50 protein-coding genes (1 of these 50 running past the window's edge) are annotated in these 56,617 nt (G+C 72.4%); 22 read left to right on the top strand and 28 right to left on the bottom strand.

Going from position 1 to position 56,617, the window contains the following annotated elements:
- Positions 1-154 precede the first annotated feature (154 nt).
- Positions 155-556 (top strand): DNA-binding transcriptional response regulator, encoded by a 402-nt coding sequence (locus tag ACZ514_RS25850; protein WP_388935620.1) that lies wholly within the window; start codon positions 155-157, stop codon positions 554-556.
- An 84-nt stretch (positions 557-640) separates the two neighbouring features.
- Here the strand turns inward: ACZ514_RS25850 and ACZ514_RS25845 are convergent, their stop codons facing one another.
- The 4 genes from ACZ514_RS25845 to ctaC form a co-directional block, all read right to left on the bottom strand.
- Positions 641-1,888: a L,D-transpeptidase gene (locus ACZ514_RS25845; protein ID WP_468174291.1), complete on the bottom strand. Its 1,248-nt coding sequence runs from the start codon at positions 1,886-1,888 to the stop codon at positions 641-643.
- Between the two features lie 133 nt (positions 1,889-2,021).
- Positions 2,022-2,420, bottom strand: a complete 399-nt coding sequence (locus tag ACZ514_RS25840; protein ID WP_468174293.1) for a cytochrome c oxidase subunit 4 — start codon at positions 2,418-2,420, stop codon at positions 2,022-2,024.
- A complete protein-coding gene (gene ctaD, locus ACZ514_RS25835) occupies positions 2,417-4,153 on the bottom strand; it encodes an aa3-type cytochrome oxidase subunit I (protein WP_468174295.1) in 1,737 nt (578 codons plus the stop codon). Before ctaD ends, ACZ514_RS25840 begins: the two co-directional genes overlap by 4 nt.
- Complete coding sequence (gene ctaC / locus ACZ514_RS25830; protein WP_468174297.1) at positions 4,150-5,124, bottom strand: aa3-type cytochrome oxidase subunit II; 975 nt, start codon at positions 5,122-5,124, stop codon at positions 4,150-4,152. Before ctaC ends, ctaD begins: the two co-directional genes overlap by 4 nt.
- Positions 5,125-5,430: 306 nt before the next feature.
- Between ctaC and ACZ514_RS25825 the strand changes: the two genes are divergently transcribed.
- Positions 5,431-6,810: an aminotransferase class V-fold PLP-dependent enzyme gene (locus ACZ514_RS25825; protein WP_469125783.1), complete on the top strand. Its 1,380-nt coding sequence runs from the start codon at positions 5,431-5,433 to the stop codon at positions 6,808-6,810.
- Between the two features lie 126 nt (positions 6,811-6,936).
- On the opposite strand, the gene ACZ514_RS25820 is transcribed toward ACZ514_RS25825, so the two are convergent.
- Complete coding sequence (locus ACZ514_RS25820) at positions 6,937-7,914, bottom strand: carbohydrate kinase family protein (protein ID WP_468174301.1); 978 nt, start codon at positions 7,912-7,914, stop codon at positions 6,937-6,939.
- Between the two features lie 131 nt (positions 7,915-8,045).
- Between ACZ514_RS25820 and ACZ514_RS25815 the strand changes: the two genes are divergently transcribed.
- Together ACZ514_RS25815 and ACZ514_RS25810 are read left to right on the top strand one after the other, a co-directional pair.
- Complete coding sequence (locus ACZ514_RS25815; protein WP_468174303.1) at positions 8,046-8,261, top strand: hypothetical protein; 216 nt, start codon at positions 8,046-8,048, stop codon at positions 8,259-8,261.
- Positions 8,262-8,340: 79 nt separating this feature from the next.
- Positions 8,341-9,795, top strand: a complete 1,455-nt coding sequence (locus ACZ514_RS25810) for a hypothetical protein (RefSeq protein WP_469125782.1) — start codon at positions 8,341-8,343, stop codon at positions 9,793-9,795.
- A gap of 73 nt (positions 9,796-9,868) precedes the next feature.
- Here ACZ514_RS25810 and ACZ514_RS25805 read toward each other — a convergent pair whose 3' ends face one another.
- Positions 9,869-10,225, bottom strand: coding sequence for a HesB/IscA family protein (locus tag ACZ514_RS25805; protein WP_030029080.1), 357 nt, complete (start codon positions 10,223-10,225; stop codon positions 9,869-9,871).
- 339 nt (positions 10,226-10,564) lie between these two features.
- On the opposite strand from ACZ514_RS25805, the gene nadA reads away from it, so the two are divergent.
- Positions 10,565-11,743, top strand: coding sequence for a quinolinate synthase NadA (gene nadA / locus ACZ514_RS25800; protein WP_469125781.1), 1,179 nt, complete (start codon positions 10,565-10,567; stop codon positions 11,741-11,743).
- Between the two features lie 171 nt (positions 11,744-11,914).
- On the opposite strand, the gene ACZ514_RS25795 is transcribed toward nadA, so the two are convergent.
- From ACZ514_RS25795 to cobS, 3 genes are all read right to left on the bottom strand, one after another.
- Positions 11,915-15,034 (bottom strand): efflux RND transporter permease subunit, encoded by a 3,120-nt coding sequence (locus ACZ514_RS25795; RefSeq protein ID WP_469125780.1) that lies wholly within the window; start codon positions 15,032-15,034, stop codon positions 11,915-11,917.
- Between the two features lie 143 nt (positions 15,035-15,177).
- Complete coding sequence (locus ACZ514_RS25790; RefSeq protein WP_468699542.1) at positions 15,178-15,891, bottom strand: response regulator; 714 nt, start codon at positions 15,889-15,891, stop codon at positions 15,178-15,180.
- An 81-nt stretch (positions 15,892-15,972) separates the two neighbouring features.
- Entirely contained in the window at positions 15,973-16,794 is an 822-nt protein-coding gene (gene cobS / locus ACZ514_RS25785; protein ID WP_468699543.1) for an adenosylcobinamide-GDP ribazoletransferase, read from the bottom strand.
- A gap of 70 nt (positions 16,795-16,864) precedes the next feature.
- Here cobS and ACZ514_RS25780 point away from each other — a divergent pair, with 70 nt between their 5' ends.
- Positions 16,865-17,644: a hypothetical protein gene (locus tag ACZ514_RS25780; protein WP_469125779.1), complete on the top strand. Its 780-nt coding sequence runs from the start codon at positions 16,865-16,867 to the stop codon at positions 17,642-17,644.
- Positions 17,645-17,732: 88 nt separating this feature from the next.
- Here ACZ514_RS25780 and pspAA read toward each other — a convergent pair whose 3' ends face one another.
- Both pspAA and ACZ514_RS25770 read right to left on the bottom strand, forming a co-directional pair.
- Positions 17,733-18,011 (bottom strand): PspA-associated protein PspAA, encoded by a 279-nt coding sequence (pspAA, locus tag ACZ514_RS25775; protein WP_469125778.1) that lies wholly within the window; start codon positions 18,009-18,011, stop codon positions 17,733-17,735.
- 14 nt (positions 18,012-18,025) lie between these two features.
- Entirely contained in the window at positions 18,026-18,820 is a 795-nt protein-coding gene (locus tag ACZ514_RS25770) for a PspA/IM30 family protein (protein ID WP_468174319.1), read from the bottom strand.
- A 266-nt stretch (positions 18,821-19,086) separates the two neighbouring features.
- On the opposite strand from ACZ514_RS25770, the gene ACZ514_RS25765 reads away from it, so the two are divergent.
- On the top strand, positions 19,087-19,695 hold the full coding sequence (locus tag ACZ514_RS25765; RefSeq protein WP_468174321.1) for a DUF3043 domain-containing protein: 609 nt from the start codon (positions 19,087-19,089) through the stop codon (positions 19,693-19,695).
- A gap of 62 nt (positions 19,696-19,757) precedes the next feature.
- Positions 19,758-20,516 (top strand): methyltransferase domain-containing protein, encoded by a 759-nt coding sequence (locus ACZ514_RS25760; protein ID WP_468699632.1) that lies wholly within the window; start codon positions 19,758-19,760, stop codon positions 20,514-20,516.
- 96 nt (positions 20,517-20,612) lie between these two features.
- On the opposite strand, the gene ACZ514_RS25755 is transcribed toward ACZ514_RS25760, so the two are convergent.
- Complete coding sequence (locus ACZ514_RS25755; protein WP_388935669.1) at positions 20,613-20,822, bottom strand: hypothetical protein; 210 nt, start codon at positions 20,820-20,822, stop codon at positions 20,613-20,615.
- 103 nt (positions 20,823-20,925) lie between these two features.
- Between ACZ514_RS25755 and ACZ514_RS25750 the strand changes: the two genes are divergently transcribed.
- From ACZ514_RS25750 to ACZ514_RS25735, 4 genes are all read left to right on the top strand, one after another.
- The gene (locus ACZ514_RS25750; protein ID WP_469125777.1) at positions 20,926-22,140 is read left to right on the top strand and encodes a bifunctional adenosylcobinamide kinase/adenosylcobinamide-phosphate guanylyltransferase; all 1,215 of its coding nucleotides are present in this window, start codon (positions 20,926-20,928) and stop codon (positions 22,138-22,140) included.
- A gap of 55 nt (positions 22,141-22,195) precedes the next feature.
- Positions 22,196-23,263, top strand: coding sequence for a nicotinate-nucleotide--dimethylbenzimidazole phosphoribosyltransferase (cobT, locus tag ACZ514_RS25745; RefSeq protein WP_469125776.1), 1,068 nt, complete (start codon positions 22,196-22,198; stop codon positions 23,261-23,263).
- 82 nt (positions 23,264-23,345) lie between these two features.
- Positions 23,346-25,229 (top strand): phosphatidylglycerol lysyltransferase domain-containing protein, encoded by a 1,884-nt coding sequence (locus ACZ514_RS25740; RefSeq protein WP_468174327.1) that lies wholly within the window; start codon positions 23,346-23,348, stop codon positions 25,227-25,229.
- A gap of 382 nt (positions 25,230-25,611) precedes the next feature.
- Entirely contained in the window at positions 25,612-26,799 is a 1,188-nt protein-coding gene (locus ACZ514_RS25735; protein WP_468699633.1) for a sensor histidine kinase, read from the top strand.
- 251 nt (positions 26,800-27,050) lie between these two features.
- On the opposite strand, the gene ACZ514_RS25730 is transcribed toward ACZ514_RS25735, so the two are convergent.
- The 5 genes from ACZ514_RS25730 to ACZ514_RS25710 all read right to left on the bottom strand — a co-directional run bounded on the left by ACZ514_RS25730 (position 27,051) and on the right by ACZ514_RS25710 (position 33,915).
- Positions 27,051-27,872 carry an endo alpha-1,4 polygalactosaminidase gene (locus ACZ514_RS25730; RefSeq protein ID WP_468174329.1) on the bottom strand — a complete coding sequence of 274 codons (822 nt, stop codon included), beginning with the start codon at positions 27,870-27,872 and terminating at the stop codon, positions 27,051-27,053.
- Positions 27,869-28,522 carry a spherulation-specific family 4 protein gene (locus ACZ514_RS25725; protein WP_468174331.1) on the bottom strand — a complete coding sequence of 218 codons (654 nt, stop codon included), beginning with the start codon at positions 28,520-28,522 and terminating at the stop codon, positions 27,869-27,871. The genes ACZ514_RS25730 and ACZ514_RS25725 overlap by 4 nt, the downstream gene beginning before the upstream one ends.
- 47 nt (positions 28,523-28,569) lie before the next feature.
- The gene (locus ACZ514_RS25720; protein ID WP_469125775.1) at positions 28,570-30,153 is read right to left on the bottom strand and encodes a hypothetical protein; all 1,584 of its coding nucleotides are present in this window, start codon (positions 30,151-30,153) and stop codon (positions 28,570-28,572) included.
- Positions 30,150-31,679 carry a GT4 family glycosyltransferase PelF gene (gene pelF / locus ACZ514_RS25715; protein ID WP_468174335.1) on the bottom strand — a complete coding sequence of 510 codons (1,530 nt, stop codon included), beginning with the start codon at positions 31,677-31,679 and terminating at the stop codon, positions 30,150-30,152. Before pelF ends, ACZ514_RS25720 begins: the two co-directional genes overlap by 4 nt.
- Positions 31,680-31,887: 208 nt before the next feature.
- Entirely contained in the window at positions 31,888-33,915 is a 2,028-nt protein-coding gene (locus ACZ514_RS25710; protein WP_469125774.1) for a hypothetical protein, read from the bottom strand.
- Positions 33,916-34,271: 356 nt separating this feature from the next.
- Here ACZ514_RS25710 and ACZ514_RS25705 point away from each other — a divergent pair, with 356 nt between their 5' ends.
- From ACZ514_RS25705 to ACZ514_RS25680, 6 genes are all read left to right on the top strand, one after another.
- Positions 34,272-35,801, top strand: coding sequence for a leucyl aminopeptidase (locus tag ACZ514_RS25705; protein ID WP_469125773.1), 1,530 nt, complete (start codon positions 34,272-34,274; stop codon positions 35,799-35,801).
- A 340-nt stretch (positions 35,802-36,141) separates the two neighbouring features.
- Complete coding sequence (lpdA, locus tag ACZ514_RS25700) at positions 36,142-37,530, top strand: dihydrolipoyl dehydrogenase (protein WP_467893258.1); 1,389 nt, start codon at positions 36,142-36,144, stop codon at positions 37,528-37,530.
- A 53-nt stretch (positions 37,531-37,583) separates the two neighbouring features.
- A complete protein-coding gene (gene sucB / locus ACZ514_RS25695; RefSeq protein WP_469125772.1) occupies positions 37,584-39,392 on the top strand; it encodes a 2-oxoglutarate dehydrogenase, E2 component, dihydrolipoamide succinyltransferase in 1,809 nt (602 codons plus the stop codon).
- Positions 39,393-39,580: 188 nt separating this feature from the next.
- Positions 39,581-40,207: a GntR family transcriptional regulator gene (locus ACZ514_RS25690; protein WP_468174391.1), complete on the top strand. Its 627-nt coding sequence runs from the start codon at positions 39,581-39,583 to the stop codon at positions 40,205-40,207.
- 258 nt (positions 40,208-40,465) lie between these two features.
- Complete coding sequence (aceE, locus tag ACZ514_RS25685; RefSeq protein ID WP_469125771.1) at positions 40,466-43,150, top strand: pyruvate dehydrogenase (acetyl-transferring), homodimeric type; 2,685 nt, start codon at positions 40,466-40,468, stop codon at positions 43,148-43,150.
- 117 nt (positions 43,151-43,267) lie between these two features.
- The gene (locus tag ACZ514_RS25680; RefSeq protein ID WP_468174345.1) at positions 43,268-43,786 is read left to right on the top strand and encodes a DUF4240 domain-containing protein; all 519 of its coding nucleotides are present in this window, start codon (positions 43,268-43,270) and stop codon (positions 43,784-43,786) included.
- A gap of 43 nt (positions 43,787-43,829) precedes the next feature.
- Here the strand turns inward: ACZ514_RS25680 and ACZ514_RS25675 are convergent, their stop codons facing one another.
- Positions 43,830-44,600: an SDR family NAD(P)-dependent oxidoreductase gene (locus ACZ514_RS25675; protein WP_468174347.1), complete on the bottom strand. Its 771-nt coding sequence runs from the start codon at positions 44,598-44,600 to the stop codon at positions 43,830-43,832.
- A gap of 86 nt (positions 44,601-44,686) precedes the next feature.
- Here ACZ514_RS25675 and ACZ514_RS25670 point away from each other — a divergent pair, with 86 nt between their 5' ends.
- Entirely contained in the window at positions 44,687-45,340 is a 654-nt protein-coding gene (locus ACZ514_RS25670) for a TetR/AcrR family transcriptional regulator (protein ID WP_468174349.1), read from the top strand.
- 75 nt (positions 45,341-45,415) lie between these two features.
- Here ACZ514_RS25670 and ACZ514_RS25665 read toward each other — a convergent pair whose 3' ends face one another.
- Together ACZ514_RS25665 and glnA are read right to left on the bottom strand one after the other, a co-directional pair.
- Entirely contained in the window at positions 45,416-45,685 is a 270-nt protein-coding gene (locus tag ACZ514_RS25665; RefSeq protein ID WP_468174351.1) for a hypothetical protein, read from the bottom strand.
- Positions 45,686-45,835: 150 nt separating this feature from the next.
- Entirely contained in the window at positions 45,836-47,245 is a 1,410-nt protein-coding gene (gene glnA / locus ACZ514_RS25660; RefSeq protein ID WP_388935722.1) for a type I glutamate--ammonia ligase, read from the bottom strand.
- A 185-nt stretch (positions 47,246-47,430) separates the two neighbouring features.
- Between glnA and ACZ514_RS25655 the strand changes: the two genes are divergently transcribed.
- On the top strand, positions 47,431-47,922 hold the full coding sequence (locus ACZ514_RS25655; RefSeq protein ID WP_468174353.1) for an RDD family protein: 492 nt from the start codon (positions 47,431-47,433) through the stop codon (positions 47,920-47,922).
- 128 nt (positions 47,923-48,050) lie between these two features.
- Here ACZ514_RS25655 and ACZ514_RS25650 read toward each other — a convergent pair whose 3' ends face one another.
- From ACZ514_RS25650 to ACZ514_RS25630, 5 genes are all read right to left on the bottom strand, one after another.
- The gene (locus ACZ514_RS25650; RefSeq protein ID WP_388935728.1) at positions 48,051-48,749 is read right to left on the bottom strand and encodes a DUF4191 domain-containing protein; all 699 of its coding nucleotides are present in this window, start codon (positions 48,747-48,749) and stop codon (positions 48,051-48,053) included.
- Between the two features lie 9 nt (positions 48,750-48,758).
- Positions 48,759-48,956: an SCO2195 family GlnR-regulated protein gene (locus tag ACZ514_RS25645; protein WP_468174355.1), complete on the bottom strand. Its 198-nt coding sequence runs from the start codon at positions 48,954-48,956 to the stop codon at positions 48,759-48,761.
- A 226-nt stretch (positions 48,957-49,182) separates the two neighbouring features.
- On the bottom strand, positions 49,183-50,145 hold the full coding sequence (gene lipA / locus ACZ514_RS25640; protein WP_468174357.1) for a lipoyl synthase: 963 nt from the start codon (positions 50,143-50,145) through the stop codon (positions 49,183-49,185).
- 112 nt (positions 50,146-50,257) lie between these two features.
- The gene (gene lipB / locus ACZ514_RS25635) at positions 50,258-51,070 is read right to left on the bottom strand and encodes a lipoyl(octanoyl) transferase LipB (RefSeq protein WP_388935736.1); all 813 of its coding nucleotides are present in this window, start codon (positions 51,068-51,070) and stop codon (positions 50,258-50,260) included.
- Between the two features lie 94 nt (positions 51,071-51,164).
- Positions 51,165-51,506 (bottom strand): hypothetical protein, encoded by a 342-nt coding sequence (locus ACZ514_RS25630; protein ID WP_468699549.1) that lies wholly within the window; start codon positions 51,504-51,506, stop codon positions 51,165-51,167.
- A gap of 173 nt (positions 51,507-51,679) precedes the next feature.
- Here ACZ514_RS25630 and ACZ514_RS25625 point away from each other — a divergent pair, with 173 nt between their 5' ends.
- Complete coding sequence (locus ACZ514_RS25625) at positions 51,680-53,119, top strand: regulator (protein ID WP_468174361.1); 1,440 nt, start codon at positions 51,680-51,682, stop codon at positions 53,117-53,119.
- A gap of 137 nt (positions 53,120-53,256) precedes the next feature.
- Here ACZ514_RS25625 and ACZ514_RS25620 read toward each other — a convergent pair whose 3' ends face one another.
- The 3 genes from ACZ514_RS25620 to ACZ514_RS25610 all read right to left on the bottom strand — a co-directional run bounded on the left by ACZ514_RS25620 (position 53,257) and on the right by ACZ514_RS25610 (position 56,349).
- Positions 53,257-54,531: an FAD-dependent oxidoreductase gene (locus ACZ514_RS25620; protein WP_468174363.1), complete on the bottom strand. Its 1,275-nt coding sequence runs from the start codon at positions 54,529-54,531 to the stop codon at positions 53,257-53,259.
- A gap of 159 nt (positions 54,532-54,690) precedes the next feature.
- Positions 54,691-55,584, bottom strand: a complete 894-nt coding sequence (locus ACZ514_RS25615; protein WP_468174365.1) for a TIGR01777 family oxidoreductase — start codon at positions 55,582-55,584, stop codon at positions 54,691-54,693.
- 78 nt (positions 55,585-55,662) lie between these two features.
- On the bottom strand, positions 55,663-56,349 hold the full coding sequence (locus ACZ514_RS25610; RefSeq protein ID WP_468174367.1) for a VIT1/CCC1 transporter family protein: 687 nt from the start codon (positions 56,347-56,349) through the stop codon (positions 55,663-55,665).
- 77 nt (positions 56,350-56,426) lie between these two features.
- Between ACZ514_RS25610 and ACZ514_RS25605 the strand changes: the two genes are divergently transcribed.
- Positions 56,427-56,617: the beginning of a PP2C family protein-serine/threonine phosphatase gene (locus ACZ514_RS25605; RefSeq protein ID WP_468174369.1), read on the top strand. The gene runs 913 nt beyond the window's last position; only the first 191 of its 1,104 coding nucleotides appear in the window; its start codon is at positions 56,427-56,429; the stop codon falls past the right edge of the window.

The following is a 56,617-nucleotide window of genomic DNA, read 5'->3' as shown; positions in this document are numbered from 1 at the left end:
GGGGTGCCGTTCGGAGTGTCAGGGGGGTGTGCAAGGCCCGAACGGCCCATCAGAAGACCGGTCGCGAGCCCGGCCGAACCGATGTTGACAACCGGTCGGACGGAGTAGCATCCCGCGCATCATCAGCGTGATTCACGGCCAGGTGGAGGACGAAATGCGGGCGACTGCGCGGGTTCTGGTCTACAGCGACGACGCGGGCACCCGGGAGCAGGTGCGGCTGGCCGCCGGGCGCAGGCCCGCCCCGGACCTGCCGCCGGTGGAGTTCCTGGAGTGCGCCACGCTTCCAGCGGTCCTCAAGGAGCTGGACGCGGGCGGCATCGACCTGTGCGTGCTGGACGGCGAGGCGGTTCCGGCCGGGGGCATGGGGGTGTGCCGGCAGATCAAGGACGAGATCTTCCGGTGTCCCCCGGTGCTGCTGCTGATGGGGCGCCCCCAGGACGCCTGGCTGGCCACGTGGAGCCGGGCGGACGCGGCGGTCACCCTTCCGGTGGACCCGGTCGACTTCCCCGACACCCTCGCGGGTCTGCTGCGGCCCCGGCTGTCACTGGACGCCTGAGGCGCGAGGGGCACCCGGGGCGTACGCGGGCCCGCGGCCGGCCCGGTGGCCGCCCGCGGGCCCGTACGGCCTTCTGCGGGCCTCTCAGACGGTGGGGCGCAGCCGCGCCTGGTCGACGGGGCTGCGGCCTTCCTGGGTGCCCTTCAGGAGTGCGCTGCCCTCGCGCCACTCCTTCCACTCCATGTTCCAGTCGCCGAAGCCGTTGCCGAAGGTGTCCATGTCGTCGCCGATGCTGTTGATCACCTTGACGATGTCGCCCTCGGTGATGTTCTCGTAGAACCAGGCGGCGTTGCCGGTGCTCATGCCGGTGCAGCCGTGGCTGACGTTCTCGTAGCCGTGGGAGCCGATCGACCACGGCGCGGCGTGCACGTATTCACCGCTCCACGTCACCCGGGTGGCGTAGTAGACGGGCAAGTTGTAGTACTCGCTGCCGCCGATGCCGACGGTGTCGCCGCGCATCTGGACGAAGTACTGCTTGCCGAGCACCACCTTGACCCCGTTGCGGGTGGAGAAGCCGGGCTTGCCGGTGGTCACCGGGATGGTGTTGATCACTTCTCCGTTGCGCTCGAACGTGAGGTAGTGCGAGGCGGCGTCGGTGGTGACCTCGACCCGGTCGCCGATCTCCAGCTTCAGCGGCTTGGAGGCGGCTCCGTGGAGCTCGTCGGAGATCTTGATGCCCTCCAGGTTGCTCCGTACGGAGACGGTGCTGTGGGCGGGCCAGTAGTCCTTCGGGCGGTAGTGCAGGTTCTTGTCGTCCACCCAGTGCCAGGCGCCCTCGACCCCGGGCGGCGCGTCGACGACCAGCGCCCGTTCGACGACGGCGCGCGCGGCCTTGTCCTTGACGGGCTCGTTGAGTTCGGCCGTGAGGGGCTGGCCGACGCCGTACTTGCCCTCCTCCGGGCCGAATTCGACCTTGAGGACCTTCTGGGCCGGGGTGGTCTCGAAGGTCATCGTGCGCTGGCCGGGGGCGCCCCGCTGGTCCTCCGTGCTGACGGTGACGGTGTAGCGCACGCCCGCCGCCATCGGGACGGTGCTGTGCCAGCGGTCGCCCTTGGCGGAGAGTTCGCCCGCCAGGCGGCGGCCGTGCGTGTCGACGGCCATCACGTCGGTGATCCGCGCCTCGGCTCCCTTGGCGGTGACCTCGAGCGGCTTGTCGGGGTCGGCGGGGCGTCCGCCGGAGGCCTGGTTGAAGACGACCTGGTCGCCCGCGTCGTACGGGCGGGCGGACAGCGGGTTGGTGTCGCCGGACCCGCATGCGGTGGCGCCGGCCCCGAGGGACGCGACCAGCAGGGAGCAGCTGAGTACCGTCCAAAGACGCGGTGAGTGGTTCATGCGCCCAACGCTATGAAGATATGACAAATCCAGCGCGCGGGGTGACTGCAAACGAGGGGCCCGGACTCCTCCGAAAAGGTGTCCGGGCCCCTCGGGCGCCGTGCGGGCCGCGGCGTACCGCGTGCCGCGGGTGCTACTGGTTCTGGTTCTCACCGCGGTAGTACTCGTACACCCAGCCCCACAGGCCGATCAGAATGATCGGGGCCGAGAAGTACATGAGCCACCAGCCGAAGACGACGCCCATGAACGCGAGCGCGCCACCGACGGCCAGCGAGAGCGGCTGCCAGCTGTGCGGGGAGAAGAACCCCAGCTCGCCCGCCTCGTCGGCGACGTCGGCCTCCAGGTTGTCCTGGGCCATCTCGTCCACGCGCTTGGCCGTGAAGGCCAGGTAGTAGCCGATCATGGCGCTCAGGCCGAAGGCCAGCGCGAGAGCGGTGGTTCCGACCGGCTCCTTCGACCAGACGCCGTACACGACGGTCATGATCAGGATGAAGACGGAGAGCCAGAGGAACATCTTGCCCTGGATCTTCACTTGCCGGCCTCCTTGTCCCCGGTGAGGGCCTTGGTCCCGCCGGCGACGTGGTCCTCGAGGTGGTCGAGGGCCGCGATCTCCGGGTGGTGCAGGTCGAACGCCGGCGATTCACTGCGGATGCGCGGCAGCGTGAGGAAGTTGTGCCGCGGCGGCGGGCAGGACGTCGCCCATTCGAGCGAACGGCCGTAGCCCCACGGGTCGTCGACCTCGACCTTCTTGCCGTACTTGGCCGTCTTCCAGACGTTGTACATGAACGGCAGGAAGGACAGGCCGAGCACGAACGAGCTGATCGTGGAGATCGTGTTCAGCGCGGTGAAGCCGTCGGCCGCGAGGTAGTCCGCGTAACGGCGCGGCATGCCCTCGGCGCCCAGCCAGTGCTGGACCAGGAACGTGCCGTGGAAGCCGATGAACAGCGTCCAGAAGGTGATCTTGCCGAGGCGCTCGTCCAGCATCTTGCCCGTGAACTTCGGCCACCAGAAGTGGAAGCCGGCGAACATCGCGAACACCACGGTGCCGAAGACGACGTAGTGGAAGTGCGCGACGACGAAGTACGAGTCGGAGACGTGGAAGTCCATCGGGGGCGAGGCCAGGATGACGCCGGTCAGACCACCGAAGGTGAAGGTGACCAGGAAGCCGATCGTCCAGAGCATCGGGGTCTCGAAGGACAGCGAGCCCTTCCACATGGTGCCGATCCAGTTGAAGAACTTCACACCGGTCGGTACCGCGATCAGGAAGGTCATGAAGGAGAAGAACGGCAGCAGCACACCGCCGGTGACGTACATGTGGTGGGCCCACACGGTCACCGAGAGGCCGGCGATCGCGATCGTCGCGGCGATCAGACCGATGTAACCGAACATCGGCTTGCGCGAGAAGACCGGGATGATCTCCGAGACGATGCCGAAGAACGGCAGCGCGATGATGTACACCTCTGGGTGTCCGAAGAACCAGAAGAGGTGCTGCCACAGCAATGCCCCGCCGTTGGCCGGGTCGAAGACGTGCGCACCGAACTTCCGGTCGGCCTCCAGCGCGAAGAGCGCGGCGGCGAGGACCGGGAAGGCCAGCAGGACCAGGACACCGGTCAGCAGCACGTTCCAGGTGAAGATCGGCATGCGGAACATCGTCATGCCGGGAGCGCGCATGCAGATGATCGTGGTGATGAAGTTGACCGAGCCGAGGATCGTGCCGAAGCCGGAGAAGGCCAGACCCATGATCCACATGTCGGCGCCGATGCCCGGCGAGCGGACGGCGTCCGACAGCGGGGTGTAGGCGAACCAGCCGAAGTCGGCGGCACCCTGCGGGGTGACGAAGCCGGCCACCGCGATCGTCGAACCGAAGAGGTACAGCCAGTACGCGAACATGTTCAGCCGCGGGAACGCCACGTCGGGCGCGCCGATCTGCAGCGGCATGATCCAGTTCGCGAAACCGGCGAACAGCGGCGTCGCGAACATGAGCAGCATGATCGTGCCGTGCATGGTGAACGCCTGGTTGAACTGCTCGTTCGACATGATCTGCGTGCCCGGACGAGCCAGCTCGGCGCGCATGAAGAGCGCCAGGAGACCGCCGATCAGGAAGAACACGAACGACGTGACCAGGTACATCGTGCCGATGGTCTTGTGGTCGGTGGTGGTGAGCCACTTCACGACCACGTTGCCCGGCTGCTTGCGCCGCACCGGCAGCTCGTTCTCGTACGAGTCAGCTGACGCGGCACCCTGGGATTCGTTGAGGATGCTCACAGTTTGTTCGTCTCCGCATTCCGGGCGGGGTCAGTCTGCTGGATGCCGGCCGGCAGGAAGCCGGTCTGCCCCTTCTCCGCCAGCTCCTTCAGGTGCGCCTTGTACTCCGCGGGGGAGACGACCTTCACGTTGAAGAGCATGCGCGAGTGGTCGACACCGCAGAGCTCGGCACACTTGCCCATGAAGGTGCCTTCCTGGGTCGGGGTGACCTCGAAGACGTTGGTGTGACCGGGGATGACGTCCTGCTTGAACAGGAAGGGCACCACCCAGAAGGAGTGGATGACGTCGTTCGACGACAGGATGAAGCGGACCTTCTCGCCCTTGGGCAGGTAGAGGGTCGGCCCCGGGTTGTCGGTGTCCGCGTTGCGGTCGCCGGGGACGCCCTTCTCGTAGACGCCCTCGGCGCCGGCGGGGAAGGACTTGATGTAGCGGTCCGGGAGGGAGGCGAGCTCCTTCGGGGTCTCGCCCGCCTTCGGGGTCGCGGCGTCGCCGTCGACGTTCTCCACGTAGTTGAAGCCCCAGCTCCACTGGAAGCCGATCACGTTGATCGTGTGCGCCGGCTTGGAGGAGAGGGTGAGCAGCTTCGACTCATCACGCGCGGTGAAGTAGAAGAGCACCGAGACGATGATGAGCGGGACCACGGTGTACAGCGCCTCGATGGGCATGTTGTACCGGGTCTGCGGGGGGACCTCGATCTTCGTCCGGCTGCGCCGGTGGAAGATGACGCTCCACATGATCAGGCCCCACACCAGGATGCCCGTGATGAGAGCGGCCGCCCAGGATCCCTGCCACAGGGAAAGGATGCGAGGCGCCTCCTCCGTGACCGGGGTGGGCATTCCGAGGCGGGGGAAGTCTTTCCAGGTGTACGAGCAACCAGTGGCGGTCGCCAGGACCACGCCCGCAGTCAGCGCCTGCAGCAGCTTCCGCCGCATCGGGCGCCGCGGCGAGCGGTCGGAGCCGTAGGGACTCACGTAGCGCCTTCCCGAGAGTCTCGGCCCGCGCGGCCGGCCGCGGCCGTGTTCGGGTCGGTCGCCGGCCCTGACGCAGGCAGGGGTTTGGATGTTTATGCGGACCAAACCCTACTGGACGCTATTTGGGGTCGCGCGGGGAGGGTGCCCAACGCGCCGCTACTGCCCCCGAAGGGATGGATCCGCCGTACGGGGGACCGGCCGTACGGCCCCGACGGGCGGACCGGGGAGGCCATCTGACGGTCCCTGGAGCGGGTGTCCGCGGGGCGCGGACCCGCCCGGCCGGCGGCCACCCTCTACCGTGGCCGGATGCCGTACTTCGACACCGCGTCCGCCGCTCCCCTCCACCCCGTGGCCCGGCAGGCGCTGCAGGCCGCCCTGGACGAGGGCTGGGCGGACCCCGCCCGGCTGTACCGGGAGGGCAGGCGGGCCAGGCTGCTGCTGGACGCGGCGCGCGAGGCCGCGGCCGAGGCGGTGGGGTGCCGCCCCGACGAGCTCGTATTCACTCCTTCGGGAACGCACGCGGTTCACACGGGCATGGCGGGGGTGCTCGCGGGACGCCGGCGCGTCGGCGGCCATCTGGTCGTGTCGGCGGTGGAACACAGTTCCGTACTCCATGCGGCGGACGCGCACGCGGCGGCCGGGGGCACGGTGACGGAGGTTCCCGTGGACCGGCTCGGGGCGGTGTCACCCGATGGATACGCGTCCGTGCTGGGCTCGACCACGGCTCTGGCGTGCCTCCAGTCGGCCAACCACGAGGTGGGCACGGTCCAGCCGGTGGCCGAGGTCGCCGAGGTCTGCGGGGCCGCCGGGGTGCCGCTGCTGGTGGACGCCGCCCAGTCGCTGGGCTGGGGCCGGGTGGAGGGCGCGTGGTCCGTCCTCACCGCCAGCGCCCACAAGTGGGGCGGCCCGCCCGGGGTGGGCCTGCTCGCGGTGCGCAAGGGGGTCCGCTTCTCCTCCCAAGGCCCCGCCGACGAGAGGGAGTCCGGCCGCTCCCCCGGCTTCGCCAACCTGCCCGCCGTCGTCGCGGCGGCGGCCTCGCTGCGCGCGGTGCGGGCGGAGGCGGACGCGGAGGCCGCGCGGCTGCGGGTGCTGGTGGACCGGCTGCGGCGGCGGGTGGTCCGGCTGGTGCCGGACGTGGAGGTGGTCGGTGACGCCGACCGGCGCCTGCCCCACCTGGTCACCTTCTCCTGCCTGTACGCCGACGGGGAGACGCTGCTGCACGAGCTGGACCGCGCCGGCTACTCCGTCTCCTCCGGCTCGTCCTGCACCAGCTCGACGCTGACCCCCAGTCACGTGCTGCGGGCGATGGGGGTGCTGTCGGAGGGGAACGTACGGGTCTCCCTGCCGCCGGGCACCACCGCCGAGGAGGTCAACGGCTTCCTGGAGGTACTGCCGGGCGCGGTGGCGGGCGTACGGGAGAAGCTCGGCGTCTCGGAGCCGGCCCCGGCGGCGCCGGTGGCCGACGCCGTGGAGGTCGACGCGCTGGGGCTGCGCTGCCCGCAGCCGGTGATCGAGCTGGCCCGGGCCATCACCACGGTCCCGGTCGGCGGCACCGTCACGGTCGTCTCGGACGACGAGGTGGCCCGCCTGGACATCCCGGCGTGGTGCGCGATGCGCGGCCACGCCTACCTGGGCGAATTCCCCCGCGGAACGGGCACGGCCTACCAGGTCCGCCGCGAGCCCTGAGCCCTCCCCGCCCCGGTGACGGCCGGGGTCCGGGCTCAGGCCGGAGCGGAGCTCCGGGGGGCGGGCGAAGGGCGGGGAGGGGAACGCGCCGCGCGCGGCGGCGCGGCCCCGCGCCCGCCGGCGGCGTCAGGAAGGCAGGTGCGCCCGCACCTCGGCGGCGGCGTCCTCGCCGTACGCCTTCGTGAAGCGCTCCATGAAGTGGGCGCGGGCCAGCGTGTACTCCTGGGTGCCCAGGGTCTCGATCACCAGGGTGGCCAGCATGCAGCCGACCTGCGCGGACCGCTCCAGGCCGACGCCCCAGCCGAGCCCCGTCAGGAAGCCCGCGCGGAACGCGTCGCCGACGCCGGTCGGGTCGACCTTCGCCGTCTCCTCCGGGCAGCCGACCAGGATCGGCTCCTGCCCGACCCGCTCGATGCGCACGCCCTGCGCGCCCAGGGTGGTGACGCGGGTGCCGACCTTGGCGAGAATCTCCTCGTCGGTCCAGCCGGACTTCGACTCGATGAGGCCCTTCTCGTACTCGTTCGAGAAGAGGTACGTCGCGCCCTCCATCAGGGTGCGGATGTTCTCGCCGTCCATCCGGGCGATCTGCTGCGAGAAGTCCGCCGCGAAGGGGATCCCGCGCGTACGGCACTCCTCCGTGTGGCGGAGCATCGCCTCGGGGTCGTCGGCGCCGATGAGGACGAGGTCGAGTCCGCCCACGCGGTCGGCGACGGCCTTGAGCTCGATCTGGCGGGCCTCGCTCATGGCGCCCGTGTAGAAGGAGCCGATCTGGTTGTGGTCGGCGTCCGTGGTGCAGACGAAGCGCGCGGTGTGCAGCACCTCGGAGATGCGGACGGACTCGGTGTCGACCCCGTGCCGGTCCAGCCACGCGCGGTACTCGTCGAAGTCGGAGCCGGCCGCGCCGACGAGGATCGGACGGCTGCCGAGCTGGCCCATGCCGAAGCAGATGTTCGGGCCGACGCCGCCCCGCCGGACGTCGAGGTTGTCGACGAGGAAGGAGAGGGAGACCGTGTGGAGCTGGTCGGCGACGAACTGGTCGGCGAAGCGGCCCGGGAAGGTCATGAGGTGGTCGGTGGCGATGGAGCCGGTGACTGCGATGCGCACGGCGTGGATGCTCCTGCGGAGGACGGCGGGTGACAATCAAAACTACCCGGTCCGCGCCCTCGGGCCGACCCGCCGAAACTACCCCGTAGTAGGACTTCCTTCGCCCAGGACGGCGACCTTACGGTGCCCCCATGACCTATACCGATGGCTTCGGGTACGCGGACCACGCCTCCGGGGCGCGGCCCGGCTTCGCACGGCTGCTCGGCGACTGCGCCCGCATGGCCCCGCACTGGGCCGTGGAACGGGAGCCCCGGCCGGTCCGTGTGGCACCCTCGCAGATCCACGGGGTGGCCGTCCCGCCCTCCTCGGCCCGGCTGATCGCCTCCACCGCCGCGTACGGCGACTAGGAAGTCCGAGGGAACCGGTTCCGCGGCCGCCGCGTCCCACCCGCATCACGTACGGCGGGACACGCTAAGGAGCGATGCGGTGACCAGCGAACAACCCGACACATCACAGGCCACACGACGGCGGCCCGCCTGGGCCATCGGCTCGATCGCGGCCGCCGTCCTGCTGGCCGGCGGCGGTACGGCGTACTGGGCGTCGACGGCGCACGGCGACGCCTCCGGCGGCGGCCGTACGAGTGACAGCGCGGCCGTCGCGCCGCGCGCGGCCGCGTCCCCGCCGGGACCCGGCATCGCCCCCGGGGAGCCGGACCCGTCCGGCGGGCCGGTGACGTACCGGGCCGACGTGAAGCTGCCCGACGGACCGGGCACCGCGCCCTCCTTCGCCGCGTCCGGGGAGGTCACCTCCGACGAGGTGGCCCGGCTCGCGAAGTCCCTCGGCCTCTCCGGCGCGCCCCGGCCGGCCGGCGACTCCTGGCAGGCCGGTGAGACCGCCGACGGGTCCGGGCCCCGGCTCACGGTGACCCGCAAGGCCCCGGGCACCTGGTCCTTCGCCCGGTACCAGGGCGGCGGCCTGGGCGAGCCCGGCAGCACCGGCGACGACTGCGTCCGCGGCAAGGACACCTGCGGCCCGGCCACCCTCCCCCAGGAAGCCGCGGGCACCGGCACCGGCGGCGCGAAGCCCGTCTCCGAGCAGGCCGCCAGGGCCGCCGCGGCCCCGGTGCTCGCGGCCGCCGGGCAGGCCGACGCCAAGGTGGACGCCCGGCTCACCCAGGGTTCGGTCCGGGTGGTGACCGCCGACCCGGTGGTGGGCGGCCTCCCGACCCAGGGCTGGTCCAGCAGGATCAGCGTCGGGGCCGACGGCTCGGTGGTGGCGGGCAGCGGGGAGCTGAAGGCCCCGGTGCGCGCGGCCGAGCAGCCGGTGGTCGGGGCCGCCGAGGCCCTGGAACGCCTCAACGCGGCGGCCAAGGGCGGCGGCGACGGCACCGGCCCGGGGCCCAGCGGCTGCGCGACCACGGTGCCGCTGACCCCGGGCACCCCGACCGGCGCGACGGACACCCTGCCCTGCAACCCGGACCCGCGCCCGATGAAGCCGCCGCGGACCGAGAGCGTGCGGGGCGCCGTACTGGGGCTGGTCGCGGGAACGGTGGACGGCGGGCGGGGCCTCGTACCGGCCTGGCTGTTCGAGGTGGCGGGCTCGGAGGGCAAGCCGGGCCGCACCGTGGTCCAGCCGGCCGCGGCGGGCGACGCGGGGACCCCGGTGCCCCCGAAGCCGCACACCGTGCCCGGGTTCTCGTACGCCCAGGCCGACCGGACGCTGACCGTGAACTTCTGGGGCGGGGTGTGCAGCACCTACACCCTGGAGGCGCGGGAGGAGGCGGCTTCGGTCATCGTGAAGATCACCGACACGCCGGACAAGCCCGGCCAGGCCTGCATCATGCTCGCGCAGGAGATGGCGCTGACGGCGACGCTCCAGCAGCCGCTCGGCGACCGCAAGGTGGTCGACGCCACGTCGGGCAAGCCGCTCCCCCGCCAGTAACCGCGGGCGCGGGAAGCACGAAGGGCCCGGGTCCGGTCGTCTCCGACCGGGCCCGGGCCCTTCGCCGTACGGCTTAGCTGAACGAGTCGCCGCAGGCGCAGGAGCCGGTGGCGTTCGGGTTGTCGATCGTGAAGCCCTGCTTCTCGATGGTGTCGACGAAGTCGATGGAGGCGCCGCCCAGGTACGGGGCGCTCATGCGGTCGGTGACGACCTTGACGCCGTCGAAGTCCTTGACGACGTCGCCGTCGAGGGAGCGCTCGTCGAAGAAGAGCTGGTAGCGCAGGCCGGAGCAGCCGCCGGGCTGGACGGCGACGCGGAGCGCGAGGTCATCGCGGCCCTCCTGCTCCAGCAGGGTGCGGACCTTCTCGGCGGCGGCGTCGGACAGGAGGATGCCGTCGCTCACAGTGGTCTTGTCGTCCTGTACGGACATCTGCATTCACTCCCGAAGTGGGCGGCTCCCCGCCGGTGGCTGGGGAAACGTCGGACTCTTGCCGTCGGTGGCAACCAGCGGGACCGCGGTTTCATTCCGGGCCCGGCGCCTCGTTTTCTCAATTCATGCTCGCACACCTCGGCGGGCCGGTGGACCCCGCGAAGAGGACCGGTGGAGCGCCGGGCCCCGCCCGGGGGCGAATGCGTCACATCGACACTATCGGCATCGTCAAAGTGACGTGAAGCAGTTATGATAGATAGCGTCAAATAGACGAGAAGTGGCGAACCAAGCCCCCGCAGTCCCAGAAATCCTTGTCGCAGAACAGAAAGGGTGCGTGTCGTGACCACCGCCCAGCCTTTGGACGTCCAGCCGACGCCCCTTGCCCTGCTGCTGCTCGGCCGTGAGGCCGACCCCAAGAGCGAGCGGGGCGTGGAGTGCCCCGGCGACCTCCCCTCGCCGTCCGACCCGGACCTGGTGGCCCGGGCCCGCGCCGCCAAGGAGAAGCTGGGCGACAAGGTCTTCATCCTCGGCCACCACTACCAGCGCGACGAGGTCATCGAGTTCGCCGACGTCACCGGCGACTCCTTCAAGCTGGCCAAGGACGCGGCCGCCAAGCCGGAGGCCGAGTACATCGTCTTCTGCGGCGTGCACTTCATGGCCGAGTCCGCGGACATCCTGACCTCGGACGACCAGAAGGTCGTCCTGCCGGACCTCGCCGCCGGCTGCTCGATGGCCGACATGGCCACCGCCGAGCAGGTCGCGGAGTGCTGGGACGTGCTCACCGAGGCCGGGATCGCCGGCACGACGGTCCCCGTCTCCTACATGAACTCCTCCGCCGACATCAAGGCCTTCACCGGCAAGCACGGCGGCACGATCTGCACCTCGTCCAACGCGAAGAAGGCCCTGGAATGGGCCTTCGAGCAGGGCGAGAAGGTGCTCTTCCTCCCGGACCAGCACCTGGGCCGCAACACCGCGGTCCGCGACATGGGCATGTCGCTGGACGACTGCGTGCTCTACAACCCGCACAAGCCGAACGGCGGCCTGACCGCCGAGCAGCTGCGCGACGCCAAGATGATCCTGTGGCGCGGCCACTGCTCGGTCCACGGCCGGTTCTCGGTGGACTCGGTGAACGACGTGCGCGAGCGCATCCCGGGCGTGAACGTCCTGGTCCACCCCGAGTGCAAGCACGAGGTCGTCGCGGCCGCCGACTACGTCGGTTCGACGGAGTACATCATCAAGAAGCTGGAGGCGGCCCCGGCCGGCTCCAAGTGGGCCATCGGCACCGAGCTGAACCTGGTCCGCCGCCTGGCGAACCGTTTCGCCCCGGAGGGCAAGGAAGTCGTCTTCCTGGACAAGACGGTCTGCTTCTGCTCGACGATGAACCGCATCGACCTGCCGCACCTGGTGTGGACGCTGGAGTCCCTGGCCGAGGGCAACCTGGTCAACCGGATCCAGGTCGACAAGGAGACGGAGAGCTTCGCCAACCTCGCGCTGGAGCGGATGCTGGCGCTGCCGTAGCGGTGGCGCGTACGCGTCCCGAGGGCGCCCGGCACCTGCCGGGCGCCCTCGGCGTTTCCTCCCCTCCCCACGCGTCGCCGGCCCCGGGCCTCCCCGGCCCCCGGCACCACTGAGGCCCCCCGCCGCCGTGCGGTCACGGCGGCGGAGGGCCTGTGGGCGGGCCGACCGGGGTCAGGCCTTGGCCGGGGCCCCGTCCGCCGGCGACGGGACCACCGTCAGGCGGGCCCTCCTCTTCGCGCGGCGGCGCTCCTTGCGGAGCTCCACCATCGTGTAGAGGGTCGGCACCAGGAGCAGGGTCAGCAGGGTCGAGCTGACCAGGCCGCCGATCACGACCACCGCGAGCGGCTGCGAGATGAAGCCGCCCTCGCCGGTGACGCCCAGCGCCATGGGCAGCAGGGCGAAGATCGTCGCCAGGGCCGTCATCAGGATCGGGCGCAGGCGGTGCCGGCCGCCCTCGACGACCGCTTCGACGACGCCCAGGCCCTGCGCCCGGTACTGGTTGACCAGGTCGATCAGGACGATCGCGTTGGTCACGACGATGCCGATGAGCATCAGCATGCCGATCAGCGCGGGGACGCCCATCGGGGTGCCGGTGACGATGAGCAGGCCCAGCGCCCCGGTGGCGGCGAACGGGATGGAGACGAGCAGGATCAGCGGCTGGACCAGCGAGCGGAAGGTCGCGACCAGCAGCATGAACACGATCGCGATGGCGGCGAACATGGCCAGGCCCAGCGAGGCGAAGGCCTCGTCCTGGTCCTCGGAGACGCCGCCGATGGAGGCCGTGGCCCCCTCCGGCAGGTCCAGGGCCTTCAGCTTGCTCTGGAGGGCGGCGCTGACCGCGCCCGTGTTGTCGCCGACCGGCCTGGCGGTGACGGTGGCGGCGCGGGCGCCGTCGATCCGGGTCATCGCGACCGGGCCGGGGACGACCTTCACCTCGGCGATGTCACCGAGCCTGGCCGGGCCGACCGGCAGGGCCTGGAGCTCGGCGAGGGTGGCGGCCGGCTGCGCGGAGCGCACGACGACGTCCCGCTCGGTGCCGTCCAGTACGGCCTTGCCCACCGGGTTGCCGCGGACCGCCTGGGCGACGAGCGCGCCCAGGGCGGCCTGGTTCAGGCCCGCCTCGGCGGTCCTCGGGGTGGCGGTGACCGAGATCCGGGGCACCGACTGGGCCAGGTCGCTCTGCACGTCGGTGACGTCGTCGAGGGTGGCCACCTCGGCCCGGACCTGTTCGGCGGCCTTCGCGAGCACGCCCGCGTCACCGGCCTTGACGACCACGCTCAGGTTCTGGCCGCCGAAGCCGCCGCCCGCCGAGACGGAGGTGTCGCCGATGCCGTCGAGCTCGCCGAGCGCGTCCTGGATCCGCTGCCTGACGGCGTCGGAGCGGCCCGCGTCCTCCAGGGTGACCTGGAAGGAGGCCTGGTTGGTGCCCGTGCCGCCGCCGAAGGCGGCGAGGAAGCCGGAGGAGCCGACGGTGACCTGGTGGTCCTTGACGCCCTCGACGGACTCCAGGGCCTTCTCCACCTTGCGGCTCGCCTCGTCGGACGCGGCCAGGGAGGTGCCGGCGGGCAGCTGCTGCTTCACCGTCAGGACGTCCTGGTCGCCCTGGTCGAAGAAGTTGGTCTTCAGCAGCGGAGTCATCCCGAACGTGGCGACGAGGACGACGACGGCGATCGCCACGCTCGTCAGCCGGCGGCGGGTGGCGAAGCCCAGGACGCGTACGTACAGGCGCTGGAGGCGGCTGTTCGCCTCCTTCTCCTCGGCCTCGCGACGGGCCTGCGCGGCGCTCTCGGCGTTCTGCGGCGTGACCCCCGCGGGGCCGCGCAGGAACCAGTACGACAGCACCGGGACGACCGTCAGGGACACCAGCAGCGAGGCCAGCAGGGCGGCGGTCACGGTGAGCGAGAAGGAGCCGAAGAGTTCGCCGATCATGCCGCCGACGAGGCCGATCGGCAGGAAGACGGCGACGGTGGTGAGCGTCGAGGAGGTGACCGCGCCGGCCACCTCCTTGACCGCGGTGGTGATCGCGGCCTCGCGCTCCTCGCCGTAGCCGAGGTGGCGCTTGATGTTCTCCAGCACCACGATCGAGTCGTCGACGACCCGGCCGATGGCGATGGTGAGGGCGCCCAGCGTGAGCATGTTGAGGGACAGGTCGCGGGTCCACAGCACGATCAGGGCGAGGACCACGGACAGCGGGATGGAGACCGCGGTGACCAGGGTCGAGCGGATCGAGGCCAGGAAGACCAGGATCACGAGGACGGCGAAGACGAGGCCGAGCAGGCCCTCGGTGGTCAGGCCCGAGATGGAGCGGGCGACGGCCGGGCCCTGGTCGCTGACGACGGTCAGCTCCGCGCCGGAGCCGAGCGCGGAGCGCAGCCCGGGCAGCTCGGCCTTGACGGCTTCGGAGATGGCGACGGCGCTGCCGTCCTTGTCCATGGTGAGGACGAGGGCGAGGCTGGGCTTGCCGTTGGTGCGGGTGAGGGAGTCGGCGCGGGCCGGCTCCTGCTTGACGGCGGCCACGTCGCCGAGGCGGACGGCCGGGCCGCCGGGCCGCGCGGCCAGCCGGAGTTCCTCCAGCTGGGCGAGCGAGGTGTAGCCGGAGCCGACGCGGACGGTGCGGTTCTCGCCCCCCTCGTCGAAGGAGCCGGCGGGGACGGTCGTACCGCCCGCCCTGAGGCCTTCGGCGAGCGCGGCCCCGTCGAGGCCGGCGGCGGCCAGCTTGGCGGTGTCGGGGGTGACGGTGACCTGGAGGTCGCGGACGCCGTCCACGCTGACCTGGCCGACGCCGTCGATGTCCTCCAGGACGGGGACGACGGAACGGTTCAGCTGGTCGGCCAGCGCCTGCTGGTCCTTGTCGGAGGTGACGGCGAGGACGACGGTCGGGATGTCGTCGGTGGAGCCGGCCACGACCTGCGGGTCCACCTCGGCGGGCAGCCGGACGCGGGCCCGGTTGACGGCCTGCTGGACGTCGGCGACGAGCTGCTCGGTACCGCTGTCGCCGTAGTCGAAGGTGGCGCGGATGAGGGCGTTGCCCTCGCTGGCGGTCGAGGTGATGCCGGTGATGCCGTCGACGCCCTTGAGGGTGTTCTCGATCGGCTCGACGACCTGCTTCTCGACCACGTCGGGCGGGGCGCCCTGGTACGGCGCGAGCACGGAGACCATCGGCAGTTCGATGGAGGGCAGCAGCTGCTGCTTGAGCTGGGGGATGGCTATGGCGCCGAAGAGGAGGGCCACGATCGACACGAGGCCGACCAGCGCTCTCTGGGCCAGGCTGAAGCGGGACAGCCAGGACATGGGCGGGATCTCTCTGCTGTTCGTTCGCGAGGGGCCCTCAGCCTTTCGCACCGGGGAGCGCCGCCGCGTCGCTCCCAGGTGCCGTCCTCGTGTGCGGCGTACCGCGTCCGCAGTACTCCGTCCCGCCGCCCCCCGGCCGGGGGTCAGTCGGCGCGCGGCCGGACCAGTCCCGATTCGTACGCGATGACCACCAATTGGGCCCGGTCGCGCGCCCCGAGCTTGGCCATGGCCCGGTTGACGTGGGTCTTCACCGTCAGGGGGCTGACCTCCAGCCGGGCGGCGATGCCGTCGTTGGACAGACCGCCGGCGACCAGTACGAGGACCTCGCGCTCGCGTCCGGTCAGCGCGGCGAGCCGTTCGGCGTGGGCGGATCCGGCGGCGGGGGCGCCGGCGTGGCCGCCCTGGGCGAGGAAGCTGGCGATGAGCCCTCTGGTGGCGGCCGGGGACAGCAGCGCCTCCCCGGCCCGGGCGACCCGGATGGCGTTGAGGAGTTCCTCGGGTTCGGCGCCCTTGCCGAGGAAGCCGGAGGCTCCGGCGCGCAGGGCCGCGGCCACGTACTCGTCCACCTCGAAGGTGGTCAGCATGACCACGCGGACGTCCGACAGCTCCGGGTCGGCGCTGATCATGCGGGTGGCGGCGAGCCCGTCGGTGCCGGGCATCCGGATGTCCATGAGGACCACGTCGGCCCGGTGTTCACGGGCGAGGGCGTAGGCCTGGGCTCCGTCCGAGGCCTCCCCGACGACCTCCATGTCGGGCTCGGAGTCGACGAGCACCCTGAACGCGCTGCGCAGCAGTGCCTGGTCGTCGGCGAGCAGGACTCGGATGCGGGCGGGGCCGGCGTCGGCGGGGTCTGTCATGGCGTCAGGGTAGGCGCCGGCCGCGGCCGCGCGGCCGGCGAGGGGGGCCGTGGGGGGCGGGGGGCCGTGGGGGGCGGGGGGTCAGCCGAGGGCGAGGGCCACCAGGGCGGTGGTCGCGGCGACTTCGCACAGGGCGCCGAAGACGTCCCCGGTGACCCCGCCGAAGCGGCTGACGCAGCGGCGCAGCAGGAGTTCGGCGGCGAGCAGGGCCGCGAGGACGGCCGCCGCGTGCTGGGCGGCGGCGGTCGGGCCCGCCGGGAGGGCGGCGAGGGTGGCGGCCGCCACGACGGCGACGGCGACCCCGGCGGCCGTCCGGTGCGGGACCGCGCCGGCGACCGCCGCGCCGAGCCCCTCGGGGCGCGCGGCGGGGACTCCCTCACGGGAGGCGAGGGTCATCGCGAGGCGGGCGGTGACGGCGGCGAGTACGGCGGCCAGCGCGCCCCGGATCCAGCTGTCGGCGTACGCGTTGGCCAGGGCGGCGACCTGGACCAGGAAGACGACGAGCAGCGAGATGACCCCGAAGGGGCCGATGTCGGACTGCTTCATGATCCGCAGGGCGTCCTCGGCGGGCTTGGCGCTGCCCAGCCCGTCGGCCGTGTCGGCCAGGCCGTCCAGGTGGAGCCCCCGGGTCAGCGCCGCCGGTACGGCGACGGTGACGGCCGCGGCGAGCAGCGGGCCGCCGCCGAGGAGCAGCAGGAGCGTGCCGGGCACGGCGGCGAGCAGGCCGACGGCGAGGCCGGCGAGCGGGGCGCAGGCCATGCCTGTACGGGCGGCGGGCCGGTCCCAGCGGGTGACGCGCGCGGGCAGGACGGTCAGCGTGCCGAGGGCGAAGCGGAGCCCCTCGGACAGGGAGGCGCGTTCCTGCGGCGGCGGGGGCAGTGGATCATCGGTGGAGTCTGTCATCGGCGCGAACGCTACCCGCATACGGTGGCCGGTAAATTACTCATTACGTGCCATATCGGGAGCTGGTGTCGTGGGTCACTGGTGGGAACGCAACATCATCGAGCCGGGGAAGCTCCCGCTGCTGCTGGCCCTGCTGTCCTTCGTCCTGTCGTTCCTGGTCACCCGGGTCATCACGCGGCTGATCCGGGCCGGTCGGGGACCCTTCAAGAACATCACCCCGGGAGGGGTGCACGTCCACCACGTGGTGCCGGGCGTGGTGCTGGTGATCATCGGCGGGTTCGGCGCGGTCGGCAGCGGCGGGCACAGTTTCGGGGCGGCCCTGTCGGCGGTGCTCTTCGGGCTGGGCGCGGGCCTGGTCCTGGACGAGTTCGCGCTGATCCTGCACCTGGACGACGTCTACTGGAGCGAACAGGGCCGCAAGAGCGTCGAGATCGTGGTGCTGACGGCCGCGGTGGTGGCGCTGGTGCTGGGCGGCTTCCTGCCGTTCGGGGTCAACGAGCTGTCGCCGGAGGAACGGCACAGCCGCGGGCTCGTCGTCATGAACACCGCCGTCAACTTCTTCCTCGCCCTGATCGCCCTGTGGAAGGGGAAGCCGCGCACCGCGATATTCGGGCTGGTCATCCCCTTCGTGGCGCTGATCGGAGCGGTGCGCCTGGCCCGGCCCGGTTCCCCGTACGCCAAGCGCCTCTACGCCAAGCGCCCGCGGGCGCGCGCCAGGGCGGAGCTGCGGGCCTACCACCACGACCGGCGGTGGGCGCGGCCCCGCCGCAAGTTCGAGAACTTCATCAGCGGACTCTCCGACCCGGAGAAGCACCCCGCCGAGCCCCGCCCGCCGGGGGAACGGCAGTGACGCGCAGGGCCCGCCCCGTCCGGGGCGGGCCCTGCGCGGTGCGGTGCCGGTGAGGTGTCTGCGCGGTGCCGGTGCGGCCGGGGCCGGCTCAGCCCGGGATGAGGCCGTCGTCGCCGAGCATCTGCCGGACCTCCTCGAGCGTGGCCCCGGGTGCGGGCAGGATCAGCTCGGAGGGCTCCAGCGCCTCGTCGGGCAGCGGGCTGCCGAGGTGCCGGACGGCGTCGAGCAGCGCCCCCAGCGTGCGCCGGAAGCCCTCCTCGTCGCCGCCCTCCATCTCCCGGAGGAGCTCGTCGTCCAGCTTGTCGAGCTCGGCGAGGTGACGGTCGGCCAGCCTGAGCTGGCCCTCCCCCATGATGCGGACGATCATGACGGGCCCCTGTCCTACTGCTTGTCGAACCGGTGCGGGCTCTGCTGCGGCTGGCCGGTGCCCGGGGCGCCGCCCTCCAGGGCCTGCTGCTGGGCGGACGGCCCCCCTGCCAGCTCGGCCTTCATCCGCTGGAGCTCCAGCTCGACGTCGGTGCCGCCGGAGAGGCGGTCGAGCTCGGCCTGGATGTCGTCCTTGGAGCCCAGGCCGCTCTGGTCGTCCAGGGCGCCGGAGGCCAGCAGCTCGTCGATCGCGCCGGCGCGGGCCTGGAGCTGCGCGGTCTTGTCCTCGGCCCGCTGGATGGCCAGACCGACGTCGCTCATCTCCTCCGAGATGCCGGAGAAGGACTCCGCGATGCGGGTCTGCGCCTGGGCGGCCGTGTAGGTGGCCTTGATGGTCTCCTTCTTCGTACGGAAGGCGTCCACCTTGGCCTGGAGGCGCTGCGAGGCCAGCGTCAGCTTCTCCTCCTCGCCCTGGAGGGTCTGGTGCTGCACCTCCAGGTCGCTGACCTGCTGCTGGAGGGAGGCGCGGCGGGAGAGGGCCTCCCGGGCCAGGTCCTCACGGCCCAGGGCGAGGGCCTTGCGGCCCTGGTCCTCCAGCTTGGCGGACTGGCTCTGGAGCTGGTTCAGCTGCAGTTCCAGGCGCTTGCGGGAGGTCGCCACGTCGGCGACGCCGCGGCGCACCTTCTGCAGCAGCTCCAGCTGCTTCTGGTACGAGTAGTCGAGGGTCTCGCGCGGGTCCTCGGCCCGGTCCAGGGCCTTGTTCGCCTTCGCGCGGAAGATCATCCCCATACGCTTCATGACACCGCTCATGGGCTTCGCGCGCCCCCTTCTAGACGGACTGTGCTCCAGGTCACCGACAGGACCCACAGTACGGGCCCTGTCTCCATTACCGCACTGTTCGAGTACGGATGCGCTCCTCCTCCAGGACGAGTACCCCCGCCGCCGCGTCAGGCGTGAGGAGTAGGTGATCCCCGAGGTCCGGCACCGCGACCGCGAGAGGTGCGTACTCGGTAGACGCCCGCCGTTGCCGGATCGTTCCCCGCCGGGGTGGGGACGGTGGCCCCGACCACGTACGCTTGGGTTTTGTGTTTGGTAGCCGCTCCTCCAAGGAAGAGAAGGCCTCCGCCACCGACAAGGTGAGCGCCGGACCTTCGCAGCCCCGTGACCCGCAGGCCCCGAAGGGCCGCCCGACGCCGAAGCGTGCTGTGGCCCAGTCGCAGCGCAAGGCCGTCGTGGCCTCGACCGGCAACCGCAAGGAGGACGCCAAGCGAGCCCGCGAGCGCCGCCGGGAAGAGATGGTCAGGCAGCGCGAGGCGCTGGCCAACGGCGACGAGCGCTATCTGCCCGTCCGTGACAAGGGGCCGGTGCGCCGGTTCGTCCGCGACTTCGTGGACTCCCGTTTCTCGGTCGCGGAGATGTTCCTGCCGCTGGCCGTGATCATCCTCGTCCTGAGCATGATCCGGGTCCCGTCCATCCAGAACATCGCGCTGATGCTGTGGCTCGGCGTGATCGTCCTGATCGTCCTCGACTCCATCGGCCTGTGGCTCCGGCTGCGGAAGGCGCTCAACGAGCGCTTCCCGGACGAGCCGCGCCGCGGCGCCGTCGCGTACGGCCTGATGCGCACCCTCCAGATGCGTCGCCTGCGCCTGCCCAAGCCGCAGGTCAAGCGCGGAGAGCGGCCCTGACCGGAGCGGCGCCCGGAGCACCGGGGGCATCGTCGGGGGAGGGCTTCTCCGAGGGAGCCCGGCTGTGGCTGGAGGGCCTGGGGGGACTGCGCAACGCCGTCCGCCAGGAACTCGTCGGCCGGCAGGTCGAGGAACAGATCACGCACCGCTTCCCGGTGGGGCAGCGGCTGCGGGTCCTCGACGTCGGCATGGGCCAGGGCACCCAGGCGCTGCGCCTGGCCCGGGCGGGACACCGTGTCACCGGCCTGGAGCAGGACGCCGCCATGCTGGCCGTCGCGCACGCCGCGCTGGCCGCGGAACCCGCCGGGATCCGCGACCGGGTCGAGCTGGTGGAGGGCGACGGCCGGGAGACCGGCGCGCACTTCGAGCCGGGCAGCTTCGACGTGGTGCTGTGCCACGGCGTGCTGATGTACGTGTCCGAACCCGACGCGATGCTCGCCGGACTGGCCCGGATGCTGGCCCCCGGCGGCCTGCTGTCCCTGCTGGTGCGCAACGGCGACGCGCTCGCCCTGCGGCCCGGACTGTCGGGCGACTGGGCGGGGGCGCTGGCCGCCTTCGACACCGTCGACTACACGAACCGGCTCGGCCTGCGGGTACGGGCCGACCGGCTGGCCGACCTCACGGCCACCCTGTCGGGGATCGGCGCGCCGCTGCACACCTGGTACGGGGTGCGGGTCTTCACCGACGGCACCGAGGCCGCCGCGGAACTCCCGCCGGACGAGGAACTGGAGCGCCTGCTGGCCGCCGAGGAGCGGGCCGGCCGCACCGACCCCTACCGCGCGGTCGCCGCGCTGCTGCACCTGTGCGGGGTCCGGGGCTGACGCTGCTCCGTCGCGCCCGTACGCCACCGAGTACGCCGGAACCCCGGGTCTCCCACCCGGGGTTCCGGCGTTTCCCGGGGCGGGCCCCGCCGGGGCTCAGGCCTCCGTGGCCGCCCGCAGGCTCATCGGGTAGATCTCCGTACCGTCCTCGAACAGGGTCACCCGTTCCGCCCCGCCGTCCAGGAGCTCCTTCCAGACCTCCCCGATCCAGGACTCCGCGTCCCCCTGCGTGGTGAACTCCTCCGGCTCCACCGCCGGGGCCACCTCACTGCCGTCGGCCGCCTCGAACCGCCACGTCCACGCCATGTCCGCCTCCGTTGCTCGTCCGCGATCTCACGCTTCTCGCCTTGAGTGTGCCCGCAGAGTAGCCGGGCGCGCACCACTACCGGCGACGCGGGAGGATCTCTGTGTGGAACTCACTCTGCTCGGCACCGGTACCCCTGAAGGACTGCCCCGCCCCGGCTGTCCCTGCGCCGCCTGCGCGGTCTCCGTGGGCACCCGGGCCCGCGGCGCGACCTCCGTCCTCGTCGACGGGGCGCTGCTGCTCGACCTGATCCCCGGGGCGGTGCTGGCCGGTGCCCGCGCGGGGCATTCCCTGGCCGGCGTACGGCAGGTGCTGCTGACGCACCCGCACGACGGGCCGGCCGTGGAACTGCCGCCCGGGCTGCCCGCCGCCGGGCGGGTCCCCGACGGGCGGGAGCTCGCGGTGATCAGCGGGCACCGGGTGCGGGCGGTGCCGATGGACGCGCCGGGCACCGGGTACGAGGTCACCGGCCCCGACGGCGGCCGGCTGCTGTACCTCCCGCCGGGCGGGGCCCCGGCCGGCACCGACCCGGGAGCCGCGCACGGCCCGTACGACCTGGTCCTCGCGGACGTGCTCGGCCGGCCGGAGGCCCTGGCCCGGCTGCGGGCGAGCGGCGCCGTGGGCCCGGCCACCGATGTGATCGCCGTGCACCTGGACCACGACACCCCGCCCGGCCCGGAACTGGAGCGCCGGTGCGCGGCGGCCGGGGCCCGCGCGGTGCCGGACGGCACCACGGTGGTGGCCGGGGAGTACCGCGCGGTGCCGGACGTGCCGCGCCGCACCCTGGTACTGGGCGGGGCCCGCTCCGGGAAGTCCCTCGAGGCGGAGCGGCGGCTGGCCGCCTTCCCCGAGGTGCTGTACGTCGCAACCGGCGGCACCCGCGACGGTGACGCGGAGTGGGCCCAGCGGGTCGGCCTGCACCGGGAACGGCGCCCGGCGACCTGGCGGACGGTGGAGACCTGCGAACTGGTGCCGCTGCTGGAGCAGGCGGGCCCGCCCCTGCTGATCGACTGCCTGGCGCTGTGGCTCACCGACGCCATGGACCGGGCCGGGGCGTGGGACGACGCCGTGTGGGCCGCCGAGGACCGCAAGCGGCTGCGCGCGCGGGCCGACGAGCTGGTGGCGGCCCTCCGCGCGAGCCGCCGGCCGGTGGTGCTGGTGAGCAACGAGGTGGGGGCCGGGGTGGTCCCGGCGACCGCGTCGGGGCGGCGGTTCCGCGACGAGCTGGGCCGCCTCAACAGCGCGGTGGCGGGCGAGTGCGAACACGTCCTGCTGGTGGTCGCGGGGCAGGCGCTCGTCCTCAAGGCACAACCGGGGTGAAGCCGAGCCGGTACACCCCCCGGGGGAGGGTCCGGACGGCTGTAATCTCTGGCAGATGACCACGCTGAATCTCGACGACTTCTCCGATCTGATCGAACGCCCCGACGGGGGCGTCCGGCGTGACGCCGAGGAGCGCCGTGAGCGGCTGGCCGTGCCGCCCGGTGCCCTGGGCCGGCTCGACGAGCTGGCCGAATGGCTGGCCGCCGCGCAGGGCCGGGTACCGGTCAGGCCGATCGAGCGGCCGCGCGTCGTCCTGTTCGCCGCCGACCACGGGATCGCCGCCCAGGGCGTCTCCGCCCGGCCCGCGGGCAGCGCCCACGAGCTGGTGCGCGCTGTGCTCGACGGCACCAGCCCGGTGTCCGTGCTGGCCGGCCGGTACGGCGCGGGCGTGCGCGTCGTGGACGCGGGCCTGGACTGCGACCCCGGGCTGCTGCCCGAGGACGTGGTACGGCACCGCGTACGGCGCGGCAGCGGCCGCATCGACGTCGAGGACGCGCTGACGGCCGAGGAGGCCGAGGACGCGCTGCGCCTCGGGATCCAGATCGCCGACGAGGAGGCCGACTCCGGTACGGACCTCGTCGTCCTCGGCGACCTGAGCGTGGGCGGGACGACGGTGGCGGCCACTCTGGTGGCCGCGCTCTGCGGGACGGACGCGTCCGTGGTCACCGGCCGCGGCGGCCTGCCGATCGACGACCTCGCCTGGATGCGCAAGTGCGCCGCCATCCGCGACTCGCTGCGCCGGGCCCGCCCGGTGCTCGGCGACCAGCTGGCGCTGCTCGCCGCGGTGGGCGGCGCGGACGTCGCCGCGATCACCGGCTTCCTGCTCCAGAGCGCGGTGCGCCGTACGCCGGTCATCCTCGACGGGGTCGTCTCGGCGGCCTGCGGGCTGGTGGCCCAGCGGGCCGCCTTCCGCGCCCCCGACTGGTGGCTGGCCGGCCAGTCCAGCGGGGAACCGGGCCAGGCGAAGGCCCTGGACCGGATGGCACTCAACCCGGTGCTCGACCACGGCGTCACCGTAGGGGAGGGAACCGGGGCGCTGCTGGCGCTCCCCCTGGTCCAGGCGGCCGCCGCGCTCGCGGCGGAACTCCCGGAGAGGGCCGCCGCGGAACAGCCGACGGACTGAGACACCGGGCACTACGGGCCTGACCAGTCCGCAGTGCTCGCACTGCACTGCGGACCGGTGACGCCCCATATCATCGCTTTTCATGGGAGAGGTCCGCTTGACCAGCGCAGAAACCGACCGGAGCCCGCTTCAGGCTTCCGGCAAGGGTTCCAACAACAAGAAGGAGCAAGGAGGGGAAACGGCCGCGAAGCCGGAGAGCCGCAGGGGCACCCCCGGGTCGCGGCGCGGTGCCGCCTTCGCGGTCTGGTACCTGCGGGCCGTCACCTTCGTGAACTTCCTCAGCGCGGTGTGGCTCTCGCTCGGCCAGGACCTGCGCCGGCACAACACCGCCGATTTCTACACCCCGTACCTGCTGACGGCCGGCTTCGCCTCCGGCCTGTTCTCCCTGCTGCTCGCGGTCACCATGGGCCGCCGCAAGCGGGCCGCGTGGATCCTGAACCTGGTGGTCAGCGGCATGCTGCTGCTGGCCTTCGCGGTCGCCGCCTTCGCGCCCTGCACGGGCGGCGAACTCAACATGTGCTACCCGGAGTTCCGCCAGCACGCGCAGAACTGGGTGTCGCTCGCCCTCACCGCGGCCTTCGTCGTCGCCCTGCTGCTGGGCCGCCACGAGTTCTACGCGAAGGGCGACCGCTCCAACCCGAAGCTCGCCACCGCCGTGGCCGCCGTCGGCCTGCTGGTCACCTCGCTGATCGCCGCCCTGCTGGTCGGCGCCACCAACACCGACGCCGAACGGGCCGACGCCACCTTCCTCGCGCGCTGGCGGTACGGCGTGATGCGGCTGATCACGCTCGCGCCCGACGACAAGGCCTACCGCGCGATCACCACGCCCGCCTGGGTGGACGTGTTCATCAACGTGATGTCGATGCTGCTGCTGCTCGCCGTCCTGTTCGCGGCCTTCCGCTCGCGGCGGGCCGTCGACCCCCTCACCCCCGAGGACGAGGAGCGGCTGCGGGCACTGCTCGCCAAGCAGGGCGACCGCGACTCGCTCGGCTACTTCGCCCTGCGCCGCGAGAAGTCCGTGATCTGGTCCCCGACCGGCAAGGCCGCCGTCACCTACCGCGTCGTCGGCGGGGTCTCGCTGGCCTCCGGCGACCCCATCGGCGACCCCGAGGCCTGGCCCGGCGCGATCGAGCCGTGGCTGGCCGAGGCCCGCGAGCACGGCTGGGTGCCGGCCGTGATGGGCGCCAGCGAGGAGGCCGGGCAGATCTACGCCCGGCACGGCCTGGACGCCCTGGAACTGGGCGACGAGGCCATCGTGGAGACCGACGAGTTCACCCTGGAGGGCCGCGCCATGCGCACCGTCCGCCAGGCCTACAACCGGGTCAAGCGGGCCGGCTACACCGTCCGCATCCGCCGCCACGCCGACATCCCGGCCGAGGAGATGGCCGTGCTCCTGGAGCGGGCCGACGACTGGCGCGACGGCGCGACCGAACGCGGCTTCTCCATGGCGCTCGGCCGGCTCGGCGACCCGGACGACGGTCAGTGCGTGATGCTGGAGTGCACCGACGGCAACGGCGACCTGCGCGCCGTGCTGTCGTTCGTGCCCTGGGGCCCCAAGGGCCTGTCCCTGGACCTGATGCGCCGTGACCGGGACTCCGAGAACGGCCTGATGGAGTTCATGGTGATCGAGCTGCTGGAACGCTCCAAGGAGATCGGCGTCACGCAGGTGTCGCTCAACTTCGCGATGTTCCGTTCCGTGTTCGAGCGGGGGTCCCGGCTCGGCGCGGGTCCGGTGCTGCGCATGTGGCGCTCGCTGCTGAGCTTCTTCTCCCGCTGGTGGCAGATCGAGTCCCTCTACCGGGCCAACGCGAAGTACCGCCCGATCTGGGAGCCGCGGTTCATGCTCTTCGAGAAGAGTTCGGACCTCCTGCGGATCGGCATCGCGGCGGGTCGGGCGGAGGGCTTCCTGGAGGCACCCGGTCTGCCCAAGTGGCTGCACCGCAAACACCTGGAGACGATTCGCTGACGTCACGGACGGAGGTCGGGCAGTCCGCCCGCCACGAGTGGGGCACCTGCTGCGGTCCGTGCGGGACGCACTCGTCCGCGACGGGCGGCGATCCGCCCCGATGACCCTCGGGGCGGTCTGCCCGACCTCCGTCTTCCCCATCGTGCAGACCACGCCCCGGGGGTACCAGCCGGTCCAGGACCTCGGCTCCCGGCGGCCATCGCCGCCGTCATGGCGGTGTGCGTGGTCCGCGCCGCGTGGGGGCCTGCCCGCTCCCGGGCCCCGCTGGGCCGGCGGCCGTCGTCGTCGCCCGCTCCCCCTGGACCCGCACGGCTCTCGTACGAGCCCGTACCGTGTCCGGGTGACGACAGACCTCGGGCCCCTCGCCCCCACCCGGCAGTGGATGCGGGCCTATCCGCTCGCCACCGACGGCCTGCTCGCCTTCGGGGCGCTGGTCTCCATGGTCGTCGGCTCCTTCGCCGATCCGCACGGGCCGCACGGCCCCACCTTCGGCACGCGCACGCCCGAGCCGTTCTCCCTGCTGCTGATGCTCCTCGGCGCGGCCGCCCTCGTGCTGCGGCGCCAACGGCCGCGTACGGTACTGGCCGTCACCTGCGGACTGTCGCTGCTGGAGCTGATCAGCGGCGATCCCCGGGCACCCGTCGCCATGAGCGCGGTGATCGCCCTGTACACCGTCGCCGCGCTCACCGACCGGCCCACCACCTGGCGGACCGGGCTGCTGACGATGGCCGGCCTCACCGCGGTGGCGATGCTGGCCGGGCCGATGCCCTGGTACGCGCAGGAGAACATCGGCATCTTCGCCTGGACCGGGATGGCCGCGGCCGCCGGGGACGCGGTACGCAGCCGGCGGGCCTTCGTCGACGCCATCCGGGAGCGGGCCGAACGGGCCGAACGGACCCGTGAGGAGGAGGCCCGGCGGCGGGTCGCCGAGGAACGGCTGCGGATCGCCCGGGACCTGCACGACGTGGTGGCCCACCACATCGCCCTGGTCAACGTCCAGGCGGGGGTGGCCGCGCACGTCATGGACAAGCGGCCCGACCAGGCGAAGGAAGCCCTGGCCCACGTACGGGACGCCAGCCGCTCGGCACTGAACGAGCTCCGCGCCACCGTCGGGCTGCTGCGGCAGTCCGGCGACCCGGAGGCGCCGACGGAACCCGCGCCGGGACTGGCCGTACTGGACGAACTGCTGAACACCTTCCGGCACGCGGGGCTGCCGGTGACGGCGACCGTCCAGCTCGGCACCGGCACCGGCACCGGCACCGCGCCGCTGCCGGCGGCGGCGGACCTGGCGGCGTACCGGGTGATCCAGGAGGCGCTGACCAACGTGCGCAAGCACGCGGGCCCGGGCGCACGGGCCGAGGTGAGCGTGGTGCAGGTCGGGGACTCGGTGGAGGTGACGGTACTGGACGACGGGGGCGACTCGGCGGACTCGGCGCCCCGCCAGAGCGACCCGGGCGGCGGCCACGGCCTGCTCGGCATGCGCGAACGCGCCGGCGCCCTGGGCGGCTCCTGCTTCGCGGGCCCCCGCTACGGCGGCGGCTTCCGCGTCCACGCGATCCTGCCGGTGTGAGCGCGGAGTCGCGGCGCGGGACGACCACCGACGGCTCGGGCCCCGCACCCCCGTGCGCGGTGCCCGGACCGGGCCGGGGGTTTCCCGTCAGTCCCCTCGTCCTCCCGGGGCGGGCCGGGCGTCTCAGCCATGACACTCGAATGTCGGGCATCGGCCCGCCGGGCATCGCGCGCCGCTGAAGACCCGGCCCGGGGCCACCTTGGCGGGACCGGAGCGCACGGCGCGTGAGGGGAGACGGCCCCGCCAGGGCGTCAGCACGACTTGCGCCACGGGCCCAGTTCGTACTTCTTCTGCACCGAGCTGAGCTTCAGGCGGCGGGACTGCTTGCAGAAGCGGGACGTGGGGAGTTCGTACTCCGCGTGGAAGACGGCCTTGCCCGCGTCGATGAAGGGGGTCAGCTCCTCGCACTCGTCGTACTCGGCGCACTGCTCGTTGACCGCGAAGTCGTAGACGCCGACGAGCTGCGGGATCTGGTCGAGGTCGTTCTTGAGGCCGACCGCCAGGCCCCGGTCGTGGGCGAGCTTCGCGACGAGGCGGTTGAACGCCAGTTGGTCCTCGGCGGTGAGGGGGAAGCCGGAGTCGTTGCGGTAGGCGTCCATGTTGTCCGGCTCCACGGCGTCGAAGCCCTTGTCGCGGCACATGTCGAAGCGCTTGGCCATCAGCGGTTCCAGCTCGGCGGTGCGGCGGATGTCGAGCCAGCGCTCGCCCTCCCAGCCGTTGCCCTTGCCGAGCGCCGACTCCGGGAAGTCGTCCTTGTCCGGGCGGAAGTCCTCCCAGGCTCCGGCGGAGATGTAGCAGACGGTGCGGCGGCCTTCGGCCTTCAGGGCCGCCACCTGCTCCTTGGTGGTGTTGAACCCGTCGACGTCGTACACCGGCACGTCCACCGAGGTGTCCAGCTCGCCGCTGAGCTGCCACTGCCACGGCGTGCCGGGGCGGGGCTGCCAGCGCTCGCCGGGCGCCTGGGAGGGCCAGGGGCCGGGGCCCCGGTCGTCGTCCGGTTCGGCGGTGCAGGCGGTGAGCAGCAGCAGCGCGGCCGTGCAGGCCGCGGCCGCGGCGGTGCCGAAACGCTTCATCCGGCGGCCTCCAGGGCGTGCGGGAGGGTCCCCCACGGGTGCGCTCCCGTGCCGGGGACCGCGCAGTGCACCCCCGCGTGGCGCTCGGCCGCGAGCTGGGCGGCGGGCGCGTTCGGCGGGACCGCGTACACGAGGTGGCAGAACCGCTGGGCGGGATGCTCGGCGGTCCACGGCGGCGGGGCTGCGGCCGGGTCGCGGTAGGCGTCCCAGGGGCCCTCGAAGGTGACGAGCAGGTCGGCGAGCCGGGCGTACCCGGGGTGCGGGTGGACGCCGTGGTTCAGGACGAGCGTACGGGCCCCCGCCGCCCGCGCCGCGACGGCGAGCCGCCCGTAGTGCGGCAGCGATTCCGGGTCGGCGGCGGCCTGGTCGAGGAAGACGCCGTCGGCCCCGTACCAGTCGCGGTGGCGCAGCAGGTCCCGGACGACGGCGGCGTGCGGGCGCCTGCCGTAGTCGGTGTCGGTGTAGCCGAGGACGGGCACGCCCGCGTCCCGGAGGCGGGCGGAGACGGCCGCGAACCGTTCGTCGGGGGCCTCGCCGGGCCCGCTGTCGGGGTTGAGCACCACCGAGTGCAGCTGTCCGGCGGAGCGGATGAGCCGCTCCCAGTCCTCGGGCCGGTCGGCGGGGTGCTCGTAGAGCGGCACCAGCAGCATGGGGTCCTTCGTCTTCTCGTACGGGCGGTCGGGCGGACGGGAGGGGCTCAGCGGTGGGCCGTCGCCCGGCCGAGGAGCAGGCAGACCAGCACGGCCAGGGCCGCCGCGGCGGTGCCCGCGACGACGACCTGGACCAGGCGGGCCTGTCCCGTACCGGTGAGCAGGGCCAGGCTCTGGACGAAGGCCGCCCCGGCGCAGACCACGGCGGCGGGCCGGACCGCGCCGAAGGACTGCAGGAGCAGCCCGGTCCACATCACGGCGCCGAGCAGCAGCAGGGTGGCGACGCGGAGCCCGGTGAGGCCGGGGGCGTCCGGCCACAGCAGGGTCCCGGTGACGCCCAGGGCGAGCAGCACCGCCAGGTACAGGACGAGGCACCGGGCCAGCGTGCGGAGCATGCGGCGGCGGAACGCCCGGGGCGAGCGGGCCGCCCGCAGCCCGGCGAGGCTGCCGCTGCGGAAGCGGTGGAGCAGCCATTCGGCGGGGCCCATGCTGAGGGTGAGGGCCACCGCGGAGGGGGCGGCGACCGCCTCGGCGGGGCCCCCGCCGAGCACCTCCCCCAGCGCGGCGTACAGCACCAGCAGGCCGGTGCCGAGGCCGAAGACCCCGTAGGGCACCGAGTCGCCGACGCGGGGCCCGCGGCGGGCGTGGTCCTCCTCGGCGCCGCGCAGCATCCGCCAGCGCACGGGGCCGCGTTCGCCCGGGCGGCGCTCCGCCCAGCGGTGGATCCTGCGCACGCCGGCCCGTACGCCCCGCGCCAGCGGCAGTTGCCGCAGGGCGAGGGCGCACGCGGCCAGCAGGGACACCGCGAGCAGGATGACGCGTACCGGTACGGGCAGGCCGGTGGAGAGCGCGAGGACCGCCCCGGCGGCCATGGGGGCGAGCGCCGCCAGCAGGACCCGCTCGCGGCCCAGCACCAGCAGCACGGTGGCGGCGCCGACGTACAGGGCCTGCCCGGCGGCGAAGGCGTACGAGAACGGCGGCCCGCCGGGGACGGCGAAGGCGGCGGCGGTGCCGAGCAGCGCCCCGGCGGGGGCTCCGACGAGGAGGGTCCGGCCGGCGGCGGCGCGGTCGCCGAGGCCGAGCCAGGAGTAGGCGCGGTGGGACAGGCTCTGGTCCCAGACCCAGCCGATGAGGGCTCCGGCGAGCAGGGTCAGGGTGCCGGCGGGCAGTCCGAGCCGGTCGGGCGGGCCCTCCAGCAGGGGTGCGGCGAGGACGTAGGCGAGGCCGGGCAGGGCGAAGATCAGGCCGCGCAGCAGGCAGGCGGTGAGGGGGACCTTCCAGGGGTCGGGGAGCCGGTCGGGCTCGGGGAAGGAGCGGGGGACGCGGGCGTAGAGCTCCTCGGCGAGGGCGAAGGAGTCCTGGCGGCCGTAGGTGAGCCGGATGTGCTCGTCGGTCATCCCGTCGGATTCGAGGACGGCGGCGATCTCGTCGGGGTGGACGGCGGCGGCCACGAACACGTCCATGCGGCGGGCGAGTTCGTCCATGGGGTCGGCGGCCGGCAGCTCGGGCCCGCCGGGGCGGGGCCGGGGCAGGTCGGGCAGGGTGTCGGTGCGGCCGGCGGGGGCCGGGCGGCCGACGTGGACCCAGGACCCTTCCGGTCCGGGCGGCTTGAGCCAGAGGGATCCGCTCACCAGGTGCTCCCGTCGGCCGCGAGTTCCTTGTTCCAGGGGTCGTTGCACCAGGGGTCGGCGAGCCGCTGGGTCCAGTCGTCGCCCGCGCGGACGGGCGGCACGGGCTGGCCCGCGAGTTCGCGGTAGATGTGCCGGAAGCCGTCCACGGACTGGTGGAGGGTGAACTTCTCGACGACCCTCTTGCGGGACATCCGGCCCAGTTCGGCGCGGCGTCCGTCGTCGCGGAGCAGGGCGAGGGTGGCGCGGGCCATGGTCTCGGGCTCGCGGGGCGGGACGACCAGGCCGGTGTCGCCGACGGCCTCGCGGACGCCTCCGACGTCGGTGGAGACGGTGGTGCGGCCGCAGGACATGGCTTCGATGATGCTGAAGGGGAAGCCCTCGCTGATGCTGGAGAGCATGACGACGGAGCCGGCCGCGTAGGCCTCGGCGACCTGGTCGATGCGGCCCTCGTACGTGATGCCGTCGCCGACGCCGAGATCGGCGGCGAGTTTCTCCAGGCGCAGCCGGTAGTCCTCGCAGCCGGCCGGGACCGGGCCGAAGAGGCGCAGGCGCAGGGCGGGCAGTTCCTCGCGCATGAACGCGTAGGCGCGGATCAGGGTTTCGAGGTCCTTGATCGGGTCGATGCGGCCGCACCAGCTGAGGGTGGGCACCTCCGGCTCGGGGCCGGCCTCGGGGAAGGCGTGCGGGTCGACGCCGTTGTAGACGGTGCGGATGCGCTCGGAGTCGGCGCCGCCGCGTTCCTCCCAGCGGCGGTTGTACTGGTTGCACGGTGTGATCAGGTCGGCCTGCCGGTAGCCCTCGGAGTTCAGCTCGCGGTAGAAGCCGAGCATCAGGGCCTTGACGGGCCAGCGCTGGGCGGCGCTGCGGTAGCCGAGGTAGCGCTCGCGCAGGTAGATGCCGTGCTCGGTGAGGAGGAAGGGGACTCCGTCCAGGCGTTTGGCGGCGAGGGCGGGGAGGGTGGCGAGGCCGCTGCTGACGGCGTGGGCGACGGAGTCGGGCGGGATGCGCACCGCCAGCGGGCGCAGGGCGTGTTCCAGCAGGTCGGTGGCGGTGAGCGCGTCGTGGATGGTGGGTTCGGCGGCGGCGGTGAGCAGGCCGGGGCGGGTCCACACGGCCATCAGCAGGCGCAGTACCGATTCGGAGCGCAGGGCCGGCGCGAGGCGGCCGGCGCGGGCGAGGCGGGCCAGTTCGGCCAGGGCCTCGGAGAAGCCGCCGTGCCCGGGGTCGAGCAGGGAGAGCAGGAGGTTCTCGTAGGTTTCGGTGAAGCGGCGGCGGGCCCTGCCCCGCAGGGCCGAGCGGCGGGTCCGGCCGGGCGTCGGGCCCCAGAGCGGGACGGCGGTGTGCCGGTAGACGTTGCGCGGCAGTTCCCAGGTGACCGGCTCGCGTCCGGAGCCGGTCAGGGCTATGACGTTGAAGTCGACCTCCGGCATGCCGCGTACCAGTTGGTCGCACCAGGTGCTGACGCCCCCGTGGACGTGCGGGTAGGTGCCTTCGGTGAGCATGGTGACATGGCGCCCATGGCTCATGCGGTGTGTCCCCCCAGGACGGAAAAGGGGCCGGCGCCCGTGGGTGGTTCGCGGAGCGCCGGCTCTCGGTGTTACGCGTGCGGTGAGTCGTACGGGCGGTACGGGAAGTGCGAGTCGTACGGGCGGTACGAGTCGTGCCGGTGGTGCGAGTCGTACGGGCGGTACGAGCCGTGGCGGTGGTACGGGCCGTGCGGGTCGCTCCGGCGGGTCAGAGGAGCCTGAGCGTGACCGCCGACTGGAGCGGCTCGGGAGCCGTCCAGGCGGAACGGGTTCCGGCGTAGGCGGTGCCGAAGTCGGTGGTCCCGAGCAGCATCTGCTTCTTCGTCCCGTTGGGCGCGGTGACCGGGGCGACCACGCCGGACGGCGCCTTCACCACGACGTCCTTGCCGATCTTGTAGGCGCTCACCTTCCCCGCGGCGACCGCCTGGTTCCAGGCCGCGCGGCGCCGCAGCTCGACGCCGGTGTCCTTCATGCTCTGGTTGACGATCGGCGCGCTGGGCGCGTAGAGCGAGCGGTAGGTGTCGAGGACCTCGTTGAGCACCGGGTACAGGGTGCGGTCCTCGGCGAGGTTGGACTGGTGGACGTAGTGCGGGCGCGGGTCGTTGGCCAGTACGTGGCGCAGGGCGGTGCGCGCCTCGGCCGGGACGATGTGCTCCAGGTAGCCGGTGCCGGCGTCGAGCGGGGCCGGCAGGCAGGTGGAGGTGTCCGGGTTGTCCTCGCAGATGCCGCTGCCGCCGTCGGCGCGGCTGGTGTAGATCCAGTTGTACTCGTCGGCCATCTCCGCGTTGGTGCCCGTGTTGTAGTACACGTTCATCGGGTGGCGGGGGACGGTGAGGGCGGCGCCGAGCGCCCGCTGGTCGGGCTCCCGGGAGTTGTCGCTGCCGGCCCACTTGACGCCGTTGTCGGCGAGGGCGCCCGCCAGGTTGGGGTTGTCCTGCGGCTGCTGCGGGAGGGTCTTGAGGCCGGAGTGCTCGCCGGTGACGAGTTCGGAGCGGTCGGTGGTGATGCCCTTGGCGAGGGCCCAGTTGTTGTTGTCGCGGATCTGCGCGGAGATCTCGGCGCGGCTCATCCACTTGACGGCGCCCTGGGCGTCCTTCGTGCAGGTCCAGGGGCTGGTGCTGGTGTCCTGGACGCAGCCGAGGAAGGGGTGCGTGTAGGTGTGGTTCATCCAGCGGTACTTGGCCCGGTCGGCGACGAGCTGGGCGGTCAGCGCGTCGGTGCCGCCGTTCTCGGCCTTCCACTCCTCGCCGGCGCCCGCGTTGAAGAGCATGTCCAGCTTGAAGTTCTTGGACGTCTGCCACTGCGCCGCGTACTGGGCGTCGGCGGCGGTCATCCGGATGGTGCTCTCCTTGCCCTCCCCGCCCGCGCAGGCGTAGTCGCCGGGCGTGCAGTTGAGCTCCGTGTTCCAGCGGGCGTCCGGGGCGAAGACGTCGTCGACGTGGACCGCGAAGTAGCTGCGCTCCTGCCCGAGGTGGACGCCCTGGGTGAGCCAGTCGACGATGCCCCGCGCCAGCAGCCGGAACTGCCGCTGGTGCTGGTTGTAGCCGAAGGTCACGACCAGTTCGCTGCGGCCGTCGTGGGCGTACTCGCCGACCAGCGAGGCCCGTCCGCCGCCGGCGGGGGCGTCGAGGTAGCTGGTGTAACCGGCGCGGGGCCGGCCCATGAACCCGAAGCTCTCCGGAACCACGGCGGAGTTGTCCTCGAAGGTGACCTGTCCCCCGAGGTAGCCGAAGGGGCCCGCCTTGCCCGCCGCGGTGACGGCGGCCTGGGTGCCGTCGAGCTGCCCGCTGTACCCCCCGTTGTCCGTGTACTCGAGCCCGACCCCCGGATGGGCCCAGGTGTAGGCGTCGACCTGGCGGATCCCGTACGTCGTCTCGTACGCGGTGAGCGCCGCCATCTCGGCGGAGCCCTCGCCGAAGGGGTTCTCGTTGGGCAGGACGACCCCCTGGTACTTGGCCCGGGGCCGGCCGTCGACGGTGTCGGCGAGGAACGCCGCGTCGATGACGGGGCGGCCGGCACTGGCCAGATCGACCCGGGTGTAGGGGACCCCGGTGTCCTTGAGCTGCGCGGTGATCGCCCCCACCGAGCTGCCGCCGTCGTCGACGACGAGCACCTTCAGGTCGATCCGGGGTGTCACGACCGCCGCCCGGGCGGTCGCGGCGGGTACTGCCACGGACATCAGGGCTGCCGCCGCCATCGCCGCGGCGACCCTGTTCATCCGGTTCTTGTTGACCATTTCGGCCTTCCCCCCGCAGGCATCCCTCGGCATCGGCCCGTGGCGGAAGGCCGGGGCGGGGAGGCGCTGTGGAAATCATGCAAAAGGACCCCACGTCCCCTTGCGAGAGTGACCCGAGTCTCCAGGACCTCGCCAAGCCTCATGGGCAAACCTGGAGCAGAGTCCACAGATGGGTGAACCTGGCGCCGTACTGATCGAACAACTTGACAAACCCTGGAGTGACGTACGGGCGAGTACGTACGCGTAGGCTCTTTTCCGGCGGCCGCCGGGCCCTAATACCATCGCTGCGGAGCGGCCGGTGACCCCGACGCGACCCAAGCGCCCACTCACACAAACGGAAGCGAGACCTCACCACCGTGACTGCTCTGACTCTCAGCACTGCCGGCGCCGCGACGCTGCGCGCCGACGCCCTCGTGGTCGGCGTGGCGAAGGGCCCGAAGGGGCTCGTCGTGGCCGCCGGCGCCGAGGCCGTGGACAAGGCGTTCGACGGAAAGCTCGCCGCCGTGCTCGACTCGCTCGGCGCCACGGGCGCCGAGGGCGAGACCACCAAGCTGCCCGCCCCGGCCGGCCTCAAGACCCCGGTGGTGCTGGCGGTCGGCCTCGGTACGGCCCCGGAGCAGGACGAGCCCTTCGACGAGGAGGCCCTGCGCCGCGCCGCCGGCTCCGCCTCCCGCGCCCTGCACGGCTCGAAGAAGGCCGCCTTCGCCCTCCCCCTGGACGACGCCTCCGCCGTCACCGCCGTGGCCGAGGGCGCGCTGCTCGGCGCGTACGCCTTCACCGCCTACCAGGGCGGCGAGAAGAAGGCCGCCAAGAACGGCGGCCCCAAGCAGCCGCTGGCCGAGGTGGCCCTGCTCGGCGCCAAGCCGCGCGACAAGGAGCACAAGGCCGCGGCCGAGCGCGCCGTCGTCGTCGCCACCGAGGTCAACGTCGCCCGCGACCTGATCAACACCCCGCCGAACGACCTCACCCCCGAGGCCTTCGCCGCCGTCGCCTCCGCGACCGCGAAGGAGAACGGCGTCAAGGTCCAGGTCCTCGACGAGAAGGCCCTGGTCAAGGGCGGCTACGGCGGCATCATGGGCGTCGGCAAGGGCTCCGAGAACCCGCCGCGCCTGGTGAAGCTCTCCTACACCCACGCCAAGGCGGAGAAGACCCTCGCCTTCGTCGGCAAGGGCATCACCTACGACTCGGGCGGCATCTCCCTGAAGCCGGCCGGCCACAACGAGACGATGAAGTGCGACATGGCCGGCGCCGCCGCCGTCTTCGCCGCCGTCATCGCCGCCGCCAAGCTGGGCCTCCAGGTCAACGTCACCGGCTGGCTCGCGCTCGCCGAGAACATGCCCTCCGGCTCCGCCACCAAGCCGGGCGACGTCCTGCGCATGTACAGCGGCAAGACCGTCGAGGTCCTGAACACGGACGCCGAGGGCCGCCTGGTCCTGGGCGACGCCCTGACCAAGGCCTCCGAGGACACCCCGGACGCGATCGTCGACGTCGCCACCCTGACGGGCGCGATGGTGCTGGCGCTGGGCGACCGCACCTTCGGGATCATGGCCAACGACGACGCCTTCCGCACCTCGATCCACGAGATCGCGGAGGAGGTCGGCGAGGCCTCCTGGCCGATGCCGCTCCCCGAGGACCTGCGCAAGACCATGGACTCCCCCACCGCCGACATCGCCAACATGGGCGTGCGGATGGGCGGCGGTCTGGTGGCCGGCCTCTTCCTCCAGGAGTTCGTCGGCGAGGGCATCACCTGGGCGCACCTGGACATCGCCGGCCCGGCCTTCCACGAGGGCTCCCCGTACGGCTACACCCCGAAGGGCGGCACCGGCTCCGCCGTGCGCACCCTGGTGCGTCTGGCCGAGCGCACCGCCACCGGTGACCTGGGCTGACGTACCGCCCCCGTCGCACCGGCGTCCCACGTACCACCCCGTGAGACGCCCCTTGTGACGCACACCGCGCCCCGGGACCGCGATCACGGTCCCGGGGCGCGTTCGCTCTGGAAGAAACCTGGGGAATCAGTAGGTTTCTACGCAGCGGTAACCCTGATCCCGGGCAGAACCACGGTCCACACCCGGGGCCCGGCGTCCCGCGTCCCCCCGACAAATGCGAAGATGGGTTCTCGGCAGGACAGGGCCCCCACCACAGGGCCGAAGAAGCAAGCGGCCGATTACCAGCCGCCGCCCGGTCACAGAGGACCGGTGCCCGGCGCACATGCATGGAGGACGTGACGTGGCGAACGACGCCAGCACCGTTTTCGACCTAGTGATCCTCGGCGGTGGCAGTGGCGGTTACGCCGCGGCGCTCCGCGCATCCCAGCTGGGTCTCGACGTTGCGCTGATCGAGAAGAACAAGCTCGGCGGCACCTGCCTGCACAACGGCTGCATCCCCACGAAGGCTCTGCTGCACGCCGGTGAGATCGCGGACCAGGCGCGCGAAGCCGGACAGTTCGGCATCAAGGCCTCTTTCGAGGGCGTTGACATCGCCGGGGTGCACAAGTACAAGGACGAGGTCATCTCCGGCCTGTACAAGGGCCTGCAGGGGCTGGTCGCCTCCCGCAAGGTGACCTACATCGAGGGCGAGGGCCGCCTCTCCTCCCCGACGTCCGTCGACGTCAACGGCCAGCGCGTCCAGGGCCGCCACGTCCTGCTGGCGACCGGCTCCGTGCCGAAGTCGCTGCCGGGCCTGAACATCGACGGCAACCGCATCATCTCCTCGGACCACGCTCTGGTCCTGGACCGCGTGCCCCAGTCCGCGATCATCCTGGGCGGCGGCGTCATCGGCGTCGAGTTCGCCTCGGCGTGGAAGTCCTTCGGCACCGACGTCACCGTCATCGAGGGCCTCAAGCACCTCGTCCCGGTCGAGGACGAGAACAGCTCGAAGATCCTCGAGCGTGCCTTCCGCAAGCGCGGCATCAAGTTCAACCTCGGCACCTTCTTCGACAAGGCCGAGTACACGGAGACCGGCGTCCGCGTGACGCTGGCCGACGGCAAGACCTTCGAGGCCGAGGTGCTGCTGGTCGCCATCGGCCGCGGTCCGGTGTCCCAGGGCCTGGGCTACGAGGAGCAGGGCGTCGCGATGGACCGCGGCTACGTCCTGGTCGACGAGTACATGCAGACCAACGTGCCGACGATCTCCGCGGTGGGCGACCTGGTCCCCACCCTGCAGCTCGCGCACGTCGGCTTCGCGGAGGGCATCCTCGTCGCGGAGCGCCTGGCCGGTCTGAAGACCGTCCCGATCGACTACGACGGTGTCCCGCGCGTCACGTACTGCCACCCCGAGGTCGCCTCGGTCGGCATCACCGAGGCCAAGGCCAAGGAGATCTACGGCGCGGACAAGGTCGTCGCCCTGAAGTACAACCTGGCGGGCAACGGCAAGAGCAAGATCCTCAAGACCGCGGGCGAGATCAAGCTCGTCCAGGTCAAGGACGGTGCCGTGGTCGGCGTCCACATGGTCGGTGACCGCATGGGCGAGCAGGTGGGCGAAGCCCAGCTGATCTACAACTGGGAGGCCCTGCCGGCCGAGGTCGCGCAGCTCATCCACGCGCACCCGACCCAGAACGAGGCCCTCGGCGAGGCCCACCTGGCCCTGGCCGGCAAGCCGCTTCACGCACACGACTAATCGTCACGGGCGCGACGACCACTTCCGCACTTTCGTTAGGAGCAACTGAAACCATGCCGGTTTCCGTAACCCTTCCGGCGCTCGGCGAGAGCGTCACCGAGGGCACTGTCACCCGTTGGCTCAAGGCCGAGGGCGAGCGCGTCGAGGCCGACGAGCCGCTGCTCGAGGTCTCGACCGACAAGGTCGACACCGAGATCCCCTCGCCCGTCTCCGGCATCCTGGCCTCCATCAAGGTCGCCGAGGACGAGACCGTCGAGGTCGGCGCCGAGCTGGCCGTCATCGACGACGGCTCCGGCGCTCCGGCCGCTGCCGCCGCCCCGGCCGCCGAGCCCGCCGCGGCTGCGGCCCCCGCCGCCGAGGCCCCGGCCGCCGAGGCTCCCGCCGCCGAGGCCCCGGCCGCCCCCGCACCGGCCGAGACCCCGGCTGCCGCCGCTCCGGCCCAGGCCGCCTCCGGCACGGACGTCGTGCTGCCCGCGCTGGGCGAGTCCGTCACCGAGGGCACCGTCACCCGCTGGCTGAAGGAGGTCGGCGAGTCCGTCGAGGCCGACGAGCCGCTGCTCGAGGTCTCCACGGACAAGGTCGACACCGAGATCCCCGCGCCGGTCTCCGGCACCCTGCTGGAGATCCTGGTCGGCGAGGACGAGACCGCCGAGGTCGGTGCCCGTCTGGCCGTCATCGGCGTCGCGGGCGCCGCTCCGGCCCCGGCCGCCGCTCCGGCTGCTCCGGCTCCGGCCGCCGCCCCGGCTCCGGCTGCTACCCCGGCTCCGGCTCCGGCCGCTGCCCCGGCTCCGGCTGCTACTCCGGCTCCGGCTGCTCCGGCTCCGGCCGCCGCCCCGGCTCCGGCCGCTGCTCCGGCTCCGGCTGCTCCGGCTCCGGCCGCCGCCCCGGCCCCCGTCGCCGCCCCGGCCGCTCCCGCCGCCGTCTCCGGCGACGAGGGCGCGTACGTGACCCCGCTGGTGCGCAAGCTCGCCTCGGAGTCCGGCGTCAACCTGTCGTCGGTCACGGGCACCGGCGTCGGTGGCCGCATCCGCAAGCAGGACGTGCTGGCCGCCGCGGAGGCCGCCAAGGCCGCCGCTGCCGCCCCGGCTCCGGCCGCCGCCGCCGCTCCGGCCGCCGCCAAGGCTCCGGCCGCGGTGTCCGAGCTGCGTGGCCAGACCGTCAAGATGACCCGCATGCGCAAGGTCATCGGCGACAACATGATGAAGGCCCTGCACTCGCAGGCGCAGCTCAGCTCCGTGGTCGAGGTGGACATCACCAAGATCATGAAGCTGCGCGAGAAGGCCAAGGCCGGCTTCCTCGCCCGCGAGGGCGTCAAGCTGTCCCCGATGCCGTTCTTCGTCAAGGCCGCCGCCCAGGCGCTGAAGGCCCACGCGGTCGTCAACGCCCGGATCAACGACGACGAGGGCACCATCACCTACTTCGACTCGGAGAACATCGGCATCGCCGTGGACTCCGAGAAGGGCCTGATGACCCCGGTCATCAAGGGTGCCGGTGACCTCAACCTGGCGGGCATCTCCAAGGCGACCGCCGACCTGGCCGCCAAGGTCCGCGGCAACAAGATCACCCCGGACGAGCTGTCCGGCGCGACCTTCACCATCAGCAACACCGGCTCGCGCGGTGCGCTGTTCGACACGGTGATCGTCCCGCCGAACCAGGTCGCGATCCTGGGCATCGGTGCCACGGTCAAGCGCCCGGTGGTCATCGAGACCGCCGAGGGCACCAACATCGGCATCCGGGACATGACGTACCTGACCCTGTCCTACGACCACCGCCTGGTGGACGGCGCGGACGCGGCCCGGTACCTGACCGCCGTCAAGGCGATCCTCGAGGCCGGCGAGTTCGAGGTCGAGCTCGGCCTGTAAGGCCCCGCGCAGCACCGTCTGTCGCATCGCGGCGCCCCCGTCCGGGACTTTCCGGACGGGGGCGCCGTCGTTGTAACGAGCCTCACCCTGCGTCCCTCACCACGAACGCATCGCAGCAGGACACGGCGGCCTTATTGTCTAGGCATCAGGCCCGGCGTGTCCGCACACACAGGAGTTGAACCCCGATGATCACCCCACCCGTCGTGCACTCGCTGCGCGAGCAGATCCGCGAGCACATCGTGGAGGGGATCGTCAGCGGCCGCTGGAAGCCCGGTGAGCGGATCGTCGAGCGGCGGATCGCCGTGGAGCTGGAGGTCAGCCAGACGCCCGTGCGCGAGGCCCTGCGCGAGCTGGAGACGCTGCGGCTGATCGAGTCGGCGCCGAACAAGGGCGTGCGGGTGCGGAACCTGTCGGCGGCCGACCTGGAGGAGATCTACCCGGTCCGGGCCGGCCTGGAGCAGATCGCGGCCGAGCTGGCCGCCCCGAGGCTGGCCACCGACTGCTCGGCGCTGGAGCCGCACGTGGCGGCCCTGTGGGAGGCCGACCGCGCCCAGGACGGCACGGCGCAGGTGCGGCACACGGTGGGGTTCCACCGGGAGATGGTGCGGGCGGCCGGGAACAGCGTGCTGCTGCACACCTGGGAGAGCCTGGGGATCGAGGTGTTCACGGCGCTGTCCATCCGGTGGCTGGGAACCGTCCAGAAGTCCTACGCGGAGGAGCACGAGGCGCTCGTCGCGGCGTTCCGCGGTCAGGACCCGGACATCGGGGTGCTGGTGAAGCGGCACGTCCTGGGCTGCGCCCCGCGTAGCGCCTGACCTGCGGCTTTTAGCGATCCTCCAGGGGTGCGCCAGCCCTTTGGCGTGTACTGATGAAACCGGCACGGCGTGCCTGCGTTCATGGCACCGGGTGCCGACTTTCGTCTGATCGTCGAATATTCGTCACTTTTATTTGATCGATCATCGATCAGGGACTTACAGTCACTGCGGGCCCCACCCGGGCCCATCGACCCTGTCCTGCCCGTCAGGGTTTTCTTCACCACCTCCTCTCCTTTGTCCGGAAGGCGGCGCACACCGATGTCCGACCCCGTAGGAAAGCTTCCGAGCGAGCTCGACCAGCTCCCGGACCGCGACGCCGAAGAGACCGCCGAATGGGCGGCCTCCCTCGACGCCGTCGCCAAGGCCGCCGGTACGCGCCGCGCCGAATACCTGCTCCGCCGCACCCTCCAGCACGCCGAGGCCGCCGGCCTCGCCCTGCCGAAGCTGCTGGAGACGGACTACGTCAACACCATCCCCACCTCCGCCGAGCCGGCCTTCCCCGGTGACGAGGAGATGGAGGCCAGGATCACCGCCTGGAACCGCTGGAACGCGGCCGCCATGGTGACCCGCGGCTCCAAGTACGGCGTCGGCGGCCACATCGCCACCTTCGCCTCCGCCGCGTGGCTGTACGAGACCGGCTTCCAGCACTTCTTCCGCGGGAAGGAGGCCGACGGGTCGGGCGACCAGCTCTACATCCAGGGCCACGCCTCTCCCGGCATCTACGCCCGCGCCTTCCTCGACGGCCGGATCTCCGAGCAGCAGCTCGACAACTTCCGCCAGGAATCCGGGGGCAACGGCCTGCCGTCCTACCCGCACCCGCGGCGCCTGCCGTGGCTGTGGGAGTTCCCCACCGTCTCCATGGGCCTCGGCCCGCTCTCCGCGATCTACCAGGCGCGCTTCAACCGCTACCTGGAGAACCGCCGGATCAAGGACACCTCCCACTCCCACGTCTGGGCCTTCCTCGGCGACGGCGAGATGGACGAGCCCGAGTCGACCGCCGCCCTGGCCCTGGCCTCCCGCGAGCAGCTCGACAACCTGACGTTCGTCATCAACTGCAACCTGCAGCGCCTCGACGGCCCGGTCCGCGCCAACTTCCGCGTGGTCCAGGAGCTGGAGGCCCAGTTCCGCGGCGCCGGCTGGAACGTCATCAAGACCCTGTGGGGCACCGCCTGGGACGAGCTGTTCCAGCTCGACACCACGGGCGCCCTGGTACGCCGCCTGCGCAAGGTGCCCGACGCGCAGTTCCAGACGTACGCGACCCGCGACGTGGCCTACATCCGCCAGCACTTCTTCGGCGTCAACGCCGAGCTCGTGCGGCTGGCCGGCGTGCTGTCGGACGCGAAGATCGCCGAGTGCTTCCACACCTCCCGCGGCGGCCACGAGCCCCGCAAGGTCTACGCCGCGTACAAGGCCGCCCTGGAGCACAAGGGCGCGCCGACGGTCATCCTCGCGCAGACCGTCAAGGGCTACACGCTGGGTGCCGGGTTCGAGTCGAAGAACGCGAACCACCAGATGAAGAAGCTGACGACCGACGAGTTCAAGGACATGCGCGACCTCCTCGGCCTCCCGATCCCGGACAGCGCCTTCGCCGACGGCCAGGTCCCGTACGGCCACCCGGGCGCGGACAGCCCCGAGGTGCGGTACCTGAACGAGCGCCGCGCGGCCCTCGGCGGCCCGGCCCCGGCCCGCAAGGTCCACCACGTGGCGCTGCCGGCGCCGGCCGAGCGCTCCTTCGCCCCGCTGATCAAGGGTTCGGGCAAGCAGGAGATGGCCACCACCATGGCCTTCGTCCGCCTCGTCAAGGACCTGATGCGGGACAAGGAGACCGGCAAGCGCTGGGTGCCGATCGTCCCCGACGAGGCCCGTACCTTCGGCATGGAGTCCCTCTTCCCCTCGGCCGGCATCTACTCGCCGCTGGGCCAGACGTACGAGCCGGTCGACCGCGACCAGCTGATGTACTACAAGGAGGCCAAGGACGGCCAGATCCTCAACGAGGGGATCACCGAGGCCGGCGCCATGGCCGACTTCATCGCCGCCTGCACGTCGTACGCGACGCACGGCGAGCCGATGATCCCCTTCTACATCTTCTACTCGATGTTCGGCTGGCAGCGCACCGCCGACCAGATGTGGCAGCTCGCCGACCAGCTCGGCAAGGGCTTCATCGTCGGCGCCACCGCCGGCCGCACCACGCTGACCGGTGAGGGCCTCCAGCACGCGGACGGGCACTCGCACCTGATCGCGTCCACGAACCCGGCGTCGCTCAACTACGACCCGGCCTTCGCGTACGAGATCGCGGTGATCGTCAAGGACGGCCTGCGCCGGATGTACGGCGAGCAGCCGGAAGACGTCTTCTACTACCTGACGGTCTACAACGAGCCGAAGGTGCAGCCGGCCATGCCCGAGGGCGTGGAGGAGGGCATCCTCAAGGGCCTGTACCGCTTCAACCAGGCCTCGGACCTGGGCGAGGCCGCCCCGGCCGCCGACGCCCCGAAGATCCAGCTCATGGCCTCGGGCACCGCGATCCACTGGGTCCTGGAGGCGCAGCGACTGCTGGCTGCCGACTGGAACGTGGCCGCCGACGTCTGGTCCGCCACCTCGTGGGGCGAGCTGCGGCGCGACGCGCTGGAGTGCGACGAGGCGCTGCTGCGCGGTGAGGAGCGCACCCCGTACGTCACCCGCGTGCTGGAGGGCGCCCCGGGCCCGGTGCTGGCCGTCTCCGACTGGATGCGCCAGGTCCCGGACCAGATCAGCCAGTGGGTGCCGCAGGACTACACCTCGCTGGGCACGGACGGCTTCGGCCTGTCCGACACCCGCGAGGGTGCGCGCCGCCACTTCGGCGTCGACGCCCCGTCGATCGCGGTGGCCGCGCTGGCCCAGCTCGCCCGCCGCGGCGAGGTCCCGGCGTCGGCCGTCAAGGAGGCCCGGGAGCGCTACGGCCTCTGAGCCGGGTGCCGCTGACGTGCCGGAGGCCGGTGTCCACCCCCACGGGGGTTCGGACACCGGCCTTTGGCCGTATGAGCGGTGGCGGCGCCGGGGCGCACCCGTGATGCTGGAGCCGTGATGGACGAGACGGAGTTCTGGGAGATCGTCGACCGTACCCGCGAGGCCGCCGAGGGCGACCCCGAGGAACACGCCGAGCTGCTCGTGGAGCGGCTTGCGCAGCTCGATCCCGACTCCGTGCTGGACTTCGCGCGGCACTTCGAGTCCCGGTACAACCGGGCGTACACCTGGGACCTGTGGGGTGCGGCCTGGGTGCTGCTCGGCGGGGCGAGCGACGACGCGTTCGACTACTTCCGGTGCTGGCTGATCGGGCAGGGCCGCGAGGTCTTCGAGGGGGCGGTGCACGATCCGGACCGGCTGGCGGAGCTGCTGGACGATTTCGACGAGGAGATCGACGGGGACGGCGAGGAGCTGGGGTACGCGGCCGACGAGGCGTACGAGCAGCTCACCGGGGCGGTGGCGCCGGATCTGGGCATCCCGTTGCAGGCGGAGGAGCCGGAGGGCACCCCGCTGGACTTTGAGAACGAAGCCGTGCTGGCGGAGCGCTTCCCCCGGCTCTGGGAGCGGTTCGGCGGCTGAGTCCCCTCACCGGCCCGGCCCGGCAAGATCCGGAGGAGACGGCCTAGTAGTGGGTGCCGCCGTCGATGCGGATCTCGGTGCCGGTGATGAAGGCGCCGTCCTCGGAACCCAGCATGGCGACGACCCCGGCGACGGTCTCCGGGCCGGCGAAGCCCTGGCCGAGGGCGGGGGCGAGCTTGGTGAACAGGCTCCAGTCGGTGTCCTCGGGCAGGCCGGGGCCGTTGCCGGTGGTCATGCCGCTCTCGATGGAGCCGGGGGCCACGGAGACGAAGCGCAGACCCTGCTTGCTGTACTCGGCGGCCAGCGCGTGGGTCATGGACTGGATGCCGCCCTTGCTGGCCGCGTAGGCGGACATGTAGGGGTGGGCGAAGCTCGCCGAGGTGGAGCTGAAGTTGACGACGACGGGCTGCTCCCCCGCGAGCAGTGCCGGGAGCGCTTCGCGGATCATCAGGAAGGTGCCGGTCAGGTTGACCGAGATCACCTGGTTCCAGAGGTCGAGGGTGGTGCGGTGGGTGTGCGCGGAGCGCAGGATGCCCGCCGCGTTGACCAGGACGTCGAGGCCGGTGAGGGCGTCGACGGCTGCGGTGACGCCCGCCCGGACCGCGGCCTCGTCGGATATGTCGAGGAGCGCGGTGGTCAGCCGGCCGGCCCGGCCGTCGGCGGCCGCCCGCTCGGCGGTGGCCTTCAGGCCGGCCTCGTTCACGTCGACGGCGTGGACGCGGCCGCCCTCGGAGAGAATGCGGTGGACGGTGGCCCGGCCGATGCCGGAGCCGCCGCCGGTGATGAGGACGCGGCGTCCTTCGTAACGGTTCATGGGGGCGAGCGTACCGAGCGTGTGACACGGTTTGCCAGACTGGCAGGGCATGCATTCTCCAGCCGGTCCTGGCGTAGGCTGCACCCGTGAGATCTCCCCGCCCGTACTCCCCCCAGAGCGGCCCCGGAGCCCAGTCGCTCACCGAGCGCCGCAAGGCCGCCACCCAGCTGGACATCGCCCGCGCCGCCTGCGAACTCTTCGCCGCGCACGGCCCCGACGGGACCACCGCGGAGGACATCGCCCACCGGGCGGGGGTCGCCCTGCGCACCTTCTACCGCTACTTCCGCAACAAGCAGGAGGCCGTGGCCCCGCTGCTCGCCGGCGGCGGGGACGCCTGGCGCGCACTGCTCGCGGAGGAGCGTCCCGGGACTCCGCTCGCGGAGGCCCTGGAGCGTGCGGTGACCCGTTCCCTGAGCGACTCCAAGGCCGTCGAGGAAGGGCTGCGGGTCACCCGCGGCCTGTTGCGCGCGGCCGCTTCGGACGAGGCGCTGCGGGCGGTCTGGTACCGGGTCAACCAGGACTCCGAGGAGCGCCTGGTCCCGGTGGTGGCCCGGCTGGCCGGTCCGGAGGCGGACCCGATGTCGGTGCGCCTCCTCGCGGCGGCCGCCACGGACGCGATCCGCGTCTCCCTGGAACTCTGGTCCGCCGGCGAGGGCCCGGTGTCGGGCCCCGGCTCCCCGGCGGACCTCGCCGTCCGCGCCCTGCGCGAGCTCACCGGCGCGATGCCCCTGCTCCGCTGAGGCGCGGGGCGGGGGCACCGTGAGGACAGTCGGGTGCGTGGATCAGCCGTGGATCAGCCGTGGATCAGCCGTGGATCAGCGCCACCCGCCCCAGTCGTCGTGCCAGTCGCCGTGGTGGTGCCAGCCGGCGTGGTCCCGGTTGCCCCAGTCGCTGTCGTTCCAGCCGTGGTCGTGGTCGTGCCAGCGGCCGTTCCCCCCGCAGCCGTCGTCCCAGTGGCCGGAGTGACGGTGGTCCGAGCGGGAGTCCCAGCCGCCGTCGTGGGCGGAGGCATTGGCGACGGGCAGCAGACCCAGGGCGAGTCCGGCGGCTCCGGCGACAACGGTTCCAACGATCCTGCGGCGCATCTTCATGCACCTCCGAACATGTCGGGCTTATCGGTCTTTTACTCCTTTCAACCGTTGCGCGGGCCGGGCGGCCTGTCAAAAGCAGAAGGCCCCCCGCCGCTCTCCACTGAGAGCGGCGGGGGGCCTTCCATCAGGCACGATCCGCGTTTTCTAGAGGTCGAAGTACAGCTCGAACTCGTGCGGGTGCGGGCGCTGCGCGATCGGGGCGATCTCGTGCGTGCGCTTGTAGTCGATCCAGGTCTCGATCAGGTCCGGGGTGAAGACACCGCCGGCGAGGAGGTACTCGTGGTCCTCCTCCAGGGCCTTGAGGACGTCCTCCAGGCTGGTCGGGACCTGCGGGACGCTCGCGTGCTCGTCGGGCGAGAGCTCGTAGAGGTCCTTGTCGATCGGCTCCATCGGCTCGATCTTGTTCTTGATGCCGTCGAGGCCCGCGAGGAGCAGGGCCGAGAAGGCCAGGTACGGGTTCGAGGACGGGTCCGGCGCGCGGAACTCGACGCGCTTGGCCTTCGGGTTCGAGCCCGTGATCGGGATGCGCATGGCGGCGGAGCGGTTGCGCTGCGAGTACACCATGTTGACCGGCGCCTCGAAGCCCGGCACCAGGCGGTGGTACGAGTTCACCGTCGGGTTGGTGAAGGCGAGCAGCGACGGGGCGTGCTTGAGGATGCCGCCGATGTAGTAGCGGGCGGTGTCCGACAGGCCCGCGTAGCCGGCCTCGTCGTAGAAGAGCGGCTCGCCGCCGGCCCACAGCGACTGGTGCACGTGCATGCCCGAGCCGTTGTCACCGAAGATCGGCTTCGGCATGAAGGTCGCGGTCTTGCCGTTCTTCCAGGCGACGTTCTTCACGATGTACTTGAAGAGCATCAGGTCGTCGGCCGCGGCCAGCAGCGTGTTGAACTTGTAGTTGATCTCGGCCTGGCCGCCGGTGCCGACCTCGTGGTGCTGGCGCTCGACCTGGAGGCCCTGGGCGTCCAGCTCGAGGGAGATCTCGGCGCGCAGGTCGGCGAAGTGGTCGACCGGGGCGACCGGGAAGTAGCCGCCCTTGTAGCGGACCTTGTAGCCGCGGTTGTTCTCCTCGGAACCGGTGTTCCAGGCGCCGGCCTCGGAGTCGATGTGGTAGAAGCCCTCGTTCGCGGAGGTCGCGAAGCGCACGCTGTCGAACACGTAGAACTCGGCCTCGGGGCCGAAGAACGCGGTGTCGGCGATGCCGGTGGAGGCGAGGTAGGCCTCGGCCTTCTTGGCGATGTTGCGCGGGTCGCGGCTGTAGGCCTCACCCGTGATCGGGTCGTGGATGAAGAAGTTGATGTTGAGCGTCTTGTCCTTGCGGAACGGGTCCAGACGCGCGGTGCTGATGTCGGCACGCAGCGCCATGTCGGACTCGTGGATCGCCTGGAAACCGCGGATCGAGGAACCGTCGAAGGCGAGCTCCTCCGCCGGGTCGAACGCTCGCGCCGGGATGGTGAAGTGCTGCATCACACCAGGCAGGTCGCAGAAGCGGACGTCGACGAACTTGACGTCGTTCTCCTCGATGTACTGCTTCACTTCGTCGGCGTTCTTGAACATCCAACTCCTCCTACTCCCGGTCCCGGGGCAGGGACGGGCTTTATAGCTCGTGGCGCGTCAGTGCGGTGCCGCACGCTGACCCGACCATAAGCAGACGGGATTTCCCAAGCATGACCCATTTGTTTCGCACAAGTTAACCAGGGTCCGGTCCAGGTGCCCTGGAGGAGCACCGGTACCGTGGTGGAGTGGACAACAGGCAAGCAATCGGTTCCTGGCTCTCCGGCCCGCGCGCGGCCGCCGAGGAGATGGGCGTCGACTTCGGTTATCCGGGCCAGCGGCTCGGTCTGCCGCGGTCGGGCCCCGGCTCCGTGGCCCGCTTCGGACGCCGGCTCGGCGCCGTCGCCATCGACTGGATGGGCTGCCAGCTGATCGCGTACGGGCTCATCACCCATGGGGACCTGGCCGCCGCGGGCAACTGGACGCTCGCGCTCTTCCTGTCCCTGACCCTGCTGACCGTCGCCACCGTGGGATTCACCCCCGGCAAGCGGATCCTCGGACTCCGGGTGATCGGGCAGGGCGGCGGCCGCCTCGGCATCCCCCGCGTGGTGCTCCGTACCCTGCTGCTCGCCCTCGTCGTCCCGGCGCTCGTCTGGGACCGTGACGGGCGCGGACTGCACGACCGCCTCTCGGGCGCCGTCCAGGTCAGGATCCAGCGGCACACCACCGCCTCCGCGTAGAGGCGTCCGCGCGCGGGGGCGCTGGCTCATACGCATCGCTCGTATACGCAAAGGGGCGCCCCCCGGCCATCCGGCCGGGGGGCGCCCCTTCTGTCTCTCCGCGTCCCTCTGGTCGTACGAGGAGACGGTCAGCGCATCTTTCCGCCGCGCGGCATGCGCATGCCCTTGGGCATCGGCCCCTTCGGGACCGGCATGTTGCTCATGAGGTCACCCATGGCCCGGAGCTTGTCGTTGACCTGCGTGATCTGCGGGCCGGACAGGACGCGCGGCAGCTTCAGCAGCGTCGTACGGACCTTCTTGAGCGGCACCTCGCCCTCGCCGGTGCCCACGATGAAGTCGTGGACCGGGATGTCGGGCATGATCCGGGCCAGCTTCTTCTTCTCGGCCGCGAGCAGGGTCTTGACCCGGTTCGGGTTGCCCTCCGCGATCAGGACCACGCCCGCCTTGCCGACGGCCCGGTGGACGATGTCCTGGTTCCGGTTCATCGCGACGGCCGGGGTGGTCGTCCAGCCCCGCCCCACGTTGTCCAGTACGGCCGCGGCAGCGCCCGGCTGCCCCTCCATCTGCCCGAAGGCAGCCCGCTCGGCCCGACGCCCGAAGACGATCGCCATCGCGAGGAACGCCACCAGGAAGCCCAGGATGCCCAGGTAGACCGGGTGGCCGATCAGGAAGCCGATCGCAAGGAAGACACCGAAGGTGACGATTCCCACGCCCGCGACGATGAGACCGACCTTGGGGTCGGCCTTGCGCGTCATCTTGTACGTCAGGGCGATCTGCTTCAGTCGCCCGGGGTTCGCAGCAGTCTCTGCGTTTGACTTCCTCGCCATGAGGCGAGTTTACGTGGCCTGCGGGGTCCGGGTCGCCGCGGCCTCGAGTACGTGCTCGGTTTCCACCCGGTCCTTCGCCCGGCGGCGGTCCTCCAGGACGGCCGCCCAGGCGTTGCGGCGTGCACCGCTCATGAGCAGCGATTCCAGGCCCCGGAAGGCCTCGCTGAAGGACGGGATGGCGATGGCGCGGACTGGCGCGGCCTGCATGATGTCGACCCCTACTCTCGCTGCTCGCTCTGTGGCGTGTGCGGTGCGTGGATCCAGCGTCACCGACTGGTGTTACCAGGGCGTGGCCGGTCGGTCAAATGTGATGGACACGTTGCAAACGAAGACGCGGCCCGCCGGGCTTCTCACACGAAAGAAGCCTAGGGGCCGCGCCGATGCGGTGTTACCGATTGGTAAGCATTGTGCGTGAGTTCACACGCACACGGAGTCAGGCGGACTGCGCTCCCGTCCGGGCGCGCTTCTCCATCGCCTGGCCGTACAGGCGTCCGGCCCGGTACGAGGAGCGGACCAGCGGGCCCGACATCACGCCGGAGTAGCCGATCTCCTCGGCCTCCTGCGCCAGCTCCACGAACTCGGCCGGCTTCACCCAGCGCTCCACGGGGTGGTGCCGCGGCGAGGGCCGCAGGTACTGGGTGATGGTGATGAGCTCGCAGCCGGCCTCGTGGAGGTCCTTCAGCGCCTGGCTGACCTCCTCGCGCTCCTCGCCCATGCCGAGGATCAGGTTCGACTTGGTGACCAGGCCGTACGCGCGGGCCTTGGTGATCACCTCGAGGGAGCGCTCGTAGCGGAAGCCGGGGCGGATCCGCTTGAAGATCCGCGGCACCGTCTCGACGTTGTGCGCGAAGACCTCGGGGCGGGAGGCGAAGACCTCCTCCAGCAGCTCCGGGACCGCGTTGAAGTCGGGGGCCAGCAGCTCGACCTTGGTGTGGCCGGACGCGCGGCCGGCGGTCTGCTGGTGGATCTGGCGCACGGTCTCCGCGTACAGCCACGCGCCGCCGTCCGGCAGGTCGTCGCGGGCGACGCCGGTGATGGTGGCGTAGTTCAGGTCCATGGTGACCACGGACTCGCCGACGCGGCGCGGCTCGTCCCGGTCGAGGGCCTCGGGCTTGCCCGTGTCGATCTGGCAGAAGTCACAGCGCCGGGTGCACTGGTCGCCACCGATGAGGAAGGTGGCCTCGCGGTCCTCCCAGCATTCGTAGATGTTCGGACAGCCGGCTTCCTGGCACACCGTGTGCAGTCCTTCGCCCTTCACCAGGGCCTGCATCTTGGTGTACTCGGGACCCATCTTCGCCCGGGTCTTGATCCACTCGGGCTTGCGCTCGATGGGGGTCTGACTGTTACGGACCTCCAGGCGCAGCATCTTGCGTCCGTCGGGTGCGACTGCGGACACGACCGGCTCCCTGTGACTTCGATTCTTCGGCGCCCACCAGGGTACGCCCGTAAATTCGTACGCTCTTACGTCCGCCAACCGGGGGGCCGGCCGGACGCATTCCCCCGCCGGGTCAGGCTCCGGCGGCTTCGATCTCGCGGGGCCGCAGCTCGGCGTTCTCCAGCACGTCCCTCAGGTGCCGTTCGACGACCGGCAGCACCTCGGCGATGGTGACCTCCCGGCCCAGTTCGTACGAGAGCGAGGTCACACCGGCGTCCCGGATCCCGCAGGGGATGATCCGGTCGAACCAGGTGCTGTCCGGGTTCACGTTCAGGGAGAAGCCGTGCATCGTGACGCCCTTGGCGACGCGGATGCCGATGGCGGCGAGCTTGCGGTCCTCGCGGCGCTGGCCGGCGTTGGACGGGGCGTACTCGGGGCCGTGCAGGCGGGCGTCGAACTCGTCGTCACCCGTACGCGGGTCCGTGGCGGGCACCGTGAAGTCGAGGGAGAGCCCGCCGATCGCCGGCCGCTGCTCCACGGGGTCGCCGAGGACCCAGACGCCGGAACGGCCCTCGATCCGGGTGGTCTCCAGGCCGAAGTCGGCGGCGGTGCGGATGAGGGCCTCCTCGAGGCGGCGCACGTGGGCGACCACGTCGACGGGACGCGGCAGCTTCATGATCGGGTACCCGACCAGCTGGCCCGGACCGTGCCAGGTGATCTTGCCGCCGCGGTCCACGTCGATGACCGGGGTCCCGTCAAGGGGGCGCTCGCTGGGGTCGGTGCGCCGGCCGGCGGTGTAGACCGGCTCGTGCTCCACCATCAGGCAGGTGTCGTCGATCTCGTCGGCGAAGCGGGCCGCGTGCACCCGGCGCTGCTCTTCCCAGGCCGCGGTGTACTCGACGGATTCCGGCCCGAAGCCCAGATGGACAAACCGAAGCTCAGTCACCGCAGCGCCTCCTCGTTGAACCTGCTGTGTGTGGAACCTGCCGTGTGCACGTATCGCACCCCGGTCAAGAGTACGGCGGCCTGCGCGCGGCCCCTCAGGCCCCCGGCGCGGACGCTCCCGCGGACCCGGCGGCGGGCTCCGGGGCCGGCCCGGGGGCGGGCTTGTCCCGGGCTCCCGCGGCGGCCTGCGGCCTGCGGGGCCGGCCGCGGCCCGCGGGCGGCCGGTCCGGGTCCTCGTCGGCCCTCGGCAGCCTGCGGTGGCCCTCGGAGTGGTCGTTGACCCAGCCGCACACCCCGCACGCGTAGCGCCCGTCCAGGCCCGCGATGTAGGTGCCGCAGCGGCGGCACTCCGCCTCGGTGATCTCGGGGGCGGGCAGCGGGGCGGTGGATTCCGCGTACGGATCGGGGCGGTGTGCCTCGTGGGGCCGACGGGTCATGTGGCGCAGCGTACGCGGACCGAGTGGACCGGTCCGTAAAGAGCCCTACCCATTCTGCACACGATCGGATGAATGTGGGGCAGAGAGGGCGGTCTGAGGGGAGTTGGCCGCTACATTCACGCCGTTCACAGGGCCGGGACCCCGGTCCGTCACGTACGGAAACCGTGGAGCCGATGACCGAACGACCTGCCCAGCGTGTCCCCAACCGGCAGCTCGCGGCACTGATCGCGGAAGCCGGCTTCTCCAACGCCGGGCTCGCCCGCCGTGTCGACCAGCTCGGTCTGGAACACGGTCTGGACCTGCGGTACGACAAGACGTCCGTGACCCGCTGGCTACGCGGCCAGCAGCCCCGCGGCACCACGCCGGCGCTGATCGCGGAGGTCTTCACCCGGCGCCTGGGGCGGCGGCTGTCGGCGCAGGATCTGGGCCTGGACGCGTGCGCCCCCGTGTACGCCGGGCTGGAGTTCGCGGCCACCCCGGAGGAGGCCGTGGACATCGCGAGCGGGCTGTGGCGCAAGGACTCCGGCTCCCACGCCGAGCTGCGCAAGATCGCCTTCACCCCGGCCGGGCTGGTGGTGCCCAGCCGGGACTGGCTCATCGGACGGGCCGACGAACGCGTCGCCCGCGGCGCCGACCCCGCCGCGCACCGGGTCCCGGCCCAGGGCCGCACCACGGTGCCCCGGCAGCGCCAGATCGACCGGGGGCCCGGACAGCGGGTGACCAGCGGGGACATCGCGGCGCTGCGCTCGGTGAGCGAGCTCTTCCGGACCCTGGACCACACCTACGGCGGCGGCCACGCCCGGCAGGCCCTGGTCCGCTACCTGGAGCACGAGGCCGAGCCGATGCTGCGCGGCACCTATGGCGAGACCACCGGGCGCCGCCTGTTCGCCGCCGCCGCCGACCTGACCCGGCTCGCGGGCTGGACCTCGTACGACATCGCCGCGCACGGCCTGGCCCAGCGGTACTTCGTCCAGGCGCTGCGGCTGGCCCAGGCCGCCGGGGACCGGCAGTACGGGTCCTACGTGCTGATCACCATGAGCCGTCAGGCGGTGTACCTCGGGCACGGCCGGGAGGCGGTGCAGCTGGCCCGGGTCGCGCAGCAGGGCGTCGGCTCGGGTCCGCCGCCGGTGGTGCAGTCGCTGCTGCACGCCTCGGAGGCCCGGGGGCACGCGGTGCTCGGCGAGGTGCGGGCGGCGACGGCCTCGCTGGTGCGGGCCGAGCGGGCGCTGGGCGCGGCCCGGCCGGGGGACGACGTACCGCACTGGGCCCGGCTGTTCGACGAAGGCCAGCTGGCGGACGAGTTCGGGCACTGCCACCGCGACCTCCAGCAGTACCGGGCCTCCGCCCAGCACGCGGAGCGCTCGCTCCAGCTGCGGGCGCCGGGCTTCGCGCGCTCGCGGCTGTTCTGCCGGGTGGTGCTGGCCACGGCGCGGCTGGGGCTCGGCGAGCTGGACCAGGCGTGCGCGCTGGGGGCGGAGGCGGCGCAGCAGGCGATGGAGATGCGGTCGGTGCGCGCGGTGGAGTACGTACGGGACTTCGAGCGGCGGCTGGAGCCGTACCGGGACGCCTCGGCGGTGCGGACGTACCGGGACCGGGTGGCGGCACTGTCCTGACGGCCGGGGGCCGGCGCGGTCCTGACGGCCGGGGGCCGGCGCGGTCCTGACGGCCGGGGGCCGGCGCGGTGGATGGCGCCGGCCCGGTGGGCCCGGCCCCTCGCGGAGCCGGGCCCGGGTCCCGGGCGTCCGTGCCGTCAGGCCGCCGCGGGCAGCGCGGGCTCCGGCTGGGCCGGCAGCGGGACGCCGAAGTCGCGCAGCAGGGCGGTGGCGGCGCGGCGGGCGGAGTGCAGGGCCCCCTCGACGGTGTTGGAGTCACGGTGGTCGCCGCACACGTAGAGGCCGGCCAGGACCCGTACCGGCCGCTGCCGGTCGTGCGGCGGGGGCATCGCCGGGACGGCCTCGGGGGTGTGGTGGACGGTCAGCAGCTCCCAGTCCCGCGTCGAGGTGTCGTACAGCCGGGCCAGGCGGGAGGCGACCGTCCGCAGGGGCGGCGGCGGGCCGTGCACGGTGGTGGTGACCAGGCCGCGGGCGGCGGGGGCCCGGGTGGGGTCGACCGCGCTCATCACGGTGGTGTGGGCCAGCGGCCACTTGGGGTCGGCGTCCAGGAGCAGCGAGCCGTCCCAGGGCAGCGGTCCGGGGGTGGCGTGGTGGATGACGGTGACCTCGTGGAAGGCGGGCACACGGAGCCCCGGGAGCAGGTGGGCGGCGGCCCGGGCACCGGTGGCGAGCAGGACGGCACGGCAGCCGAACTCCCCGTGCTCCTCGGTGGTGACGAGGTTGGTCGCCACCGACCGCACCCTGATCCCGGTGCGTACCGTGCCGGGCGGCAGGGACGCCGCGAGCAGGCCGGGCAGGGTGGCCGCGCCGCCCTCGGGCACGGCCAGGCGGCCCCTGGCGAAGGTGCGCAGCGCGAGGTCGGCCACGCGGCTGGACGTGGTGAGCTCCGGGTCGCGGAGCAGGGCGGACAGCAGGGGCCGCAGGACGCCGGACACGGTGCGCGGCGGCAGGCCGCGGGAGCCGAGGCTGGCGAGGGCGGTGCGTTCGGGCCGGGCGAGGACGCGCTCCACGGGCAGGGCCCCGAGCCGCCCCAGGGCGGCGCTGAAGCGCGCCTGGTCGAGGGAGCCGCTGGCCAGCGCGCGGGCGGGGGTCAGGGCCCCGGCCCGCTGCTGCCTGCCGTCGGCGCCGTGCACCAGCACGCCGGGGGCGAAGGGACGCAGGACCAGTCCCGTGAGGCCCGGGGTGCGGGCCGGTTCGGTGTACGCGGTGTTGAGGAGCTGGCCGACCCGGTCGAGCCGGAACCCGTCGGCCGATTCGGTGGCCATGCGGCCCCCGGGGTCGTCGGCGGTCTCCAGGACGCTGACGGTGACCCCGGCCGCGATCAGGTGGTGCGCGGCCGCGAGTCCTGAGACTCCGGCTCCTACGATGACGACGTCCGCGTGATGTGCGGCATGGTGTGAGCTGCTGAGCACGTGCCCCTCCCCGAGGTCGGCGCGGCTGTGTGGGGATCCTCCTTCCCCCAACGGACTCCAGGAGAACCCGACTTGCGGTGGGGATTCCGTACAACTCCGGTCGCACGACGGTCGCACACGGGTCACGAACGGTCGCACACGATCGGGAGTCTGCGCCGTCTACGGCTTGAGCGCCGCTCTGATCGACTCCTCGATGCCGGGGTACGTGAACGTGAACCCGGCCTCCATCAGCCGCGCGGGGCGCGCCCGCTGACTGCCCAGCACGTCCTGCGACAGCTCGCCGAGCACGAGGCGCAGGACGGGGGCCGGGACGGCGAACACGGCCGGGCGGCGCAGTACGCGTCCCATCGCGGCCGTGACCTCCCGGTTGGTCAGGGGCTGCGGGGCGGTGAGGTTGAAGGGGCCGGAGAGGCCCGGGGTGTCGATCAGGAACCGCAGGGCGGCGACCTCGTCGTGCAGGGAGATGAACGACCAGTACTGGCGGCCGCTGCCGAGCCGGCCGCCGACGCCGGCCCGGAAGACGGGGAACATCCGCCCCCACGCCCCGCCCCCGGCGGCGACCACCAGCCCGGTGCGGGCGAACACGGTCCGGACCCCGGCCTCCCGGGCCGGCGCGGCGGCGGCCTCCCACGCGGCGCAGACCTCGGGCAGGAACCCGGTGCCGGCGGGAGCGCTCTCGTCGACGGCCCGCTCGCCGGTGTCCCCGTAGTACCCGACGGCGGAGCCGCACACGAGCACGGGCGGCGGGGTGTCGAGGGCGGCCACGGCCCGGGCGACGGCGGCGGTCCCGAGCACCCGGCTGTCACGGATCTCGCGCTTGTAGGCGTCGGTCCAGCGGTGGTCCCCGATGCCGGCCCCGGCGAGGTGCACCACGGCATCGCACCCGCGCAGGCCGTCGGGGTCGACGTACCCGGCCCGGGGGTCCCAGCGCGCCTCGCCGGGGGCGGTGGGGGCGCGGCGCACGAGGCGGACGGTGCGGTGGCCGTCGGCGTGGAGGGAGCGTACGAGGGCCTGGCCGATGAGTCCGGAGGATCCGGTGAGGGCGATGCGCATGCGGCCAGTCTCCCTTCCTTTCACCCACCGCTCGCGCCGCTCGGCACCGGCGCGCTTCCCGGGGTCAGGAGGGGGCGGTCAGCCGCCCAGCCAGGTGCCCACAGCGTACGTGACGCCCATCGCCACGCCCCCGCCCACCACGTTCCGCAGCACCGCCCGGGACGCCGGCGCCCCGCCCAGCCGCGCGCTGACCACCCCGCACAGCGCCAGCGCCCCCAGCACCGCCACCACCGTCACCGGCACCCTCCACGACGCCCCCGGCAGGACGATCGCCAGCAGCGGCAGCACCGCCCCCGCCGTGAAGGCCACCAGGCTCGCGAAGGCCGCGTGCCACGGGTTCGCCAGCTCGTCCGGCTCGATGCCCAGTTCCACCCGTGCGTGCGCCCGCAGCGCGTCCCGTTCCGTCAGCTGTTCGGCGGCCTCCCGGGCCACCTCGCGGCTCAGGCCCCGCGCGCCCAGCAGCTCCGTCAGCTCGTCCAGCTCCGCTTCCGGCTCCTCCGCCAGCTCCTTGCGCTCCACCTCCAGCGCCGCCCGTTCGGAGTCCCGCTGGGAGCTGACCGACACGTACTCCCCCGCCGCCATCGACAGCGCCCCCGCCAGCAGCCCAGCCACGCCCGCCGTGAGGACCGCGGTGCGCGAGGTGGTGGCGCCGGCGACACCGACGACGAGGCCCGCGGTGGAGATGATGCCGTCGTTGGCTCCGAGCACCCCGGCACGCAGCCAGTTCAGCCGGGTACTGATCGCCGCGCTCCGCACATCCGTCACGGAAACCACTGTCGCCGTCCGGGCCGGCCGGGGCCACCCGGCGTGCGCGGCCCGGGCCGCCGTACCAGGGTGGAGGGGTGAGACGCGGACGGGAGGAGCCGGGCCGGCTGCAGGGGGCACCGCCGCCGCGCTGGGCCCGGATCGCGCCCGCGGTGGCCATGGTGGTGCTCTGCCTCATCCAGTGGACCACCCGTACGGAGGAGCTGGCCTACTTCCTGGCGGCCCTGCCCGCCGTGGCCGCCTTCGCGTACGGGCCCGCCGGCACCGC

This window comes from Streptomyces sp. NPDC034086, assembly GCF_055575515.1.
This window is presented reverse-complemented; position numbering and strand designations above follow the sequence as displayed.

Coding starts and splice junctions, on each gene's coding strand:
- ACZ514_RS25850 (WP_388935620.1), top strand. CDS start 155: ATGCGGGCGACTGCGCGGGTTCTGGTCTACAGCGACGACGCGGGCACC.
- ACZ514_RS25845 (WP_468174291.1), bottom strand. CDS start 1,888: ATGAACCACTCACCGCGTCTTTGGACGGTACTCAGCTGCTCCCTGCTG.
- ACZ514_RS25825 (WP_469125783.1), top strand. CDS start 5,431: ATGCCGTACTTCGACACCGCGTCCGCCGCTCCCCTCCACCCCGTGGCC.
- ACZ514_RS25815 (WP_468174303.1), top strand. CDS start 8,046: ATGACCTATACCGATGGCTTCGGGTACGCGGACCACGCCTCCGGGGCG.
- ACZ514_RS25805 (WP_030029080.1), bottom strand. CDS start 10,225: ATGTCCGTACAGGACGACAAGACCACTGTGAGCGACGGCATCCTCCTG.
- ACZ514_RS25795 (WP_469125780.1), bottom strand. CDS start 15,034: ATGTCCTGGCTGTCCCGCTTCAGCCTGGCCCAGAGAGCGCTGGTCGGC.
- ACZ514_RS25790 (WP_468699542.1), bottom strand. CDS start 15,891: ATGACAGACCCCGCCGACGCCGGCCCCGCCCGCATCCGAGTCCTGCTC.
- cobS (WP_468699543.1), bottom strand. CDS start 16,794: ATGACAGACTCCACCGATGATCCACTGCCCCCGCCGCCGCAGGAACGC.
- pspAA (WP_469125778.1), bottom strand. CDS start 18,011: ATGATCGTCCGCATCATGGGGGAGGGCCAGCTCAGGCTGGCCGACCGT.
- ACZ514_RS25770 (WP_468174319.1), bottom strand. CDS start 18,820: ATGAGCGGTGTCATGAAGCGTATGGGGATGATCTTCCGCGCGAAGGCG.
- ACZ514_RS25755 (WP_388935669.1), bottom strand. CDS start 20,822: ATGGCGTGGACGTGGCGGTTCGAGGCGGCCGACGGCAGTGAGGTGGCC.
- cobT (WP_469125776.1), top strand. CDS start 22,196: ATGACCACGCTGAATCTCGACGACTTCTCCGATCTGATCGAACGCCCC.
- ACZ514_RS25740 (WP_468174327.1), top strand. CDS start 23,346: ATGGGAGAGGTCCGCTTGACCAGCGCAGAAACCGACCGGAGCCCGCTT.
- ACZ514_RS25735 (WP_468699633.1), top strand. CDS start 25,612: ATGCGGGCCTATCCGCTCGCCACCGACGGCCTGCTCGCCTTCGGGGCG.
- ACZ514_RS25730 (WP_468174329.1), bottom strand. CDS start 27,872: ATGAAGCGTTTCGGCACCGCCGCGGCCGCGGCCTGCACGGCCGCGCTG.
- ACZ514_RS25725 (WP_468174331.1), bottom strand. CDS start 28,522: ATGCTGCTGGTGCCGCTCTACGAGCACCCCGCCGACCGGCCCGAGGAC.
- pelF (WP_468174335.1), bottom strand. CDS start 31,679: ATGAGCCATGGGCGCCATGTCACCATGCTCACCGAAGGCACCTACCCG.
- ACZ514_RS25710 (WP_469125774.1), bottom strand. CDS start 33,915: ATGGTCAACAAGAACCGGATGAACAGGGTCGCCGCGGCGATGGCGGCG.
- sucB (WP_469125772.1), top strand. CDS start 37,584: ATGCCGGTTTCCGTAACCCTTCCGGCGCTCGGCGAGAGCGTCACCGAG.
- aceE (WP_469125771.1), top strand. CDS start 40,466: ATGTCCGACCCCGTAGGAAAGCTTCCGAGCGAGCTCGACCAGCTCCCG.
- ACZ514_RS25680 (WP_468174345.1), top strand. CDS start 43,268: ATGGACGAGACGGAGTTCTGGGAGATCGTCGACCGTACCCGCGAGGCC.
- ACZ514_RS25675 (WP_468174347.1), bottom strand. CDS start 44,600: ATGAACCGTTACGAAGGACGCCGCGTCCTCATCACCGGCGGCGGCTCC.
- ACZ514_RS25665 (WP_468174351.1), bottom strand. CDS start 45,685: ATGCGCCGCAGGATCGTTGGAACCGTTGTCGCCGGAGCCGCCGGACTC.
- glnA (WP_388935722.1), bottom strand. CDS start 47,245: ATGTTCAAGAACGCCGACGAAGTGAAGCAGTACATCGAGGAGAACGAC.
- ACZ514_RS25650 (WP_388935728.1), bottom strand. CDS start 48,749: ATGGCGAGGAAGTCAAACGCAGAGACTGCTGCGAACCCCGGGCGACTG.
- ACZ514_RS25645 (WP_468174355.1), bottom strand. CDS start 48,956: ATGCAGGCCGCGCCAGTCCGCGCCATCGCCATCCCGTCCTTCAGCGAG.
- ACZ514_RS25630 (WP_468699549.1), bottom strand. CDS start 51,506: ATGACCCGTCGGCCCCACGAGGCACACCGCCCCGATCCGTACGCGGAA.
- ACZ514_RS25625 (WP_468174361.1), top strand. CDS start 51,680: ATGACCGAACGACCTGCCCAGCGTGTCCCCAACCGGCAGCTCGCGGCA.
- ACZ514_RS25615 (WP_468174365.1), bottom strand. CDS start 55,584: ATGCGCATCGCCCTCACCGGATCCTCCGGACTCATCGGCCAGGCCCTC.